Annotated in this window: 69 protein-coding genes and 1 pseudogene (1 of these 70 cut by a window edge); 41 read left to right on the forward strand and 29 right to left on the reverse strand. The window is 44.1% G+C overall.

Going from position 1 to position 54,772, the window contains the following annotated elements:
* Nucleotides 1-238 precede the first annotated feature (238 nt).
* The 3 genes from QUA03_RS12215 (at nt 239) to QUA03_RS12225 (ending at nt 2,061) form a co-directional block, all read left to right on the forward strand.
* Complete coding sequence (locus QUA03_RS12215) at nt 239-736, forward strand: hypothetical protein (protein WP_333212393.1); 498 nt, start codon at nt 239-241, stop codon at nt 734-736.
* A gap of 226 nt (nt 737-962) precedes the next feature.
* Complete coding sequence (locus tag QUA03_RS12220) at nt 963-1,121, forward strand: hypothetical protein (protein WP_333212394.1); 159 nt, start codon at nt 963-965, stop codon at nt 1,119-1,121.
* Between the two features lie 484 nt (nt 1,122-1,605).
* Complete coding sequence (locus tag QUA03_RS12225; RefSeq protein ID WP_333212396.1) at nt 1,606-2,061, forward strand: hypothetical protein; 456 nt, start codon at nt 1,606-1,608, stop codon at nt 2,059-2,061.
* Here the strand turns inward: QUA03_RS12225 and QUA03_RS12230 are convergent, their stop codons facing one another.
* Nucleotides 2,062-2,481: a hypothetical protein gene (locus QUA03_RS12230; RefSeq protein ID WP_333212397.1), complete on the reverse strand. Its 420-nt coding sequence runs from the start codon at nt 2,479-2,481 to the stop codon at nt 2,062-2,064. It abuts the gene before it with no gap.
* 196 nt (nt 2,482-2,677) lie between these two features.
* On the opposite strand from QUA03_RS12230, the gene QUA03_RS12235 reads away from it, so the two are divergent.
* The 6 genes from QUA03_RS12235 to QUA03_RS12260 all read left to right on the forward strand — a co-directional run bounded on the left by QUA03_RS12235 (nt 2,678) and on the right by QUA03_RS12260 (nt 6,690).
* A complete protein-coding gene (locus tag QUA03_RS12235; protein ID WP_333212399.1) occupies nt 2,678-3,229 on the forward strand; it encodes a hypothetical protein in 552 nt (183 codons plus the stop codon).
* Nucleotides 3,230-3,294: 65 nt separating this feature from the next.
* Nucleotides 3,295-4,017 (forward strand): hypothetical protein, encoded by a 723-nt coding sequence (locus QUA03_RS12240; protein WP_333212400.1) that lies wholly within the window; start codon nt 3,295-3,297, stop codon nt 4,015-4,017.
* Nucleotides 4,014-4,220 (forward strand): hypothetical protein, encoded by a 207-nt coding sequence (locus tag QUA03_RS12245; protein WP_333212402.1) that lies wholly within the window; start codon nt 4,014-4,016, stop codon nt 4,218-4,220. The genes QUA03_RS12240 and QUA03_RS12245 overlap by 4 nt, the downstream gene beginning before the upstream one ends.
* Nucleotides 4,217-5,230 carry a metal-dependent hydrolase gene (locus QUA03_RS12250; protein WP_333212403.1) on the forward strand — a complete coding sequence of 338 codons (1,014 nt, stop codon included), beginning with the start codon at nt 4,217-4,219 and terminating at the stop codon, nt 5,228-5,230. Before QUA03_RS12245 ends, QUA03_RS12250 begins: the two co-directional genes overlap by 4 nt.
* 8 nt (nt 5,231-5,238) lie before the next feature.
* Entirely contained in the window at nt 5,239-6,102 is an 864-nt protein-coding gene (locus QUA03_RS12255; protein WP_333212405.1) for a hypothetical protein, read from the forward strand.
* 27 nt (nt 6,103-6,129) lie between these two features.
* Entirely contained in the window at nt 6,130-6,690 is a 561-nt protein-coding gene (locus QUA03_RS12260) for a thermonuclease family protein (RefSeq protein WP_333212407.1), read from the forward strand.
* 113 nt (nt 6,691-6,803) lie between these two features.
* Here the strand turns inward: QUA03_RS12260 and QUA03_RS12265 are convergent, their stop codons facing one another.
* From QUA03_RS12265 to QUA03_RS12275, 3 genes are all read right to left on the reverse strand, one after another.
* Nucleotides 6,804-7,016, reverse strand: a complete 213-nt coding sequence (locus tag QUA03_RS12265; RefSeq protein ID WP_333212408.1) for a hypothetical protein — start codon at nt 7,014-7,016, stop codon at nt 6,804-6,806.
* A 421-nt stretch (nt 7,017-7,437) separates the two neighbouring features.
* Nucleotides 7,438-7,836, reverse strand: a complete 399-nt coding sequence (locus QUA03_RS12270) for a hypothetical protein (protein WP_333212410.1) — start codon at nt 7,834-7,836, stop codon at nt 7,438-7,440.
* 47 nt (nt 7,837-7,883) lie between these two features.
* Nucleotides 7,884-8,441 carry a hypothetical protein gene (locus QUA03_RS12275; RefSeq protein WP_333212412.1) on the reverse strand — a complete coding sequence of 186 codons (558 nt, stop codon included), beginning with the start codon at nt 8,439-8,441 and terminating at the stop codon, nt 7,884-7,886.
* Between the two features lie 588 nt (nt 8,442-9,029).
* On the opposite strand from QUA03_RS12275, the gene QUA03_RS12280 reads away from it, so the two are divergent.
* The 5 genes from QUA03_RS12280 to QUA03_RS12300 all read left to right on the forward strand — a co-directional run bounded on the left by QUA03_RS12280 (nt 9,030) and on the right by QUA03_RS12300 (nt 12,472).
* A complete protein-coding gene (locus QUA03_RS12280; protein WP_333212413.1) occupies nt 9,030-9,236 on the forward strand; it encodes a PIN-like domain-containing protein in 207 nt (68 codons plus the stop codon).
* Nucleotides 9,233-9,625 carry an IS630 transposase-related protein gene (locus tag QUA03_RS12285; protein ID WP_333212415.1) on the forward strand — a complete coding sequence of 131 codons (393 nt, stop codon included), beginning with the start codon at nt 9,233-9,235 and terminating at the stop codon, nt 9,623-9,625. The genes QUA03_RS12280 and QUA03_RS12285 overlap by 4 nt, the downstream gene beginning before the upstream one ends.
* A gap of 20 nt (nt 9,626-9,645) precedes the next feature.
* Nucleotides 9,646-10,179 (forward strand): transposase, encoded by a 534-nt coding sequence (locus tag QUA03_RS12290; RefSeq protein ID WP_333212417.1) that lies wholly within the window; start codon nt 9,646-9,648, stop codon nt 10,177-10,179.
* 2 nt (nt 10,180-10,181) lie between these two features.
* Nucleotides 10,182-11,414: a PIN-like domain-containing protein gene (locus tag QUA03_RS12295; RefSeq protein WP_333212528.1), complete on the forward strand. Its 1,233-nt coding sequence runs from the start codon at nt 10,182-10,184 to the stop codon at nt 11,412-11,414.
* 728 nt (nt 11,415-12,142) lie between these two features.
* Entirely contained in the window at nt 12,143-12,472 is a 330-nt protein-coding gene (locus QUA03_RS12300; RefSeq protein ID WP_333212418.1) for a hypothetical protein, read from the forward strand.
* Between the two features lie 381 nt (nt 12,473-12,853).
* Here QUA03_RS12300 and QUA03_RS12305 read toward each other — a convergent pair whose 3' ends face one another.
* Both QUA03_RS12305 and QUA03_RS12310 read right to left on the reverse strand, forming a co-directional pair.
* Complete coding sequence (locus QUA03_RS12305; RefSeq protein ID WP_333212420.1) at nt 12,854-13,579, reverse strand: 2-phosphosulfolactate phosphatase; 726 nt, start codon at nt 13,577-13,579, stop codon at nt 12,854-12,856.
* Between the two features lie 13 nt (nt 13,580-13,592).
* Nucleotides 13,593-13,788, reverse strand: a pseudogene (locus QUA03_RS12310) (hypothetical protein); the annotation flags it as partial.
* A 549-nt stretch (nt 13,789-14,337) separates the two neighbouring features.
* On the opposite strand from QUA03_RS12310, the gene QUA03_RS12315 reads away from it, so the two are divergent.
* Together QUA03_RS12315 and QUA03_RS12320 are read left to right on the forward strand one after the other, a co-directional pair.
* Nucleotides 14,338-15,525, forward strand: a complete 1,188-nt coding sequence (locus QUA03_RS12315) for a hypothetical protein (protein ID WP_333212422.1) — start codon at nt 14,338-14,340, stop codon at nt 15,523-15,525.
* A 187-nt stretch (nt 15,526-15,712) separates the two neighbouring features.
* Nucleotides 15,713-16,675, forward strand: coding sequence for an STM4504/CBY_0614 family protein (locus QUA03_RS12320; RefSeq protein ID WP_333212424.1), 963 nt, complete (start codon nt 15,713-15,715; stop codon nt 16,673-16,675).
* Nucleotides 16,676-17,034: 359 nt separating this feature from the next.
* On the opposite strand, the gene QUA03_RS12325 is transcribed toward QUA03_RS12320, so the two are convergent.
* The 6 genes from QUA03_RS12325 to QUA03_RS12350 form a co-directional block, all read right to left on the reverse strand.
* Nucleotides 17,035-18,459, reverse strand: coding sequence for a leucine-rich repeat domain-containing protein (locus QUA03_RS12325; protein ID WP_333212426.1), 1,425 nt, complete (start codon nt 18,457-18,459; stop codon nt 17,035-17,037).
* Between the two features lie 133 nt (nt 18,460-18,592).
* Nucleotides 18,593-18,898, reverse strand: coding sequence for a hypothetical protein (locus tag QUA03_RS12330; RefSeq protein ID WP_333212428.1), 306 nt, complete (start codon nt 18,896-18,898; stop codon nt 18,593-18,595).
* A 217-nt stretch (nt 18,899-19,115) separates the two neighbouring features.
* Nucleotides 19,116-19,472 (reverse strand): hypothetical protein, encoded by a 357-nt coding sequence (locus QUA03_RS12335; protein ID WP_333212430.1) that lies wholly within the window; start codon nt 19,470-19,472, stop codon nt 19,116-19,118.
* Nucleotides 19,473-19,866: 394 nt separating this feature from the next.
* The gene (locus QUA03_RS12340) at nt 19,867-20,139 is read right to left on the reverse strand and encodes a hypothetical protein (protein ID WP_333212432.1); all 273 of its coding nucleotides are present in this window, start codon (nt 20,137-20,139) and stop codon (nt 19,867-19,869) included.
* 256 nt (nt 20,140-20,395) lie between these two features.
* Nucleotides 20,396-20,632, reverse strand: a complete 237-nt coding sequence (locus QUA03_RS12345; protein WP_333212434.1) for a hypothetical protein — start codon at nt 20,630-20,632, stop codon at nt 20,396-20,398.
* A gap of 30 nt (nt 20,633-20,662) precedes the next feature.
* On the reverse strand, nt 20,663-20,878 hold the full coding sequence (locus QUA03_RS12350) for a hypothetical protein (RefSeq protein ID WP_333212435.1): 216 nt from the start codon (nt 20,876-20,878) through the stop codon (nt 20,663-20,665).
* Between the two features lie 525 nt (nt 20,879-21,403).
* Here QUA03_RS12350 and QUA03_RS12355 point away from each other — a divergent pair.
* On the forward strand, nt 21,404-21,781 hold the full coding sequence (locus QUA03_RS12355) for a hypothetical protein (protein WP_333212437.1): 378 nt from the start codon (nt 21,404-21,406) through the stop codon (nt 21,779-21,781).
* A 464-nt stretch (nt 21,782-22,245) separates the two neighbouring features.
* Here QUA03_RS12355 and QUA03_RS12360 read toward each other — a convergent pair whose 3' ends face one another.
* From QUA03_RS12360 to QUA03_RS12380, 5 genes are all read right to left on the reverse strand, one after another.
* Nucleotides 22,246-23,511, reverse strand: a complete 1,266-nt coding sequence (locus QUA03_RS12360; protein ID WP_333212438.1) for a transposase — start codon at nt 23,509-23,511, stop codon at nt 22,246-22,248.
* 137 nt (nt 23,512-23,648) lie between these two features.
* Entirely contained in the window at nt 23,649-26,390 is a 2,742-nt protein-coding gene (locus QUA03_RS12365; protein ID WP_333212440.1) for a DUF3854 domain-containing protein, read from the reverse strand.
* A 340-nt stretch (nt 26,391-26,730) separates the two neighbouring features.
* The gene (locus tag QUA03_RS12370; protein WP_333212441.1) at nt 26,731-27,177 is read right to left on the reverse strand and encodes a hypothetical protein; all 447 of its coding nucleotides are present in this window, start codon (nt 27,175-27,177) and stop codon (nt 26,731-26,733) included.
* Between the two features lie 124 nt (nt 27,178-27,301).
* Nucleotides 27,302-27,943, reverse strand: a complete 642-nt coding sequence (locus tag QUA03_RS12375) for a Uma2 family endonuclease (RefSeq protein WP_333212443.1) — start codon at nt 27,941-27,943, stop codon at nt 27,302-27,304.
* A gap of 137 nt (nt 27,944-28,080) precedes the next feature.
* Entirely contained in the window at nt 28,081-28,290 is a 210-nt protein-coding gene (locus tag QUA03_RS12380) for a hypothetical protein (RefSeq protein WP_333212445.1), read from the reverse strand.
* Between the two features lie 234 nt (nt 28,291-28,524).
* Between QUA03_RS12380 and QUA03_RS12385 the strand changes: the two genes are divergently transcribed.
* The 7 genes from QUA03_RS12385 to QUA03_RS12415 all read left to right on the forward strand — a co-directional run bounded on the left by QUA03_RS12385 (nt 28,525) and on the right by QUA03_RS12415 (nt 34,944).
* Nucleotides 28,525-28,809: a hypothetical protein gene (locus QUA03_RS12385; protein WP_333212446.1), complete on the forward strand. Its 285-nt coding sequence runs from the start codon at nt 28,525-28,527 to the stop codon at nt 28,807-28,809.
* Between the two features lie 160 nt (nt 28,810-28,969).
* Entirely contained in the window at nt 28,970-29,533 is a 564-nt protein-coding gene (locus tag QUA03_RS12390; RefSeq protein ID WP_333212448.1) for a hypothetical protein, read from the forward strand.
* 168 nt (nt 29,534-29,701) lie between these two features.
* Complete coding sequence (locus QUA03_RS12395; RefSeq protein WP_333212450.1) at nt 29,702-30,034, forward strand: hypothetical protein; 333 nt, start codon at nt 29,702-29,704, stop codon at nt 30,032-30,034.
* A 118-nt stretch (nt 30,035-30,152) separates the two neighbouring features.
* Nucleotides 30,153-30,395 (forward strand): hypothetical protein, encoded by a 243-nt coding sequence (locus QUA03_RS12400; protein WP_333212451.1) that lies wholly within the window; start codon nt 30,153-30,155, stop codon nt 30,393-30,395.
* A gap of 34 nt (nt 30,396-30,429) precedes the next feature.
* Complete coding sequence (locus tag QUA03_RS12405) at nt 30,430-30,642, forward strand: hypothetical protein (RefSeq protein WP_333212453.1); 213 nt, start codon at nt 30,430-30,432, stop codon at nt 30,640-30,642.
* Between the two features lie 497 nt (nt 30,643-31,139).
* On the forward strand, nt 31,140-32,012 hold the full coding sequence (locus QUA03_RS12410) for a 3'-5' exonuclease (protein WP_333212455.1): 873 nt from the start codon (nt 31,140-31,142) through the stop codon (nt 32,010-32,012).
* A 79-nt stretch (nt 32,013-32,091) separates the two neighbouring features.
* Entirely contained in the window at nt 32,092-34,944 is a 2,853-nt protein-coding gene (locus QUA03_RS12415) for a DEAD/DEAH box helicase (RefSeq protein WP_333212457.1), read from the forward strand.
* A 22-nt stretch (nt 34,945-34,966) separates the two neighbouring features.
* Here the strand turns inward: QUA03_RS12415 and QUA03_RS12420 are convergent, their stop codons facing one another.
* From QUA03_RS12420 to QUA03_RS12435, 4 genes are all read right to left on the reverse strand, one after another.
* On the reverse strand, nt 34,967-35,302 hold the full coding sequence (locus QUA03_RS12420) for an HNH endonuclease (protein WP_333212459.1): 336 nt from the start codon (nt 35,300-35,302) through the stop codon (nt 34,967-34,969).
* 56 nt (nt 35,303-35,358) lie between these two features.
* The gene (locus QUA03_RS12425; RefSeq protein WP_333212461.1) at nt 35,359-35,805 is read right to left on the reverse strand and encodes a hypothetical protein; all 447 of its coding nucleotides are present in this window, start codon (nt 35,803-35,805) and stop codon (nt 35,359-35,361) included.
* A gap of 130 nt (nt 35,806-35,935) precedes the next feature.
* Nucleotides 35,936-36,133 (reverse strand): hypothetical protein, encoded by a 198-nt coding sequence (locus tag QUA03_RS12430; protein ID WP_333076968.1) that lies wholly within the window; start codon nt 36,131-36,133, stop codon nt 35,936-35,938.
* A gap of 15 nt (nt 36,134-36,148) precedes the next feature.
* The gene (locus QUA03_RS12435; RefSeq protein ID WP_333212463.1) at nt 36,149-37,183 is read right to left on the reverse strand and encodes a hypothetical protein; all 1,035 of its coding nucleotides are present in this window, start codon (nt 37,181-37,183) and stop codon (nt 36,149-36,151) included.
* 7 nt (nt 37,184-37,190) lie between these two features.
* Here QUA03_RS12435 and QUA03_RS12440 point away from each other — a divergent pair, with 7 nt between their 5' ends.
* From QUA03_RS12440 to QUA03_RS12485, 10 genes are all read left to right on the forward strand, one after another.
* The gene (locus QUA03_RS12440) at nt 37,191-37,592 is read left to right on the forward strand and encodes a hypothetical protein (protein WP_333212465.1); all 402 of its coding nucleotides are present in this window, start codon (nt 37,191-37,193) and stop codon (nt 37,590-37,592) included.
* Between the two features lie 115 nt (nt 37,593-37,707).
* Nucleotides 37,708-38,004 carry a hypothetical protein gene (locus tag QUA03_RS12445; protein WP_333212467.1) on the forward strand — a complete coding sequence of 99 codons (297 nt, stop codon included), beginning with the start codon at nt 37,708-37,710 and terminating at the stop codon, nt 38,002-38,004.
* 61 nt (nt 38,005-38,065) lie between these two features.
* Nucleotides 38,066-38,512: a hypothetical protein gene (locus QUA03_RS12450; protein ID WP_333212469.1), complete on the forward strand. Its 447-nt coding sequence runs from the start codon at nt 38,066-38,068 to the stop codon at nt 38,510-38,512.
* 11 nt (nt 38,513-38,523) lie between these two features.
* Complete coding sequence (locus QUA03_RS12455) at nt 38,524-38,760, forward strand: hypothetical protein (RefSeq protein WP_333212471.1); 237 nt, start codon at nt 38,524-38,526, stop codon at nt 38,758-38,760.
* A complete protein-coding gene (locus QUA03_RS12460; protein WP_333212473.1) occupies nt 38,757-39,230 on the forward strand; it encodes a hypothetical protein in 474 nt (157 codons plus the stop codon). Before QUA03_RS12455 ends, QUA03_RS12460 begins: the two co-directional genes overlap by 4 nt.
* Before the next feature lie 88 nt (nt 39,231-39,318).
* Nucleotides 39,319-39,591 (forward strand): hypothetical protein, encoded by a 273-nt coding sequence (locus tag QUA03_RS12465; RefSeq protein WP_333212475.1) that lies wholly within the window; start codon nt 39,319-39,321, stop codon nt 39,589-39,591.
* A 49-nt stretch (nt 39,592-39,640) separates the two neighbouring features.
* The gene (locus QUA03_RS12470) at nt 39,641-39,979 is read left to right on the forward strand and encodes a hypothetical protein (protein WP_333212477.1); all 339 of its coding nucleotides are present in this window, start codon (nt 39,641-39,643) and stop codon (nt 39,977-39,979) included.
* Nucleotides 39,980-40,068: 89 nt separating this feature from the next.
* Nucleotides 40,069-40,575, forward strand: a complete 507-nt coding sequence (locus tag QUA03_RS12475; RefSeq protein ID WP_333212479.1) for a hypothetical protein — start codon at nt 40,069-40,071, stop codon at nt 40,573-40,575.
* The gene (locus QUA03_RS12480) at nt 40,568-40,690 is read left to right on the forward strand and encodes a hypothetical protein (RefSeq protein WP_333212481.1); all 123 of its coding nucleotides are present in this window, start codon (nt 40,568-40,570) and stop codon (nt 40,688-40,690) included. The genes QUA03_RS12475 and QUA03_RS12480 overlap by 8 nt, the downstream gene beginning before the upstream one ends.
* 35 nt (nt 40,691-40,725) lie before the next feature.
* Nucleotides 40,726-41,112 (forward strand): hypothetical protein, encoded by a 387-nt coding sequence (locus QUA03_RS12485; RefSeq protein ID WP_333212483.1) that lies wholly within the window; start codon nt 40,726-40,728, stop codon nt 41,110-41,112.
* An 8-nt stretch (nt 41,113-41,120) separates the two neighbouring features.
* On the opposite strand, the gene QUA03_RS12490 is transcribed toward QUA03_RS12485, so the two are convergent.
* Nucleotides 41,121-41,324 (reverse strand): hypothetical protein, encoded by a 204-nt coding sequence (locus tag QUA03_RS12490; RefSeq protein ID WP_333212484.1) that lies wholly within the window; start codon nt 41,322-41,324, stop codon nt 41,121-41,123.
* A 116-nt stretch (nt 41,325-41,440) separates the two neighbouring features.
* On the opposite strand from QUA03_RS12490, the gene QUA03_RS12495 reads away from it, so the two are divergent.
* The 5 genes from QUA03_RS12495 (at nt 41,441) to QUA03_RS12515 (ending at nt 43,654) form a co-directional block, all read left to right on the forward strand.
* Nucleotides 41,441-41,605 (forward strand): hypothetical protein, encoded by a 165-nt coding sequence (locus QUA03_RS12495; protein WP_333158236.1) that lies wholly within the window; start codon nt 41,441-41,443, stop codon nt 41,603-41,605.
* 65 nt (nt 41,606-41,670) lie between these two features.
* A complete protein-coding gene (locus QUA03_RS12500) occupies nt 41,671-42,183 on the forward strand; it encodes a hypothetical protein (RefSeq protein ID WP_333212486.1) in 513 nt (170 codons plus the stop codon).
* A gap of 68 nt (nt 42,184-42,251) precedes the next feature.
* Complete coding sequence (locus QUA03_RS12505) at nt 42,252-42,641, forward strand: hypothetical protein (protein WP_333212487.1); 390 nt, start codon at nt 42,252-42,254, stop codon at nt 42,639-42,641.
* The gene (locus QUA03_RS12510) at nt 42,619-43,113 is read left to right on the forward strand and encodes an HD domain-containing protein (protein ID WP_333212489.1); all 495 of its coding nucleotides are present in this window, start codon (nt 42,619-42,621) and stop codon (nt 43,111-43,113) included. The genes QUA03_RS12505 and QUA03_RS12510 overlap by 23 nt, the downstream gene beginning before the upstream one ends.
* Nucleotides 43,114-43,138: 25 nt before the next feature.
* Nucleotides 43,139-43,654, forward strand: coding sequence for a hypothetical protein (locus tag QUA03_RS12515; RefSeq protein ID WP_333212490.1), 516 nt, complete (start codon nt 43,139-43,141; stop codon nt 43,652-43,654).
* Between the two features lie 20 nt (nt 43,655-43,674).
* Here QUA03_RS12515 and QUA03_RS12520 read toward each other — a convergent pair whose 3' ends face one another.
* The 7 genes from QUA03_RS12520 to QUA03_RS12550 all read right to left on the reverse strand — a co-directional run bounded on the left by QUA03_RS12520 (nt 43,675) and on the right by QUA03_RS12550 (nt 47,297).
* The gene (locus tag QUA03_RS12520) at nt 43,675-43,977 is read right to left on the reverse strand and encodes a hypothetical protein (protein WP_333212491.1); all 303 of its coding nucleotides are present in this window, start codon (nt 43,975-43,977) and stop codon (nt 43,675-43,677) included.
* 44 nt (nt 43,978-44,021) lie between these two features.
* Complete coding sequence (locus tag QUA03_RS12525; RefSeq protein WP_333212493.1) at nt 44,022-44,516, reverse strand: RipA family octameric membrane protein; 495 nt, start codon at nt 44,514-44,516, stop codon at nt 44,022-44,024.
* Nucleotides 44,513-44,923 (reverse strand): TIR domain-containing protein, encoded by a 411-nt coding sequence (locus tag QUA03_RS12530; protein WP_333212495.1) that lies wholly within the window; start codon nt 44,921-44,923, stop codon nt 44,513-44,515. The genes QUA03_RS12525 and QUA03_RS12530 overlap by 4 nt, the downstream gene beginning before the upstream one ends.
* A gap of 96 nt (nt 44,924-45,019) precedes the next feature.
* Nucleotides 45,020-45,541, reverse strand: a complete 522-nt coding sequence (locus QUA03_RS12535; RefSeq protein ID WP_333212496.1) for a hypothetical protein — start codon at nt 45,539-45,541, stop codon at nt 45,020-45,022.
* 91 nt (nt 45,542-45,632) lie between these two features.
* Nucleotides 45,633-45,767 (reverse strand): hypothetical protein, encoded by a 135-nt coding sequence (locus QUA03_RS12540; RefSeq protein WP_333212498.1) that lies wholly within the window; start codon nt 45,765-45,767, stop codon nt 45,633-45,635.
* A gap of 193 nt (nt 45,768-45,960) precedes the next feature.
* Nucleotides 45,961-46,758 (reverse strand): PEP-CTERM sorting domain-containing protein, encoded by a 798-nt coding sequence (locus QUA03_RS12545; RefSeq protein ID WP_333212499.1) that lies wholly within the window; start codon nt 46,756-46,758, stop codon nt 45,961-45,963.
* Nucleotides 46,759-46,904: 146 nt separating this feature from the next.
* Nucleotides 46,905-47,297 carry a hypothetical protein gene (locus QUA03_RS12550; protein WP_333212501.1) on the reverse strand — a complete coding sequence of 131 codons (393 nt, stop codon included), beginning with the start codon at nt 47,295-47,297 and terminating at the stop codon, nt 46,905-46,907.
* Nucleotides 47,298-47,541: 244 nt separating this feature from the next.
* On the opposite strand from QUA03_RS12550, the gene QUA03_RS12555 reads away from it, so the two are divergent.
* Together QUA03_RS12555 and QUA03_RS12560 are read left to right on the forward strand one after the other, a co-directional pair.
* Entirely contained in the window at nt 47,542-48,915 is a 1,374-nt protein-coding gene (locus QUA03_RS12555) for a P-loop NTPase fold protein (protein WP_333212502.1), read from the forward strand.
* A gap of 1 nt (nt 48,916) precedes the next feature.
* Nucleotides 48,917-54,772, forward strand: partial view of an nSTAND1 domain-containing NTPase gene (locus QUA03_RS12560; protein WP_333212504.1) — the 5' portion only. 93 nt of this gene lie beyond the right edge of the window; the window shows 5,856 of its 5,949 coding nt (coding positions 1-5,856); its start codon is at nt 48,917-48,919; its stop codon lies beyond the right edge, outside the window.

Raw genomic sequence — 54,772 nt, forward strand, 5'->3', positions numbered from 1 at the left:
AATATTTGCCCAAATGGAATTATCGAGCCGTACCCCAACCTGAGTAATTCATTAAGTTATTTATTTTTCATTCCTTAGTGAAGCTGACCGAGAGTAAGCGCACTCTCAACTTACAAGCGGTCGTACTTACAAGCGAGTGCGATCGCTTTTTTTTATTCAACGATTGTAGCTGTCAATAAAACAGGAAAACCTCAGAAAACAGCTACCGCATGGATGAAAACAATATGAGGCAACTGTCATGCGCTATTCTACCGATTCTGGATTCACACTAACAGAAAAACTAATTCTCATAGTAGTCCTCAACATCCTTTGTGCTATCGCAGTACCGGGATGGATTGGCTTCAGGAATTCTCAACAAGTTAGTGTAGCAAACGATCGGATTTATTGGTGCTTCCAAAAAGCGAAATCGGAAGCTCGACGGGAAAGATTAATCATGGAGTGTCTAATTCGACAAACTCCCCAGGGCATCGAATATTCAGTGAATCGAGTTGATGAACCTCCCCAGTGGCAAAATGCGGGCATAGACCCAAAAGTGGTTATTAAAACTGCCACTTTCTATTACGACAAAAAAGATGGAGCCTATCGAATGCAGTACAACTGGCTCGGTGTGAGTAACGGACGCTTGGGTCGCATTCATCTAACGAAAGAAAATGCAGAACGCTGCACCGTGGTAAGTACCCTCCTAGGCTCCATGAGAACTGGACGTGGGGGCAACTCATCCAACCCCTGCATCTAATCCTGCATCCGGTGCGTAGCCAGAGTTAGTGCGCTGAGTGTTTGGGTGCATCCACAGAAATCGATGACCCAGCAATCCTAAATTATATGATGTGCATGGTTACATAAATCTTGGGATTGCTGGGGATAATAAAAACCACATATTAACGCTACATCATTACCAATAAAAATTCAATAAAAGGGCTATCGCAGGGTGTGTAAAACTACAAAAAGCACCCCTAGTTCCCATGCTCTTAATTAGCTTAGTGCAATTCATCGCCGTGTTCTTACAACAAGAATTAGCACAATACATAGACCCAGATCAATCCATCGAACCTTATTTAGCTCAACTAGAACTCCAACACGAAATGGAATCAGATTACTATCAAGCCTGTGGACGCTGGTAATCACTAGAGTTGGGGCAGCGGTTGCATTCTACTCGCTTCTCCCGTTGCCCTATATTCCTCGCTATTTCAATGCTTTGGTACACCTAATTATTCGCTGTGTTTCGGTGCTTGGGTACACTCTCACTATTCGCTGTGTTTCGGTACTCCCGCATATCTAGCTATCCCTTGAGTTCAGGCACGCTAAGCCATTGGTCGTGTTTTGATGCTGGGGTACACTCCTGCTATTGGCTTGTTTCGGTGCACTCGCATATTAAGATATTCGTTGTGTTTCGGTGTACTTGCATGAGATAGTCGCTGTGTTTCGGTCTTCTGGTACACCCAACTATCGGTTGTGTTTCGGTGTACTTGCCAATCAAGATTTGCTCTCTCTAACGTTACTTTGATGCTGCACCAAATTAATCTTTAATCCAGGTTATTACAGTTTGTTACAAAATCATTACTTCAGCAAACTTGGATTTGTTTGGAGCCGAGTATCATAGAGCACATGGTATTAGAAATTAAACTCAAACTCATTCCCGATATCGAAACGGGCATCATCGCTCACCAAGTTTGTTGTACTGGTGTGCTGCATACGGGTTTGGGCAAAGCAATTGCATCCAAGTGGCCGTTGGTGGAATCGGAGTATCAACGCTTCTGTGGCCCCGATGCAGGTGGAGAGCGCTTTGTTCCAGGCAAGATCCAAATGATTCGGGTTAGCTCCACTCCAGAACTTTGGGTGTGCAGTATGGCGGGTCAAAACTTACATGGCAGCAAGAAACGCTATACCGATTACGATGCTTTGGCGCTTTGTTTGTCCAAACTCCACGGTAAATCCTTGGAGTTGGAACTAACTCCTTTCCTGCCCTACAAACTTGGATGGTCTGGGGGGCGGGGTGAGTGGAGCGTTGTCCGTTCCCTGATTGAACAACACTGCCCCAATGCCATTATCTGCACCGATTAGCTAAACCTCCGTTAGGGTCAACTTGGAGGTAAACAAAGACCCAATTGAAGACTCGGTGCTGAATTGGAGAAAGTAGACTCCCGGCTCCAAAGTAACTGTCAAGTTGCTCGAATACCCGTCGCTCGAATCCACAACTACGCTGCGATTAGAGTTGACAATGGCGGCGATGGCATTGTCCACTACTAGATTCACTTGCACGGGAACCTTCAATCGAAACCTCGCCCAGTCGGTGATGTCGTCTCCCCCAATGCTTTCAGAGATACTCGAAACTCCGCTGGGGTTGTTGCAAATAATACCCTCATTCCAATCCACACCAGTTAGGATATCCCTGCTTTCCCCGCTTTTGGGATTCTTGCGCCTTTTCGCTAACGTTCCCATGTTCCACGCTCTACTCTGGCTGTTGCCCATGTCAGTTTGCATTGTCTCTTGTTCCTATTGGATTTGTTTGATGCTGCTAAGTAACAAAATACACTAAAATTACTGCTTTACTGACAGTGGAATAACTGAGATAAACTCAGGGTAAATTCCAGTTCCATAGTCCGGTTGATAGGTGGATTTTGTGCGGTGTATAGTTCATATTATGTAAATCTGATATTAAAAAACTACCAAAAATCCAATGACAACAGAACTTTCCACCAAACTACGACCCGATGAAATCTGCGAGAAGCTAAGTATCGGAACATCTACGTATTACGACCGTTTGAAGTTTCTGGGCATCAAAGCAAACAAGGATGAGGAGGGAACGTACCTCAACGCCGAGCAAATGAAACTGATGGAGGACTTGAGCGAACACATCAAAGAAACGGGGAAGAAGGAGGGATTCCGGGGAGGCGGACAGCTAGCGATCTCGGAAAATTCGGGTTTGGTATCAGCGTTAGACATTCCCGTGCAGCCTGAGATACCTGGGAGTGAGGAGAATGAGGACGGGCTAGAAGAGTTAATTCGGGAAGCAGCCGAACTCAAAGTGCAACAGGTGGCGATGCCGGAACTGATAAAGCTGCACCTCGCTGCGGGGATGACCGAGGATGACCTGCCCCCTGACCTTAAAGCGAAACTACAAGCGGTGAGGGATGCAGCCAACCCAAAGCCGAATGCCGCATCAATAGCTCAGCAACTGTTGCAGCGGCACCGCAACAAGAATCAACAGAAAAATCCAGAAACGAAGTAACCAAAGTTTGTGAAATCCTCCGTAGCGGTCATTGCTGCATCGTCACCGGGGAGCTGGGAACCGGTTTGGAAGATGTAGCAGCGGGTGTTGCTTTGGAATTGGCGGGGGAATTCTCCATTGCTACGACTATCTACAAAGGAAGCGGCAAGAAATTCTTTCAGCAGTTAGCTGAGCAGTTGGACATTCCTACCGAAGTGGAGGATGACAAAGGCAAAGTTAAACAATTGACCTTAGACCAACTCAAAGAAGAAATCGCGCTCAATATTCCCACTGATGCCTTATTGCTGCTGCCCGAAGCCAAGCGCCTCACCACCGGGATTAGATTCTGGTTGGAAGATTTAATCGAAGCTGGTTGCAGGGTGTGTTGTTTTGCGGTAGCGAATCCAGGCCGCGATATCTTCATCAAAATGATCGAAGTGGAATTAGAATTGCCGAGCGATCGCGCTATTAGATCGACAATGGAAGATGAAGCGGCAAAGTTGGGTTTGAATCTCACAGCAGCTCGACTTTCCCTACTGCAACCGCTAGCGGGGAGGAATCCGATGCTAGCGAGAAAAGTAGTGCAACAAGAGAAACTCGGCATCAATCAAACAGTGGAACACCGCCAGTATTTGGTGATGATGCCGATCATTCTGGCAGGATTGTTCTCTTTTGCTGTGATTCGCTATGTGGGAATGGGAACTGGCAACAAGAATTGGCAAATCTTTGGTGGCGTTGCCCTGACTGCGGCGATGGCTGCCAAACAATTAGGGCGGGTTGAAGGTGCAAAAAAGAGGTTAGGACAATGATTCAAGGTATTTCTGCAACAGAAGCACACAAGTTACACCCAGAACAGTGGGTAAACATTTACGAGCTTGGCATTGCCGGTGATGCTGAGTTTTATGATTGCTGTCAGGTGGCAGATTTAGATTTAGAAGATGCGTCAGACTACGGTCTAGAGCTAATAAATGAAGCAGAAAAAATTATGCCTGTGGGAGAATATTTGAAATGATGGCGCTCACCCACTCCATTGTGTCAGCAGCAGGAGTTTCATTACTCCTGGGTACTGGTAATCCCCTGCATTTGGCATTAGCGATCGCCGGTAGTCAGTTGCCCGATGTGGATACATCTACAAGTACCATCGGACAAATCCTATTTCCGATTAGCAACTGGATTGAGGATCGCTTTCCCCACCGCTCGGTTACTCACTGCTTTTTGGCAACTTGCGCTTTGGCTCTAGTCTCTGTACCTGTCTACTTTTACGCAGATTGGAAAACTTGGCTGTGTCTGCCTTTGGGACACTTGCTAAGTTGCTTCTCCGATATATTCACCAAACAGGGAGTGCAGTTTTTCTGGCCCTATCCCACTTGGTGTATATCGGTTTCCAATCCCAATCGACGCTTGCAAACTGGAGGCACAGGTGAATACTGGGTGTTAGCTATTGCCACCATTACTTTGGCTGTCGCGATAAAACTAAGTGGCACAGGTGGCCCGACAGCATTTGTGGGAACATCACTTGGATTGCGCTCAAATGCAACGGAGATTTATCAAACCAATGCAGCCTCTTACCACGTTTACGCTCAGATAAACGGCACTTTTGCTAGCGATTCTAGTTCAGCAGACGGTAGGTATTTTATAGTAGCGGGAGAAGGTAACGAGTTTATTATTTATAATAAAACTGGTCTGTGGAAAACAGGCACAAATCTAATCAGCAGCCGCTTAACTGCGGAAGTAGGGCAACCCGCATCCGCATCAATTCAATTGTTGCAGTTTGACGAGGAAGAGTTCGCCATAACCCCCGTTCCCGATACTCTCATCTTTGTTACGGGTACGCTAACTGTAGATGAACCAGATTCAATTAAACTTACCGCTAATCCGAAACAGTTAGAGATAGCGAAACTAATCGGTGATAAAATAACTTTTAACTATTGTCCCCTAGAAATAGCCATCAAACTACTAAACGGACAATACATCACAGGTTCCCTAGAAGCCAAGATATTTAGCCCTAAACCCGACTTATGAGGTAGCCTATGAAAGAATATATAGCAACTGCATTAGGAGCAGGGATTGTCGGATTCTTGCCTTTCCTCAACCTTAATCCGCAGCCTAATACACCCGCAGGCTCACCCTCACCAGCACCCATACCTCGTTTACAAAAGCCACCCGTTATTCAGCTACAGCAATCAACTAAACCAACTAAAAGACACCGCATTCAAGTACAAGTGATTTCCCTCAACGATTTAAAGATTGCTGAAGGTTCTGATGTAGTAGCCGGACAAATCATCAGCGATCGCACCGAAGAACGCCAATCTTTGGAAGCAGAACGCAAGCAAATCGAGAACAGCATCCAACAATTATCGATTCCTACGAGTAAACTAGCCGAACTTCCCGAACCCAATTTTGCCATAGAAGAAGCAGCCATCCAACAAATCAAGGATGAACTGCAACTAATGGAAGCCCACTCGGTAGCACCTGCACCAGAAACCTCGTTCAGATTTAAGGATGAAACGCTCAGGAAGTTATTGGAAGCCAAGCAACTAGAAGAAAGGGCAGAAGCCATCACCGCTGAAGCGAACAACCGCACCAAACTTGCCGAATCTAAAGCAAGATTAGTGGGACAACTAAACAGCGCCATTGCTGCACTCAACAAAGCTAAGAGCAATTACCAACACCAACAATACGAGCATTCGCTGAACCTGGTGAGGCAACAATCAGAGATGCAGAGGCAACAGTACCAAATAGCTTCCTTGGTTGGGCAAAAACAAGAGATTGAAGGAAAGTTACGCGAGATTACTCAGATTAAATCCCCCGTAGCGGGCAAAGTACGCAGAATCAAAAACCTGGGTCAAAAGGACAGGCAGATTAATTTAGAGGTAGTAATTGATGTTCAATAAAGTATTGATTAAATTGGCAATAAATAAATGCAGAAGTTCATCAACGCTCTACCCCTGTTAGCAATTGCAGCTTTGGTTTGGTTCCATTTCCACCAACCCAACGATCAACCTAAACTAGCCAAGCCTCCCAGTCAAACAGAATCTCTACGCTGTCAGGTGGTTGAAGGCTCGATTTACGACGGCGATACTTTTCGGGTTAAGTGTGACAATCGCGAACAAAAGATTCGACTGTGCGGCGTAGATGCGCCAGAAGCCAAGCAACCCCTGGGTATTGAGTCTCGGAATTACCTGCGTTACCTAGTTGCTCAAGCAAAAGGTCAGGTCATAGTTATTGAAATGGATCGAGACAAGTACGGTCGCAGTGTTGCTGAAGTATTGCTAGAGTCACCATCAGGCGAACAATCGGTGCAAGAGGAAATGCTCAAAGCGGGTATGGCTTATCACTACAAACAGTACAGCGCCAATTGTCACAACCGTGAGGCGTTCGATATCGCAGAGGAGATGGGGCGATCGCAACAACGGGGAGTGTGGCGGTTTCCCAATGGTGGTGAAAGACCTTGGGATTATCGCAAGCAAGATAAGAGCTGATTTACGCCAATGTTTGGTATACACCAAGGTTGTTGGGAGCGATCGCAACAGCAGGAAGTGTGGCGGCTTCCCAAGGGTCATAAACGGCTGTGAAATTATCCTCAGCCAAAGCGTTAAATAGGGGTGCGGAATTGTTGTTTTGCCCAATCCAACAGTTCGTCATAGGTGGAATAAGCGCACAGTATTCGCGATGTATCACCTTTTTTCCTTACCGCAATTACTTTGCCTTTTCTATTTTCATAACCGGGCTTCCCGGTCATTTCTTCTAGCTCTAACTCAAAAAATTTAAGCGCTTGAATGAATTGGGAAATCTTATTGTCTTCCATGAGTTAATAGCTTTTTAATTTAATTGGTTCACCATTACACTGGATATATTTTAACTTGTCCGACGTATCCTTACGCACATTAGAAAAACACAATCCGTTGAGCTTTTGAAACAGGAAAATCACTGGCTTTGATCCTCCTTGAAGGGATGCTAAAAGCCACGAGCCGGAGCCTAAAACTAAGCCGGGATTGTGGCAGTTGCCGGGAGCCAGCGTCGTCAAGCAGGATTATCGCAAACAGAAGTAGGATGAGTCCCGCCGATGCAAGTGCGACGGCAAGCAGTTGCGACAAATCCACCCACTCAAAGAAGTTGATGGGGGTAATCTGGGTACTATTATCAGACGCTGCTGTGTCAGACGGGCTTTCAATTTTTGGCTCGAATTCTAATCCGTGCGAAGTTAACAGCGATTCCCAACAGGGGTGCTAAGTTTTGTGTCGTTGATAGCCTCCCATTACAGCATCGTAGGAGCCAGGCTCAGAACCGCCGCGAGTGGCAAGAATTTTTTGCAGAGTAAGGGTGAGAACCAACTCAGCAGGAGAAATACCCAACCACTTACATAAAGCTAAAAAATCCTCAAAGGGGATTTTTGTCACCCAACCTGGATTCTTAATGTAAGCGTTTTCAGCCTGACAAATAGCGACGATACGGATACCTATTTCTTTTGCTGTGTCCCTGTACCCACGTTTGCCGCGCTTGGCTAAAACTAACTGGGACAATCTTTCTGCATCAAAATCACTTGGCAGAAGGTATTCATAGCAGGGTGTTTGCTGCCCTGATCCGCCGAGTACAGCGTCATAAGGGCGGGGTTCTGATTGGTGCATATTTTGGTTCAATCCCAGTAAAGCCCCTTTTTAAGGGGGCGTAATTCCTAATTTCCCTTGTCAGGGGTTAACTCCTCAAGTATCTGCCAGACAACTTCAATATCGCGTAAATCAGCTTTTGTTTTCTTGCGCTTACCTTTTAGTAAGTTAAGTACCTCTGGGGGTTGTAATAATTTAAATTCAGCCACTGCCGGAAAAATCGGCGAGCAAGTCGCTGAGCCAAGTAGTGAGCGCACTACTCCCACTTCCCATTCAAGCTCGTATTTTTCTTCCTCGAATCCCTTAAAAGCTTTTTCCCACCGTCGATTCTCAGCCCTTAGTGCTTCTAATTCTTGCCTGAGTGATTCAACCTCATCATTTAATCTGTTTACTTCATCACTCGAACCACTTGTGTCATGGGATTTATCGGTCTTTACCTCTACTTCAGAACTGAAATTATTAATTGTGTCACGCGGTTCGGCACCTCTGTCAAGCTGACGGGCATAGTTGAGAGTAGCGTCAGCTAGGGCTATCGGGACTCGAATGGTGCGAGTCGGGCCGCTATGCCAAGCAGCTTTAAAGCGAGAATCTTTGATTGAGTCTTCATGTCCTTTAGGGTTAGGCATAACAAGTGAATCCCTTGTGTCAAGCGTTTCACTTAGTCCAACAGTAACGCTAAGTAGTGTCAAGCGCGTGACACACGACTTTTTGGTGTCCTAAGCCGGACGGGCAGGCGGCTATTTTTCCGATGACCGATTTTTTATTGTGACTGTGAAAAAGACAATGGCGGTCAGTCGGAAAAATCCCGCTAGAGGTTTAGACGGGGAAAGGGTAATTTCCCACTCACTCCAAAACCTTGTTCTAGGCGGGGATGTTAACTAGAGTTTGCCCGTGTATCCGTTTATAGAATTGGTGGTTCTGATGAAGCTGTAGCGGTTAAAAAGTCCTAAAGGGGGAAAGTTTCATTTCCAGAGCGCCTCAATATCAGTCAAATTTACTTTAGACTTTTTCCGCTTGGCTCAGAGCTTCTTAAAAAACTTGGATAGTTTCGCCACCTGCTAAAATGATTGGGTGCAGGCTGAATTCTTTGTCAAAAAAGTTCGGGATACTCGGACGCGATCAAATCCTCTTACCCAAATTATTGCGGGCTTAGGGATCGAGTTCAATCTCACGCCTGAAACAGCAACTCTCACAGCCATTCTCAATTGACGACAATGAAAGACTTATTCCCAAGCTATTATTCCCCATCTGACGAAGATTTTTCTGAACTGTGGCAACGCTGTTTTTTTATTTTTGATACTAATGTTCTTTTGGATTTTTATGAACATCGGAATGAAACAAGGGAAATTTTTTTTAAAGTCTTACAGCAGATTCCATGTATATGTGGTACACTAGATTCAGTACATCAGCAGAAAAAATGAAAGCTTATTCGATCGAGTTTCGTAAAAAAATAGTTAAAGCCTATGAACAAGGTGATACATCAGTCAGGAAAGTAGCCCAACGTTTTGATGTCAGTAAAGCGTTTGTGCAAAAAATCTTAAAACAAAAACAAACGACTGGGCACGTTAACCCCAAAAAACCGGGGGGAAGCCTGAAAAGTGTGTTACACTCGTCCACAACTAAATTGATCCAGATGGTGGAAAAATATCCGGATAGCACTTTATCAGAATATTGTGAATATTGGCTAGATAGCCACAAGCAATCGGTCAGTTGTAGTATGATGTGTCGCGAACTAAAAAAACAAAATATGACGCGAAAAAAAAAACAATACGGAGTAGTCAAGCTGCCACCGACCGAGTGCAAGTTTTGAGGTGTGAGTATTGGGATAAAGTGAAAAATATCGACCAGAATAATCTAGTATTTTTGGATGAAATGGGCGTTTTATTGGGGTTGACACGAACCCACGCACGTTCAAGATATGGTAGTAGAGTATATGATTTAAAACCATTTTATCGGGGTGCAAAAGTCACAGTTATTGGAGCAATTAGCTTAAAAAAAGTAGTAGGATTAATGACGCTTGATGGGTCGATGAATAGTCAGGCATTTGCAGTTTTTGTTGAACACTGTTTAGTCCCCAACTTATGGGACGGTGCAGTCGTTGTTATGGATAATCTACCAGCCCATAAGTTGGCGGTGATTGAACCATTGATTCAAGCGGCTGGTGCCAGTGTCTTGAATTTATCACCTTATTCTCCTGACTTTAATCCGATCGAATTATGGTGGTCACAACTGAAAGCTTTTTTACGTCAGTTTTCGCCCACTACTACCAAGATGGTTGACGTTTTACTAGCTACGGCGCTTGATTTGGTTAATATTAAGCACTTTAAAAACTGGTTTACAAGCTGCTGCTACTGTACTTCATAAACCTGGAATCCGCTGTAGATGTTATAAAAGACCGTTTATGGATTCCTCATCAAGTTGCGCTTGAATATCATGAAAATAGAATTAACAGAATAAAACAAGCACAATCCAATTTTGATCAGGCTAAAAAAACATGGAATAAAACTCTTTCCAGCAACTTTAATTCCAAATGTTTTCCTCCCGAAATCGTCAAAGAAATGAGAGAAAATGCAAACAAAGTCTTTGATACTTTTTGGGATAAATTAGCACCTGGTAGGGAGGAGTTAATTCAAATAGATGGAACCGATTATATAAGAGATAAAATTACAGATTTATTCTCAGGAAAAATTGGCGAATCACCTGTCAATCAAGCTGAGCTAGATGAAATATATTTAGAAGGTGAGCAAAGGTACACAATTTGTCGTCCCCCTGGTTTTAGAGATCAAAATAAAGATTGTTATACTCATAATGGATTAATTTTCCAGGCAACATATGGCGACTTGATTCTTTGGAAACAAATATTAAAACACGTTAAATCTAACTCATTAAGCCATGTTATTTTTATCACTGGAGATAATAAAGAGGACTGGTGGAGAATAGAAGGCGGGAAACATACTGGACGTCGAGAGTTAGTTGAAGAAATTTTAAACGCTGGTGCTGCTATGTTTTATATGTACCAACCAGATGCTTTTTTGAAATGCTCTCGGAAATACTTGCAACTAGATGTAAAAGAAGAATTTATACAACAAGTTCAAGAAGTTTCACTTTTAAATAATTTATCGGAACCAGAATTACAGGATGATTCTTTCCAAGAATTATCGCTTGCTGAAAAATATGTAAGAAATATAGAAAGTTTAGGGCGTGCTATAAATATTCCCTCCAGCAATATAGAAAGGTATGTAAGCAATATAGAAAGTTTGGGGCGTATTACAAATATTCCTCTAACCAATATAGAACGTATAGTGGCTGCTGTAAATAATTCACCGAGTACAGCCGACTTTGCTAAGAAATTTCCAGCCGTTAGAGCGATGCAATTGGCACAAGACCAGTATGGATTAAGAAATAATACATTAGTGGCAGGCATAATAGCACACTGTGATCAATTAACAGCCTTAATCGAAAATCAAAATCGATTGTTGAGACAAGCGCAACCAACATCAATAATAAAGCAATCAATACCATCTGTGAATGAAGAGATAGAGAGTGAAGATTTAACAGATAGCGAAGCTTCGCAAGAGGTTGAATCTTTAGAAGATTAAAGGTTTGAGTATTCCCGCATCTAGAACTCGCAGCCAGTAAGGCTCGGTCAAGTTAGCCAAATATCCTGAGCCAGAGCCTGGAACCGCTAAGGTCATTAAATGGCTTCAAGCGCGTGACACACAGCTTTGGGTGTCCTCAGCCGGACGGGCAGGCGGCTATTTTTCCGACGGTCTTCTAAGTTTTTCCACTTCGGCAAAGACTTAACAGCCCGTCGTAAAAATCCCGCTAGAGGTTTAGGCGGGGAAAGGGCAATATCCCCACCTACGACTCGAAACGGGTACGGCTGGGTCAGGATACAAAAGTTTCTAATTTTTATTTGACTCTCGAGCTTTTAGAAGTGGGGTGTCATTTCCAGGCAATAGTGTATTAAGTATCTTGGCAAACAAACCAGCCCCAACAATGTAGCTTTCGATAAAAAAGCTATATTGTTGGGGAGATATAAAGCCTAGAAGATAGTTGAAACTATCACCCTGGGTTTATGTAATCTTCTGCCGAGAGTCCATCACTCGAAAAAGGGGTAACCAGAGAGCGTAATTCAAGAGCTTCATCCCTCAATGTGTCAATTTATATAAAAACTGTCCGGACTATTGAATGAGGAGTTGGAGATTTTGAATGTTGAGGCGCGGGGTTGGAGGAAACAATTGCTGAGAATGTAGCAATGCTTTTAGAACAAAACTTTTAGAGATAAGGCATTGCAGGAAATAAGGAGAAGGAAATCAGAAACTATATGAATACAGGCAATTTTTCACTATCTATAGGTGACATTTCTGGAATTATCCAGGCGGTTGGAGTTGTTGTATCTCTCATCTATGTGGCTATACAGGTTCGAGCTAGTACGAAAGCTATAAAAGGGGCTACTTATCAATCAATTATTAGTGTGTATGCAGAAATTGAAGCCCGGATTAGCCAAGACTCAGAATCAGCACGCATCTATCGGCTAGGTTGTGACGAGCCTGAAGCGCTAGAAAAAGATGAAGCGCTAAGGTTTAGGGAACTTGTTTGTAGCATTTTTAATTTCTATGAAAATCTCCATTATCAATATAAAACAATTTATTAGATGAAGTTTTATGGCAAGGTTGGTCTAATTACCTGAAAATTAAACTGGAGTATCCAGGAGTAGCGAAGTATTGGAAAACAAACGGAAAGCTTTATAGTAAGGATTTTCGGGAATATGTGAAAAGGAAATGTCTCAGACCTGAAAACAAAGTTTAATCTAGTGGTGTCTAAGGAAGCTCAAGAGATTTTCGGCGCTCCCGACATCGAAGTGTCAGAGGCCCTAGAAATCAAGCGGGGCGCATATCCTGACCCAGGGCTTAAAAGCACTACACTTAGGCGGGGAGAACCCTATTTCCCAGCCTAGAGTGCCAGTCTACTAGAAGGAGTTGACACTAGACGCAGAATCTGAGTGGTAGAGAATCTCTCTATTTTTGATAGAGGGTTAATGACCTGACTGTTTGACATAAGCGTTATCAGTCAATAAGGGAACACAGTTGCTGATATTAAACGCAGCCGCTAGCTCAATATCTGTGGTGAAGCCTTTAGCAACCAACTCTTTACCCGAACTACATTTTTTCAATGCTGTAACGAGATCATCTTGCCAATGGCGAAATACTGCCACAGCCGCTTCTGCCTCCGGTGACAATCGTCCATCTAGATGCGAAAGAATGGCACCCGCTCCAATTAGGTCTTCCAGAGCGGGTCGTAAACTCCCATCAGACCACCTCTCACCAGCAGGGATAATAGCAATCCTAGTCCCGCGCGCCATCGCAAACTGTGCAATTGTCTCACTGTTTCGCAAACAACCGGCTAGTGTTGGCTTTGACCCTGTGTGTAACGTTAGAAAGGACCCGTTAGGTGAGGGTAAGACGAGCCTCGTGCCAGCAGGAATATTAAGTAGTGAGGAAGGGGCAAGGGAGTAGCCATAACTGGGTCGCCGTTCTCGACTGGCTAAACCAGCATTGACAAGTTTTGCGTAATCAAGCGCTGATTCATCCCGCCATTGATAGGGAAAGATAATTGCGCCATTGTTCGTAGCAATTTCAACACTGGTTGAAAAAGAGAGGATATCAACAATAATGATCACGTCACTGATCGGTGCGAGTTGGGCAACCCCCTGAAATCCCCACTCGCAGCGAAGTTCAAACTCTGATTGGTTGAAAATCATGTCAGTTGTGTAACTAGGTTGCTTTGTCTACATTTTCTACAACTGACTGTGGCATCCGAGCAATGACATGAAGGTTATGGACAAATGCCATGCGCCGCAAGTCGAATAGATTTTTGCGTGAGCCGAGGTAACGGGTACAATCACCCCTGCCATTGACTGATGTGGGCGAGAGTATGCTCCGCTGCCACCCGTTCGCGGAGTTTGGTTCGACTCGCTGCGGCTAGGTCAAAATAGGCGCATATCCTGAGCCAGAGCCTGGAACTGCTAAGGTCATTAAATAGTGTCAAGCGCATGACACACGACTTTGAGTGCCCTAAGCCGGACGGGCAGGCGGCTATTTTTCCGACGGTCTTCTAAATTTTTTTCACTTCGGCAAGACTTAACAGCCCGTCAAAAAAATCTCGCTAGGGATCTAAGCGGGGAAGCGCAATTTTCGCGCCTAGGACTCGAAACGGGTATAGCTAGGTCAGGATACAGAAATTTTTGATTTTTATTTAGCTCTCTAGCTTTTAGAAGTGGGATGCCATTTTCAGGCAACAGTGCATCAAGCATCTTGGCAACCAAATCAGCCCCAATAATCTAGCTTTTGTTTTATTTTTGTCTTACACACGTCTTACGTTTCTGATCTGATATCGCTTTTTCTCTATTCAGAGGGTGTGCGCCATGTGACCTAAATGGAAGATTGAGGGCGGCTCCTCTTGCATTTGTACTCAGATTGAGTATAATAAATCAAAATGAGTAACAAAAAGAGGTTTATAATGGCTCTTCCACGTCCTCGCTTACAACTTGTCCAGAATGACGAGATTGTTAAGGCAATTGAGACAATTCGCAAACATCGTCCCGGACTGATCAATGATTCAATGGTGGCTACATCAGCATTGGTGGAATATGCGCTGACTTTAGAGTCAGATAAACCCCGACAAGCCAACTATCAAACCCCCTACGGGATGACGATTGTGAAAACAGGTCATGTAACCGCTGAAACTGGAATCTTCAACTTTCTGATCCAGAACCTTAAGTACATGGCTGCCATTTTCGCCCATATTGACAATATAGATGAGACGTTCATAGATTACGTTTCACGGGGGGGGTATCCTGTCTATACCTTTGTTTTCAAAGGAAAGGGATTTACTGATTTTGAGTTTGTCCATATCGCAACTCAGGGTTCATACTTTGAGGAGTGTCTGACGCTGCTTGTATTAGATTTCAAACGTCATCGGGAAGATATCCGCTTTAATGTTATCCACGTTAACCAGTTTGAGGAGAGATGGGGGAAGAAGTTCGTTAGTGATTATGTTCCATCCCTTGATGAAATGGCTAAAGCGTTTTTCCAGGATGAAAACTACCTGTTTGGTGGCGAGGGTGGGAGAACTTCATGTACTTGGGGTTTAGGCTGGGAAGCTGATACCACTCAATATCAATGTTTTGAGATGCAGGATACACGGTATGTTGACTATTCACGTGCACTTGTAGGCTTGAAACCGTCTTCCTTGGGGACAGAAAAATATGGCGTAGCAGGCTTAGTCCGTTCTGGTGTATTAAGTGTGGATCAAAAGTCACTACATCTTCGGTTTCGATGTATGTGTGATGGGTGGGTAGAGGAACAACAATATCTAGATTTTTACGAGCTGGGACGTATCTTTACTAAACACTTTGGGTATAAGGCTATTTTTTCACCTGCAAGTTTTCTTAGCCAGATCTCTCCCATCGTTAACATAAGCCCACTTAAGGCAAGTGTGTATGCTGAGAAGGATAAGCGGATCGAAGTATTGCCAATGAACTGGGAATATCCCTGGTTTACCTGCATTATTGACGGAAAAGCCAGCGATGAGGGAATGAGCCTCTTGCGTGATAACCCTAACCCTTTTAGGCTTTACGATATGAATGATTTTTTTCCTGATGATTTAGAGCAGTACAAGCAAAAGAAAAAGACTCCCAAACAATAATAGGTGGGAGGCTTAGCTCGAATTATAAAGGATAATGGGCGGACGAAGTAGAATCTGTTATCCCTACCACTTCATCAGGATAGTTCAATATCCCAGCCTAGAACTTGCAACCGTTGCCGCTACGTCAAGATACGTTAATGTCCCTTTGGTTATGTCGAAACTACTCAATCATTACTAAGAGATAAAAATGGGTATCTACAACTTATATTCAAAGCGCAAGAACCTTGCTGAGCGTGGCAATCAACCAGACGTATATCAATATACAGACTTGCCAGTCGAATTTCGACGGCAGGTAATACATATCTGGATCAGTGCTATTGGGCCTTATTGCGAACCACGCTTCGGAAGCGTACCATTAGTAAATCATTTATGGGATACAATTCATAATTCGATTGCTAGGGAACTCGGTAGGTTTTATCTTGGAGGGGAGTTACAAAACCCCTTTGAGCAATGTAAGTCTTTTTTGCTTGATAAAGATACTCCTATCGAGCATCTCCTCGATCTAATTGAACTTACGTTTAACAAAATAGAGAAAGTTATCCCTCAAATATTGCAACACTATGAATACCAAGGTCAGCTAAACAACCCCCAACTTGCTGAGGATGCTATTGGCGAGTTAAATCATCGCTTTCGGGAGCATGCAATAGGCTATCAGTACACTAACGGTCAAATCATTCGTGTTGATTCAGGTTTCATCCACGCAGAAGTTGTTGTACCCGCGCTCAGCCTACTCTCTAGTCAGGATTTCAAAGGAGCTGAGCAAGAATTCCGAAGTGCCCATGAACACTATAGAAGGGAAGAATACAAAGAGGCGATTGTTGATGCCCTGAAGGCTTTTGAGAGCGCTATGAAAACAATTTGTGAGGAGTGCGGATGGTATTGTGACAAGGGTGCTGGTGCTAAAGAGCTTATTAATGTCGTGCTTAAAAATGGCCTTGTCCCACAGTATCTTCAACCCCATCTATCAGGCTTACGGTCTGTTCTTGAAACAGGTGTCCCCACTGTTCGCAATAAAACATCTGGTCATGGTCAAGGATCACAACCCACAAGCGTGCCTGAATACTTAGCCGCATACGTGTTACACCTTACCGCTTCAAATATAGTTTTGCTTATAGAAGCATATAAGGCTAAACAAAGCGGTTCGACCTGAGAGCTGAGTGCTCATTTATGCCCTCCCAACTCTTTCAGCAACACCTGCCACACATCACATCAACCTGCTGTTGTAATTGCTGGGTGCGATTACACCGTGAAAGATGAGGGAAAGTGATCACTTTTTTTCGATTTTAGATACACAAATTGCTGCTGTCGATTACCTCTAAGCTTTTCTCCGTTCCCTGCAAATGCGAAATTTAGGCTGTCCTGGGTTTCTAAGGGCAAAAGGGAGGCTTATATTTTCATTGGCAAGTAGCGAGGCTACCGTGAGTGATGATTGGTATTTTCAGCCTAGGGCGTGGAAGTGCTGTGGTTAGGTCAGGATAGTCAATTTTCCCCATCTAGACCTTATAACCGCTATAGCTGACTACTTTTGCATTTGCTGAGAAAAGTTTCATAATGCTTGCTGAGAGTGTTTTGATTTGGTGCTGTTTTTTGATCCTGTGGTAAAGTCAGTTTCCGATCAGCCAAATCTTGGTAACAGGTGCCGACAAGTTCAGGGGCAATCACAATTTCCTTGGTATCTGGTCGAATTGATAGTAGATGCAAATCGAAGAGAGTGTGTATGTCGGCTCTGAGCGGTAAACCATTGGTTAAATGATTGGTTTGAGTACCTTGATATGGAATTATATGGGCTGCTTCGATAGCTGACTCTACATCACAATCAGTTATTGGACATCGACCACCGTAAGCAATTAACAACTTACGCCGAAATCCAGCCTGTCCCTGTCGCTGCACAATAGAAGCAGTTATCCGTTGTCTGGCGTCTTGAAGAGTTTCAGCGTCAAAATATCCCTCAGATTCAATTTTCTGGCGCTCAGCATCTAGCTCAAGTTGAAGATTTTCAACGTCAAAATATTCCTCTGATTCAATTTTTTGATGCTCAGCCTCTAGCTCAGGTAGCGCTGGCTTGCGGGCGTGGAAGTAAGAGTCGAGAATGGTTTGCAAATTACCACAAACTTTATCATTGTAATTGTAACCGTACCTCAGAAGTTGCGGGGTAATTGACACCGGATTTCCTCGCAAATCTAGTTTTTCCAAATTCTTCATACTACCAATCGCCTTTGGGATTTCGGTAATCCAATTATAACTGAGGTCAATTTCTGTCAGATTTGACAGTTGACCAATAACTTTTGGGATGGATATAATCTTATTGTAGCTAAAATTAAGCTGTGTCAGATTCGACAGTTGACCAATAACTTTTGGGATGGATGTAATCTGATTTTCACTGAGGTCAAGCTCTGTTAGATTCGACAGTTGACCAATAACTTTTGGGATGGATGTAATCTGATTTTTCCAGAGATTAAGTTTTGTCAAATTCGACAGTTGACCGATGAATTCTGGGATGAATGTAATCTTATTGTTCCAGAGGTAAAGCTCTGTTAAATTCGACAGTTGACCGATGAATTCTGGGATGGAAGTAATCTGATTGTCACTGAGGTCAAGCTCTGTTAAATTCGACAGTTGACCGATGAATTCTGGGATGGATGTAATCTGAGTGTTACTAAGGTAAAGCCGTGTCAGATTCGACAGTTGACTAATTGCTTCTGGGATGGAAGGAATCTCATTGTAACCGATGTCAAGCTCTGTCAGATTAGACAGTTTACCGATGAATTCTGGGATGGATGTAATCTGATTGCCACAAAGTACAAGCCGCTTCAGGTTCGTACACCTGACAATTTCCGATGGCAATTCTTTCAGACTCAGCCACGACAAATTCAGTTCCGTCAATTTCTTCTTGGCTACTTGGTCAATTCGCCAGAATGCTTCTTCTCGCGTCATACCCTTTACCTTTCTAGTAATACTCTTTTTATTGTGAGCGTAATTTTGAAATTATTAAAAATCGGTTAGGATATGACCTATCCTAACCAAGCTTTCACATCCTAAAAAATAAACAAGTTACAATAATAAAGTCTTATGGATAAGTACAAACTATTTGTTTTTTGTCATTTTTTATGATACTTCCACTAAGACTATTACTATAAGTCTCGCTAATACCTTTAGGAACTGGTGTAAATTCCCATCGTTCTTCAGGTGAAACTTTCTCACTGTCATTAACAAAAATAGTAAAATAATAGTTATTTTTTATAACTATTCCTTTCAAAAGTTCAACAGCGGATTCATCAAAAATAATAGTAAGATTCTGATAATATTTACTCACTAAAATGGCAGTACCATTCATAAAGTAGGTTAGTTCTGGATTAGGCTCTAAATTAGACATGAATTTTTTACAATGTAGTTTTTGACACCTATATTTTAACTTATGTCAACAGTTTATGTAAAGACCTCACAATTTAAAACCCGCTAGACACTAACTCTGGCGGGTTATGTTGTGGGCAACCGCACTCACCGCACTTTGACCGCTCCGACCGTGGTAAGCGCATTAAACCCTATTTCCCCGCCTAAGCCCTGTAACCACTGCTAAATCAGGATATTAATTATTCCTCGCTTAAAGGCTTATTAAATCGATCTAAAGTCTCTTCAATACTTACTATAGTTTTGACACAGTAGTTTAATGAAATTTCGGCATCTTTCTTATCAAATTCAGGTTCTATCTGGTGAGAAAACAAGCCTGATGTTTGATAAGGCTCTCTGCCTGATGCTTTGGGACTCCAATATCCTGCCATCTTTCTGTAGCGAACATATTGCTCTATATCAATTCCTAAATAATAACAAATAGTTATTTCATTTAACTCCGATGAGTTGTTTACACCATCTTCTTTAGCTCTATTAAGAATGATTTGTAAGCCAGCCGTAGCATAGGCTATTACCTCTAAATATCTTTCTTGTTGCATGAACTTCTCAGCTCTGAACAAGAACCCGTTTGCTAATTCGTTCTGTATTTCAATCATTTTTATAAAGTTAACAAAAATTTTGTAAGCCAATCAATACTAGCATATAGAAGCTTCCGACTTCAAACTCCATTGGAGGAAAAACCCGTATCAAGGTGTCAAATTTGACTAATTAGCAGGAGAGAAAATCCCGACCGTAGCGAATATCGATTACAATTCTTTGTAATACATACTTTCAAGCGTGTAACACACAGCTTTTATGGTTGCCAATAGTTAGGAGAGCGAAGGCTACTTTCTCGTTTATTCCAAAATCTTGTTCTAGGCGGGATATCCTAATTTCCCCGCCTAAGCCCTGTAACCCTTGCAGTTACATAGTGATTTCAAACCCTAATCCTTACTAATCTAGTCCTTTAAGAGGTGGAACATATTTACCATCTTTACTCTTTTCTCCCGTGTCTTCAAACACTAATTCGTGATAACCTGAATTGTCTATTTCAGGTTCATTTTTACGAGTTTGACTATCCAACACTATGTTATAACCAACCTCATATTCGTCATAAGGTTTAATATCCAGACTATGTACAAAACCAGGTTCACCATTCCAAAGAACCCTAGTACCAACCAGATAATAAACAATATTATTCAATGGTGGGACACTTTTCTTAGCCATAATTTCTATCTAATCCTCTGATTTTTCTAAAGGTAGCTCAAACCATTCACCAATACTTCTATAACACGCAAACTATTTATGTGACAACTTGAAACAGTAAACTCGCTTCAACCGCCTCGCCCCGCCCCCTTACCTCTCCAACCGTGGCAAAAGCTAGGCTGGGAAACGGGTATTTCTCAGCCTAGCGCTATAGACTGTTACGACAAGGTGGCAGGGTAAGGTTTACTCTGCATGACAGGTTTTAAAAATTGGATTATTACTGAGATTCTGATTGTTGGCGTGCCATCTCAACTCCTTTGAGAACACCAAAGGTGACTAACCCTGCTACTGCCACAACACCCGCTACAGGTAAAGCTACGGTTGTAGTGGTGGTAAACCCTATAACTCCAAGAATCCCCGGAGCAGAAGAAGTAATTGTAGCAATTGTCACAGAACCACCCCCAGTAGCTGCCGCTGCACTGGTAATAGCACCCACCATTTTCAAATCATCCATAGCTCTTCCCTAAGATATCTAAAATTTCGTTTAATTGAAAAACAATTTCTTGAGTCCGTATGCTGCTAAACCGACAACAGCACCAGCAGCAACAACGGGTGCTGCACCAATTGCAACAGCGGTTCCACCAACTGCTAAACCCATCCCACCTACTGCACCAGCTACGGTTGCTCCCGCAGCAGCACCACCAGCAACATACCCAATTGCCTCTGTTTTATCTACAGAGTCATCTTTATGATTAGACATTTATCATCCTCCAAAAGAAAGGGATTACAAGTCCTTATTGCACCTTCAACCCTTTTCAATTCAGTGTCTACGGTGAAAATACTTAAACATCAACTCTTTACATAAAGACCTGTGCCAGCCTCTCTGACATCTCCGACCGCACTAGACCCGCAACACTCCGACCGCTCCGACCGTGACAACGGGGCTAGACCATGCCAGACGTGCTTAGGATGCAAGTTAGGTGATCGGGAGATAGGTATTGATAACAGGCTTTTGAGATACCTAACCTCACTCTGCAATCCCGCCGTAAGAGTTTCAAGCTCTAGGTTGGGAAATAGGCTGTGCTCACCCGACCGTGGCTCCTTTAAGCTGTGAGTCAAGCTCTGTCTTTATTCTTTAGCGCTTGAGTACCTGAGCTTGATGCAGAAATTGGTCGTCTTCCGTAACTTATTGGGTGTCAATTTTGTCATTTATACAATAACTCCCCCCATTGCTATATAAAATCACTATAATAATTACAAACTATAATTCCCAAAAACAAAAATTATGACAGACCTAAAAGCTTGGCTCCAAGAAGTAGTGGACGAGACTGAAAATATAGATAAGCAATCTCATGATAATTACATCGAGCATTTTGAAAAAGAACAAATAGATCTACACTTTATAAGAAAAACAATTTTTCGAGAAAAGCCTAAAAATGAGGAAGCATTAAAAGAATACTCTGAAAATATGAAGATAGGCTTAGTTCAATTTTATGAAAAATGGAAAAATAATAAGAAAGATAAAGAGAGCTTAGAAGAAGCCTCTAAACCATACGTCATACCAGCAGATGTTTCCTTAATAACAAAAATAGCTGTTGTTTTATATGAATTGAAACAAGAAAATCCAGAACAATTTAATTGGTTTTGTAAAACATTTTTGTAAGAAATAGATACACAACAGATTGTATATTAAGTGTTTTACAGGTTATGGCAACAGTGTCTTACAGGTTATGCAATAGTGTCTTACAGGTTATGGCAAGGGTATATGACACAGTATATATGGGTTGGGGTTATTTAAAATTCAACTTTGATATACCTAACTTCACCCTGCAACTTTAGAACCTCTTTTCTAGAATCCCCGGACAATTAGAACAAACCTCACCCTGCAGCTCGCATAACTCACCCTGCAACCTGCACCTCCCTGGGTTGCACCCTGAGCTGATCGTAATTTTTGCCCTAAAGTCTCAAACTAAAAAAAGTTTTTCGGGTTTGGCCGTTGATCGAGCTTCCGATAGCAAATTCTCTAGTAGCTAGGTCAGGATAGAAGCATATCCTGACCCAGGGTCTAAAAGTGCTAAGGCTAGGCGGGGATAACCAATATTGCGGGTATAGCTGGTAAAAGTATAGTCATTGATAGACATGGGAGGCTTCAAGTCCCTCCCCCTTCACTTTTACTTTAAGCGGATTGACCCGCCTCGGCTGAACTACGCAGCTCCCTATCCCATCGCTAAACGCATTTGGGATTGCTTTTCTAAGAATGTTAAAAGAAGCATTCACGTCAGAATTAATTAACTGGCCCGTCGATGTTTTATACAAACGCTTAATCCGTTTTCCAGTAAAAACAGGCTCTTTTTCTGTTTCCCCGTAAACAGGAATTGGATCTAAGCCCAGAAAATAGGCCTTGGAGGTAAAAGACTCTTCCTGCACAATTACCTTAATTCCAACCAAGAAAGCTTTGTATTCCAGCATCTCAATTAATCGAGCGTGAGGAATGCTGACAAAGTTTTGGTTAGTCTGCTTCCCAATATTGATATCGGTTTTCCACTGTGCGTTCTTGCCAATCACTAGCGTCCCAATTCGTTGCGCGACCAAAATATCAACAATCGTGCGACTCGCATGATGCAAGTAATTGTCTACTTTTTGATTGCGGCAGCGAGTTAGTCGCTGAATCCGAGGTGAAGTTTTGCGGTTCCCTTTCAATTGGGATTGCAATCGAGCTTTGCGCTTGTTGTAGAACTGGTTGATCGACTTCAATGGTCGCCCGTTAATCAACAGCGGGACAAAACCCGGTCGATTTGAAGTTAACGCCACTAAATTATTCAATCCCAAATCAATACCGGCGGCAAAGTCATTATCTTTGGCGGTGGACTCCGGTTCATTGTAAATTACCTCAATTACATAAGAATCGCATTTCGGAACCAGTCTAACTTGACAAATCTGGTTGGGATTGAGTTGGGTTTTAATTGAAAGTTCAGTGCCGGAAAGTTTAATGATTCCTTTCTTCAACTGTTTGCTGCTAATTGCTTGAATCGTGTAGACGAGAAGGTTTCGTCCTTTGATTTTATCTTTGTATTTCGGTAGCTTTGGGCGACCAGTAAACTTGGAAGAATCAGTTTTGTAAGCCTTAACTGCCTCAAAAAAAGATTTCCAATTCTTGTCTAGCACCATCAAGATTTGCTGGCTGACTTTAGCAGGCAAAGCCTTGTATGCTTCATGAGACTTCATCAATCGGTTCATTTCGTTATAACTGACATAACCCCATCCATAAATAAAGCTCTGACGAATAACGTAATTGGCGGCATTGTAGAGGTTTTTGGACTTGAAAGCTAGTTCGTCAATTTGGGCGAAACGGTGTTCCGTAGATTTAATGATGTGCCTCTCTGTTAGTTGCATTTGAGATTTCCTTTCTTCAGGCTGTGCGTATTCCTTATTCAACACTCACAACATAATACCATTATTGTTTATAATTGATTATAAACTCAATGAAGTTTTACAATACACCAAACTAAAACTGGCATCTTGGGGTTAGGTTAAGGCTGACTTTTGCTTTTCTTCCAAACTTTAACTAGCCGTCTAAAATCCTCATTTTCAACGTTTGTCAGCAGTGCTTTGACCGATTCTTTGACTCCCAGTTCATGCACTTGACAATAGACATCATTGGCGGCTGCGGGGTCTTTGTCGGCAATTGCTTGGAGTATCCGCTTCGATAGTCTTTGAACCAACTCCTCACTGGTGGCAACTCCGTCGGTGGTTGGTTCGACTGACAGAGTGGATTCATCGGATGAATGCGGGGTGTGAAGGGGTTCGCACGGGGTTAGCAAGGGGTTTGTCGGTTGGCTTAAATCCGCGTCTGGTAAGGGTTCTGGTATTTTAACGGGATTGGTGGGGTACGAACCTACTTTTTCTACTATTTCTGACTGATGACTTGTGATTTGGCTTTCCTCAGTCAACGAAGAAGAAGAAGATTCTAAGTTTTCTGAAAAGTTTTGAAACTCTAAACCCTGTAAATGGCTGTAATTCCCGTCTGATGAGGATTCGGAACCCCTTACTAATCCCGTATCCACCCCGTTTAGCCCTGTGTTGTACCCCGTATCAGTGGGAAGATTCTGGGGAATAAGCGCTGAAAGTGAATCAGAATGAGTGGGCGATGTTTCCCCCTGGTCGCGGAACCTCAATCCTTCAAACCAACTGCGGCCGCCGGAGCGCTTCCACTTGACACCGCTAAGTTCGAGGTAATCGGTGCACAGTTCCGAGAGCATCTTGGGATATTTGATATGAGAAACCGCTTTGAGATTGGAGTCGCACCAATTTTTGTAATGTTCGTAGAGTTTACCCGTCGGCGTAGAAGCAGTCGGGTCTACAATCAAACAATCGTCGAAGTGAGCCGCGACGCTGTTGGTTTGCAGCTTCATCTCCCATTCTTGGAGTTTGAATTCTGCAATCTGATTCTTGCCCACTCCTTGAATGCGTTCGCTGACGGTGCTGTCGGAAAGGTTAAGAGCTACGGCAATAAGCTGAGAGATTTCTGCATCCATCCCCGCTTCAATTTGAGAATTGCGTAGCACCGTCGGTAAGGGATTATCGAAATGAACCAGGCACAAGCGGCGGTCTAAACCAGTCGTATCGCCTACAAAAATTGGGTTGTTGCTTCCCACAATTAATAAGCCGTAGAAGAAAGCATCAGAAGCCGATTTGTACACTTCCCGGTAGCTGACGGCATCGCCACCAGTCAGGGATAATATTGCATCCACACCCGAAGCAGCGCGTTCGTCGGGACAGGCTACCAATTGTTTATCGATGATGCTAGCCATTGTCGAGCCGTCATCCATATTTCTGAGCTTGCATCCCTTCCAGTTCTCTCGCCCTACTATTTTTTGAAGCAGCCTGATAAATGTACCCTTACCGCTTCCCGGTTTTCCGATTAAGTGAACGAACATCTGCAAGTCAAAGAACCGGAATTTGAGCAATCCGTTGATGACTGCCAACAGCTTCAGGATTTTCTGGCGGTCGCCCTGCATTGCCGTATTCATCCATCGGTAGGTGTTCGGGCAGTTGTTGCGGAGGATGTCAATCGCATCCGAGTCAGTTCCCGTCAATGGCTTGTATTGATAAGGCAAGTATGAGGTAAAACCCATGCCCGGAGAATGTTTGAGGATTTCCCCGGTGTTGCTATCCCACACCGAATCATCGAAAGCGATGTAGCGTTTTCTATCCCAGATATCCCAATGCTTAACTCGCAGGTCATCAGTCAGGAGGCTGAGCACGTCGGTGATGTAGCTAGAACCTTTGTACTCAATATTTCTGGCATCAATGGTGGTTTTGACCAGGGTTCTAAAATTCCCGTCGTCGGTACGTTCCCAATGCTTGCCCGTCCAAATCCGCCAAGTTTTGGTTTCGTTATCGAATTTCCAAATCTGCCCGTAATCTTCAGCTAATTGGCGGGCAAGCTGTCTGGGCGTGGGTGGCTTTGATGCTGTTTTGTTGTCACCTTCGTCGTCAAGATTGCTCTCCCAGTCCTGAAAGCTGACTGACTTCATAAGCATCCGCCTGAACTCTTCTATTCCTTTTTTCTGGATAAAATCATCCATACCTTTGGTTTCTCCCTCAGTGCCAGGTTCCCATTGTCCCGTGATTGTACGAACGGGTACACCAAACTTAAGCAACTGGCGGCCGAGTTTCCGCTGTTCCCAAATGACGCTGGGATTGGTGGCTGCATCTGCATCGAAGGCAATGATGAACCCAAAACCGGCACGGGCGTAGAATTCCAGTGTGGGAACGAGATAACGCTTGTTCTGCAAATCGCTAGCCTTGGCAGTCAGCCCCATACTGATGCCCATCAATGCAATTGTCGGTAAATCGCGGCTGCATCCGGCGATCGCCTTAAAAACCCCTTCGGTAATCAGGAGATAGGGATGGTCGTCAATGCGGTAGCAATGTTGCTTGAGATTTTCTGGCTCCCAGTAGCCTTTATCGGTGGGATGCTGGGGTAAGAATGCGTCGTATTCTCCCACTGGTGTGCGGTATTTGGGCGCTTTCTTGCAGCTTTCTGATTTCCAAGGTTTATCGGGTCTGAATTGAAATTGCGTGGTTTTTCCCACAAACAGGATGCCGCCAGACTTTGCCGTGTACCCCAAGTAAACTGATGCCTCGTCCGCAGATACGGTGCGGCAGTTGGCGTAACTCCAATCATTCAACAGCCCCCGGCTCTCAATGTGGCTCTTGTGTTTGGGGGAAAGATAAACGGTAGATTGAATTTGCTGTACAGCGTTCATAGATGCCTCTTTCCGCTACTCATAGCGGTGTGTGCTGGTTTTGTTTGCAAAAACCCGCTATCTGTAGAAGAGACGGCTCTGCCACAACTACCGTTGAAGTGCAAAGGTGCAAAATCTGCGGTAATGGCAGAAATGAACTATGATGAATTTAAAGTTTTTGAAATTTGTTTGTCTGCCGTCTCTTCTAAAGACTGCGGACTCTTTTTTTTGGTCTGGTTTAATCGATGCGGTCGCTTGTTGGCAACAGCCTTTTCCAATTTTATACGCCGGCGTATTGCCAGCGAGCGTTAGCAGGCAAGGAATTTGGGAATCGCAAAATCCCAATTGTTGCCCAGCGCCATTAACCCGGTTCCTCCTCACCTCCCGGAATTCTCCAAGGGTCGATGCCGTTCTCTCTAAGCAGGCGCTCAAAGTAGTCGCGCTCGGCTCTGGCTTCATCGTCAACCCAAAACGCTTCTCTGATATCGCGTTCGAGTTCTTGAACTCGTTGGCTCAGGAGCTCGTTTCGTTCCTGCTCGGTGCGGGTAACGCCGAAAGCTTCGTCAAACCGACGTTCGAGAGATTCGGTAATCAGTCCCATGCTCATAGTTAAGGCAGCTTTGTTCCCCCGGTGAGCTTGCCACAGCCAGTAAGCGCTGGCAATTTCTGGAGGGACGGACAGAAACCGACTTTGCCCCCGACTACCGGGCTCAGACTCGATTTCGATTTCTTTTCGCTCAAAAATCGTACTCGTGTAACCCTCACCCAGCAAGCTTTCGCCGGCGTTTGACCGTAAAAAATCGGACATGTTGCGTCGGGATAACCCCGCTGCTTCGGCTACTTGGGTTGGGCTGCGTCCGATACGAGCCGTCTGGCACCATGAACCCATCGACTGTAATGGAACCTATTTGCCCGATCGCCCCCCAGTCCTTCTAGCTCGGCTCGGTTAAGGGCAGACCGGCTCGAAAAATCAACTCGGCAGTCAACCTCAACTCCGGGAAAGCCAGCGACTCAACTGTGTCTGAGCCTCTAAACTGTTTGACCTGATACTCGCCGTCTACCAGTTGGCAAACCGAGATAGTGGGTTGTTTGGGAGTGCCGATGAATTTGCGGCCGCCCAAACCGAGATAGTCCACAATCCAGTATTCGGGGATGCCCATTTCTTCATAGTCGGCAAATTTGAAATGATAATCATCCCGCCAATTCGTACTGACTACCTCTACAGCCAGCCGCACCGAAGAACCCATCGTGATGATGGACTCCCTTTCCCAGCGCGGTTCGTTTGCCAGAGATGCTTGATCTAGGACAATTACATCGGGCTGATAACCAGCCTCATCGCGAGTGGGTTTAAGCAGGCAGTCACCGGGGATGGAGTAGGGTAATTCGCGTCGGTCAATTTCAACTCCTACTTTTAAGCTGATAAAACCTGTAACACCAGAATGGCGGCCAGTTCCTAGAGGCATTTCAACAATTACTCCATTGTGCAGTTCGTAGCGGCGAATAGAGTTCTCTGGATACCAGGCTGCGAACTCATCAAACGTGATTGTTTGGGGGATTGTTTGGGTTTGGCTCATGTTGCTGTTTCCTCTGAGTTGTTGGTTTTGAACTGCGATCGCAACGAAACCGGATTCCTCATCCGCTCCGGGGTGTAATCCGTATACGTTTCTCCCAGCAAAGCTTTATATCCATTCGAGTGCAAAAATGTAATGCGTTAAAAATCGAAAGTGCCTCCAGCCTCAGAGAGCAAGCGTTTCAGAGCTTTTGAACGCAAAAAATCGAAAGTGCTTCTAGCTGGTTTTCCAACACATTCCGCCGCCTGTGTCTGGCTCATCCGATAACTGCCGTCTGGCAGCATGAACCCATCGACTGTTAGGGAACCTATTTGTACCGAGGTTCTAACGGCTCTAACTGATTCGGTCATAGTTTGCTCCCCTGTTATGCCTTTAATGTTCCGCTTGCTGATTGTCCCAGACTTCCTGTGCTGCGCTTGGGCAAAGCCCAACAACACTACTACCGAGTTTTAACCATTCGTTACATGATATTATCGTGTAAATTCAAACGATTCTATCTCTATAAGATACCATAACATATATGGTAAACGAGGTAGTTTATGTTTGCACTAAAAAGACGTTCTATAGATAAATTTGTAAAACCTGTGAAAGCACGCGAGTTTTGTAGGCTGTGGTTTGATGCCGATGCCCAGATGGAAGCTACCAGAGGCTATAGAGCGGAATGCGTTCGCTTGTTGAGCCGCATCCTAGCCGTGCAAACAGAGACTATTTCGAGTAAATGGGGAAGCGGCATTGATTTTGAGAAAATGCCCGAACAGTACGAACGCACCCTCGCTTATGCCAATTCTCTTCGTTCCATCCTCGACGCGGCGGGCAGCAATCCCGAACTCTCCAACATCATTGCCGAACGCCTCAAACAATCGCGCTAGCAAATAACCCGAAATTAATACCTTCTAATATATGGTAAACTTCTTGACAGCCCCGAACGCAGGTTTTAGGGTGGGAGTGACGCCCCGGCGCAGTGCGGCAAACACAGATGCCGGGACTTCTCCCATTCGCTGATAACACCAGCTACCAAGGAGCAACCTTATGTTCGCAGACTACGGGCAGCCATCGCAACCCGCCCGACCAAGCTTTGTAGAAATACCCAATCCCCGCGTTACCACCGCAATGGGACGCATGGAAGTGACCGACGTTCGCTCTGAAACCGTCACCGGTCGCGTGTTGGATGACCAAGATAATTTGATAGAGGAAGACGGAAATCCAGTTTACCTGTGCGTTCGGAAGTCAGAGATTTTGTGTGACACCGAACGAGCCAACATGATGAGTTGGTGGGAACTGGGGGAACAAGCGATTGCGGGACACACAACGCCCCGAAAATATTCCCTTGAATCCTTGATTAATCGCTTGGACGGACTCAACTTAGATGAGCTCTACACTTTACGAACCTTCGTTTGTTTGGAGAGTGACCCGTTTCAAGCATATTCGGGTAGCGTCAACAGCGACTTATCCCACTTGCAGGCTTGGTTCCCGACAGTGCGAGTTCTTGAGCGTGTCGAACAAAACCAACTAGCAAGCGCGCTGTGCTGGCGGATAGCTAGCGACTCCAACGCACCGACAGCGCCTACACCGGGTGATGGGAGGAACGATTAATTATTGAGTTGATAGAAGATGCCATCTAAAGTTTCTCTTTGATTCCGGTGAATGGGTTGAGTTTTTTTATTGAGCAATGATGCAACCTATAACTAATCACGCCAAGAAAGAATATCTGGAACATCTTCCATGCGACTAATTCCCTAGAGCTATTAGGAGGCTCGAATTATGATTACAAACTTTGATATTGGGTTGGAAACGGCACCAAGTTTCACACCACAATTGTTTTATTCGCAACATCTGGATTTTGTGCCTAGTTCAGATGATACTTTACCGTCGGTCATTACTGGTATAAACAGTTTGCCAGCTCAATCTGATGGCTGCGAACGGGTGAGGGTAATGGTTTTTGGATCGAGCTACGGAGTTACTTACATGATTCGCTGGCTTTACGGGCTACAGTTCGCTCATATCAGCGAGTGGAGTTTCCTGATGCCTGCTCCAAGTGAGGGTGAATTTATGAGCATTGTTACTAAGCGAATCCCATTGAATCCAACTAACTAATTGGCATCAAAGTTGGTAACAACTTGGTAACAACTTCTTCGGCGACACTGGCGATAGTTTCATCTGTATTAAATAAAAGCGATCGCCAGTTTCTTCCATAACATCAGTGAGGTATGCTATGACCAACGGCAACGGACTAAACGGCGATACGCCTAACGGTGATACGCCCCAACCAGATGCTATACAAAAGTTAACAGAATATGTTGAATCTGTGGAGATTTCTTTGGAAATCCAGGAAGATAAAACCGATGCCATTGAAGACCAGGTGGCAAATCTTACCGAACAAATAACCGAGTTGAAACAACAAGTGAAAGATATCTATGGAGATGAATCAGACTGGGAACGTATGTCAAAGACTTGACGGACTTATCGCACGCCGTCAGGATAAAAACCGATTGCAACAATCAAAGTTGGAGCGCACCAAGCGTTTGCGAGATGAAGCTTCCTTGACCCGACCTTTTAAAAAGTCTCCCCTGCTAGACTTCGTGGATGATTTGGTACATCGTCCCCCAAATCAAGAACAGATGCGCCAGCTCAAAGAACTACTTCTAGAAGAACAGAAGGCGATCGCTAAACTGATTGCCTTAGTTGACCAGCATCTAGAGTAGCGGTCTGCCGTTCACGAAACAGCCCAGCGACACCCCTTGCTGGGCTAATTTTGTTTTTTGTGGATGCTGGGAAATTGCGTCCGGGAAGTCTTGATTTCGTTTGACTTGCTGAATGGAGATTAGCTCCGAATTGAGTGAATGCTGCAAATATTGAAATCTCTCAAACAATCTTTTGAGCTAGTTAAAAATATGAAATTGTGAAGGTAACAGGTAAGAAATGCCCACCAGGGGACGGCAGGATACTACAAGCAATTTTCATAAAATAGAGCCAAACGAAGAGTAACGGTGAAGCGGGATTGTTGTTTCAATTCGCAGACTGTGACACTTATTTGATAAAATAATTAGATTGTCGTTTAGTTTTGCAGCGGGCGACCATCCCCCAATCTGGGGGTTTTCTATTTCGATGTTACTTGCTTGGTGAGCTAGTTGCGTGGTTTTCAAAGACTGCCCATCGAGCTATATTTTGAACGTGCTGTTTTGATATTGAGCTATCAAATATGGAGCTTACACAATACAGTTGGTGGGGCGAATCCAACGAACCGCCACCGCACCTGAAAACTAAAAAGCAACTGGGTGAACTTGGTTTATCGCCTCTGAAACCTTCAGGTGTTATTCCAACCCGAAAATACGATGTGTTTCTCTACGATATCCACAATCCCGAATGTTTCCGACCCAAAAGAAAGCCCTCTCCCAAACAGTTGGAAACTTTAGCAGCTAATCGCCTCAAAGCCAAAATCAAGCGGGATTATCGTGAGTGGTATCGCGAAGTAGGTTTCATAGAACGAGATAGAGTGAGTGCTGTTCTTTGGGCAAGAGAACAATTAAGCCAGAACGATTGGGTGATTCTGGATACTGAAACTACGGGGCTAGATGATGCTGAGATTGTAGAGATAGCAATTATCGATCGTCTCGGTGAAATGTTGCTGAATACGCTCCTCAAGCCCACAATTCCAATACCCGCAGAAGTAACAGATCTTCACGGCATTAGCGATGCAATGGTAGCCGATGCTCCGAGTTTCCCCGAAGTCTATCCTCGCATTGATGCAGCTCTTAAAGATAAGCGAGTATTAATCTACAATTCTGCTTTCGATATCCAAATTTTAAATTACTGCTGTCGGCTTCACAGTTTGCCCATTTTAAAGTTGACAAAGCGTTCCGATTGTTTGATGGAATGGGCGGCACAGTGGAGGGGAGATTGGAGCAATTATTATAAAGATTATAAATATTTTCCTTTGCCTGATGGAAACCACCGAGCGTTAGGAGATTGCACGGCTGCTCTCAAATTAATTAACAAAATGGCAGCGGATTCGGATCAAATCAATTGCCCCGTGCCGATTCCTGAGAGTAAGCGTAAATCCCAAAGTCAATGATGCCCCGTTAAATTGAGAGAATGTCAGCAGTCTGGAAGAAGAAGCTTATGATGAAGCAATTGGAGTTATCCCCAAAACCATGACAAACACCGATCCCCCTGACTATGCTGCTCTTATCCGCGCTGTAACTCCCAACAGCGAACGAAAGCATCCTGAGTGGCTAGACCCAGGACAGCCGCTCTTTTCGCCCAAGCGCGGACAAGGCGAGGTTATGTCTTGGATGGGTAACATACTCATAGCAAAGTTTCCCGGATACTCGATTCCCGTTCAATTCAAAAATTGGCAGCAATCTGTCGAAACGGGTGAAATCGCTCCTGTTAGCGCACCAGCATCCTCATCCCAATCTGAAGAAAAGGGTGCAGGTGAAGTAGAATCTGCTAGCTTTTGTCAGGTAAGTGCAGCAGAAATTGCCGCTATTCCTCAACCCAAATTTAGGGCGATCGCGCAAGAGTTAGCTTCACATCTTAGCGCTGTTCGCATTACCCCTCCCGCATCTGGCTCGTTGTACGCCATTCCAAGAGACTTACCCTCTCCCTTACAAAATGCTCTTCGGGGATTGGGAATTCACGAACTGTATTCGCATCAAATTGAAGCCTTAGATTGCTTGCGTCAGGGTGGCGATTTAAGTATTGTGACTCCCACAGCATCGGGGAAAACCCTGTGTTACAACCTCGCAATTCTCGAAAATTGTCTGAATAATCCCCAAACTTCTGCGCTCTATATCTTTCCGCTGAAAGCTCTAGCTTTCGATCAGTTTCGCAAACTTCAGCGCATTGTCAAAACATTTCCTCAAGAACAGCGGGTAAAAGTTGGACAAATGACAGGCGATATTCTACCTGAGAAACGTTTGGGAATCTTTGTGCCTCATCTCCCCAATATTTTAGCGGTCAGTCCCGACTTGCTGCATCATCACTTATCCAAGACTCCGCGCGTCTCACAATGGGAACCCTGGCGAGAATTTCTGCGGCGGTTGCGGTGGGTAGTGATTGATGAAAGCCACTCGTATACAGGCGCTTTTGGTGCTCATTTTACTAACCTAATGCGCCGTTTGCGTAGGGCTGTAGACAGCGTGGGAGGCAACAGCAGCAAGCTCCAATTTATTTGTTCTTCTGCCACAATTGGCAACCCCCGAGACATGGCAATGCGGTTTAGCGGTAGAACGTCTCAACCCGACCAATTGCATTTAATTGAAGGCAGCGGGGCGGGTACTGCTGGAAAAACTGTTTTGTGTTTAGCTCCCAGCGACACGGCGAATTCCGATGCTTGCAAGATTGTGTTATCTTGGCGGCAACAAAACTTAAGCGGAATTGTTTTTTGCAATAGTAGGGGAGCCGTTAAAAAACTTGTAGATTTAATTCAAAAAGAAAGTACGCGACACGGAAATAGTTATTTAGCACCAAAAGTTACTGCTTTCTACGGTTCTTTAAAAAGCGACCGCCGCCAAAATATCATCAACCAACTGCAAAGGGGACAACTTAAAGTAATTATTTCCACATCAGCACTAGAAGCGGGCTTAGATTTACCGGAATTGGATTGCTGTTTGGTGAAGGGATATCCCGGTTCTATTATGTCCTTTCGCCAACGCTTGGGACGTGCTGGAAGAATCAGTCCGGGATTGGTAATCTTTTTGCCAGTTGCCCAAAGTTCCCTCGACTACTATTACGGCCAGAATCCCAAGCAATTGCTATCAGGAGAAGTAGAAAGCGCCGCATTCAATCCCAATTATCCCACCATTGTGAGCAAACACATTGAATGCTGCTGCGTCGAAAGCGGTTTGCCTGCTGTTGAGGTAGAAAGTCGATTTGATGCTGCAGGAGGTGCTGTTGCTGAGGCACTGTTGGAGCAAGATAGACTCTTCCTCTCTCCCAACAGTACGCTCCGAGGGTGGGGAAATCCTCATCTAAAAGTCAATATTAGAGGCAGCGCTATAGATGCTGTGGAATTAATTGACGAGAATACGGGAGAATCCTTTGAAGAAATGTCGCGAGATATTGCCTATCGAGAAGTTTTCCCCGGTGCAATTTACACGGCTTTTGACGAAAGCAACTCTTTAGTTACTTATCGGTGTCAAAGCTTAGATACCGAGCAGAACAAAGCAATACTCCAGCCTTTTGAAGAAGACCCCAGCTTGTTTACCGAACCCGATTTAGGGTTGCAAGTCGAACTTTTAGAAAACCTAGAAGAACCCCGCATTATCCCTACCAGTTTACCCGAAGGAAGGTTGACGTTAACTTTGGGATGGGGGAAAATTACATCAGAAGTAACGGGCTACAGCCTTTGCAAAAGAGAATACCGACACACTTGCACTAATGTCAAATGCCGTCGCCACCAACAGCCCGTTGAAGGTAAAATATGTCCGTCTTGCGGTCGGAATTTGAAATCGAGCGAAATAAATAAACTTATAAAATTAGTCTCATTCAATCCGCCCTATCAAATACAATATGAAGCTCCCGTCGTTAAAGTCGAAGTAAATTCGGGTATGATCGGAGCAATTACAGAGGAAGTTAAGCGTCAAAGAGCTAGTGCAAGAACCCAATATGGAGATGATATACCTCAAGAGTTGGAAGGTTTGTTTAAAAGCCCTCCAGTTGCAGTTGCGTTGCACAGTATGGCTCATCAAATTCAATTAGCAGTTCCTCTCGTCGTCCTTTCCTCTACTCGCGATGTAAACTGTACGGTAGAGCAAGAGGATTCGGGTATCGTCGCCTATTTTTTTGATACCACAGATGGGGGAAATGGAGCATCTGAAGAAATCGGGAAGCAGTTACCGTTATTCGCTGCTAAAGCCATGTCTCTAGCCTTAAATTGCGAGTGTTCTGACGGGTGTCCTAAATGCTTGATTCAGCTTGGCTGTCCCCAACAAAACCAGGGATTGCACAAGAAAGTCGGTCTGTTTCTGCTTGAAGCAATAGCTACAAATTCTTCAAGTTAACAGTTTATAAATTGTCCAGTACCTATTCCCCAGAAGAAGCGATGAGCTCCCAATCCACCGCATCATCGGGAAACAAGAATAACTGCCCCGGCGATACGTTGGACTGACCGCGATTGTGGTAGGACAGGTGACACGCGGTACACAGAGCGACTAAGTTTTCAGGGCGGTTGTCCTCCGGTATCCGGTTGCGGTGGTGCACCGCCAAAGTTAAAGCACACCGTTCAGATTTGGTTAAACCGCTTTGTTTACCGGGTCGGAGGCATTGTTGATGGCACTTTGCACAACGCCAAAGAGCACTTTCCTTGACCGAGAGCGCAATGTCAGACCAATTGTCGGGATACCTTTTTGGTTTTGCCATAGTTCATCTCTCACAATTGGCGATCGCTTTTCCTGTTACTACCGACTCCCTCCAGTTTACAGAGCTGCGAAACCCCTAAAAACACCGCTGCAATAAATTTCCAAGTTAGCTTCAATCCATTGAGCAGTTTCTAGATATCCCAAAGCTACGGCTTGAAGGCGCACCGTGTTGGCATGGAACATATTGGTCGTGTTTGCCTCTCGAACTGCATCAATCCCTTGAAGGATGTGTTCTGGGATTTGGATAGGTTCCTCTGACTCTAGGGAACTGGGCAGCTTCCCAAGAAACCCATATTCCTTGACCCGCAGCTCGAAGTTAGCCTCAGCTTCTCCTAAATCGGTGAAGTAGCGGCCGTAATAGAACCCACCATCCTGGGCATTGAAAAAGTGCGTTACCCATTCTTCATTAGGACGCCATTCTCTGAGAGTAATGTAACCTGGGGCTTGACCGCCGTCACCGGGGATGGGATGCGATTTTAATATGCGTTGACTTTGAGCGTTCATAGATAATTTGTGTGTGTTGAACTAGGAGAATTTTTAGTCGATCGGCTTGAGTAACTTTAAAACTAAGTAGCAACTGTCGCAGGGGTGCAGGGCGCGTTGCGGGTGCACCGGTATTCTTTCATCTGATTGGCTAAGCGCGAGGTTTGAGAAACTGTAAAAGTTCGTCTCCGTGTTTTCCAATCGGGTTATAGCCTATTGGCAGCCAAAAGTAATCAGACGCCCAATAATCGCCGTCAAAATCTTTGAGCCACCAATCGTCATCTACACCGCCCAAACAAATCTTTTCTACGTTAAAGTAAAGCTTGATTCGTTGAAAATTATTAGCCATCGGTTGAACCATCAATCAAAAAGCTGGGGGGTGCTCAAAAGCAGGTTGCCAGTTACTATTAATTAGCCTACCCGTTTTTGCTGCATTGTAGTTCCTCTCCAAAAAAGAGCGGCGCTTTGGTTCTGAATTACCCGTCTGCTGTATCAGCGTTTCTTTGAGCGGGTGGTGGCTGCCAATCAAAAACTCGTTCCTGGTGTGGAGCCTTTCGAGATAGCGTTGATGGGGGAGTTGGTCGAACTTACCGCCCATCCCGCGATTGCAGCTAACGCAAGCGAGCACGAGATTCCAGATGCCGTCAACGGGATGGGCGATGCGGTAGTTGATGAGAACGCGCGGAAAAAAATGGTCTACATCCGTTAAATCTGCCGCACTGCTGATAATTGAAATCTCGCCAAAGCAGTAGAAACACTTGCCCTTTTGATAGCCGTTCAAAGCACCGCGGCACGAGGTAATGTTGACACGGCTCATGGGTCGCTGAACGAACAGCAGTTCGAGGTCTGCATCGCAATCCACATTAATCAGGTGGCGGGATACTTTCAACTCCCATGCCGTTTCTACCAACCGCCACCGCGCGTCAACCTCAGCAGGTAAGTTCAGCGCTCGCTCGCTCTCCAACATCCGAAATAACTCGTCGGTCAGGGCGATCGCTTTAGCACCCCGGTGTTCGTAAGCAAAGAAACGCAGCGGTGTCTCCGCTTGATTGACGTTGTGGAACTTGTCGAGCACCACCTTGAACCCTTCTTTCGCCGTAATCGAAATCAACTCCTCGTAGCTAATCTCACCCCGGTCGTATCGGCGGCAAGCTTCCAAGAAGGGGTAGGGAACATTGGTTTGTTGAGATTGGCTATCACACACGCGCAGGTGTTCCAGAGTATGCCGCGCAAATGGCTCTGCCAGCTCATCCAAGGTGATGATGCTTTTACCACCGGGCGCTAACTCCAAGAGCGACTGAGCTAGCGCAAACTTGTACGAAGCGACGTTCTTGCCAAAAAGGATGATGCCCCGCCAATAATCCTCTATTGATGGTGCATCTCCCCAGAAATGTGACATACGCGCCTTGACAATAGTTCGTAAACTAACTACACTAGCTAGCAGGTTATCAAAAAGGCGATCGCCCGAGTCCGGTCAAAGTCGAGAGCGATCGCCAGCACCCAAAGCAAGTTCGGATACAAGGTTAATGAAAGCACAGATTTACGTGAATAGGCACATCACTGCCGCCAACAAAAAAGCTAGCAAGCTCAGGGGAGTTTTGGTGGACGAAAAGGCGATCAGCATCAACACTTACTTGGGGTCGGTCTATGCCAAACGGGTAGAGTTCACCAGCGGCTGCGTGTTGATTCAGGATGCGAGCAAAGCTCGGTGTTCGGGAGCAACGATATGGATTGAAGCTGCATTTGAGAGTTTGGTGATAGACGGGGAGGCAGCAGACCGAGCGATGTTCAAAAAGGAGGGAAGATGACAGTCGTTCAGACAATCCCAGAATCAAGGTGCATTTAAAAATAACTGCATCCCGCGCAAGTTGAAATCGACAGTTTCCTCAGAAGCAAGATATTAGGTTTTACAGGAGGGCGAGTATGCTCAAAGGCAAAGAATACATGACTCAATCACAGCAAGTTTTGGTTGCAGAATTCGAGGCTGAAATTGAATCGGAGTACGCACTGTGTATAGCTCAGATTCAAAAAGCCAAGCAAGCCATTGAATCGGGTACGACAGACTTAACCGAACAGCAGCAAAACTTAGCCAATTCCGAAATTGATGCGCTCCGCAAGTATTGGCACGAGCGGTTAGAAGCTCTCATCAATCTTGCATCCTGGAGAGCGCCAAAATTGCTCCAACAATTGAACGAAAAGTATCTTCACGATATTCATTAATCAACCTGTGTGCAAGGGCAATCTATTCATCACCTAAACCAATAACTCGGAGCCTAGCATCATGTATCACGAATTACTCGAAATACTAGCAGTAGAGCTAGCCAGACGACAGGGAGACTCCCTTAGAAACACCAATACCAATAATCCCAAGTTTCAGGTCTACCCAGCAATGGCAAAAGTTTCTCTTGAAACCATTGATGGGTTGCTGAAAGAAGAAGGTATCACGTTCAAAGAGCTGGAAGTTTACACGATCGGGCGAACATCTTCCTCTCCCAGTGCCAACATTCTGCTGTTGGATGAATTGACCGACAGACTGATCGTTAATCTAGCTAAGGTTAACGGACTAAAGATTGAAAAGATATACTTGGGCGATGTCATTATCCAAGTGTATTTAGGAACGGTCAAAACTTGTTTGAGTGTAATCGATAGTTTTCTATCACAAAGAAAGCTAGAGTTTGAGGACTTAAAAGTGTCCGCAATGTGTCAGATACCAACCATATCAAATTAGGAGGCATAACAATGTATCACGAATTACTCGAAAGATTAGCGCTTATACTAGCCAAAACAGAGGGCTGGGAAGTAGAAGATATTCATCCAGGCAATCCCAGAATGAAAGTGTATTTAAAGATGGCGGCATCCTGCTTGGGTGAAATAGACAATTATCTTGAAGAACAAGAAGTTGAATTCGGGGACTTGGAAGTTAATGCCAAGTATGATATGCCGCAATCAATGAATCAGGAGGAACAACAAACATGAATCAACCCAATCAATACGACGCCGTACTCGGTGGCAACAGCCCTGGGCCACGGCAAGGAAGCGCGGTTATGGGAATAGCGAACAGATACTCGGAACCGGAACACCGCCAATTTTGTTTGGACATGGCAGCAGCTCAGTTGCCAGTCAAGCATTATGATGGTCGCTTCTTGTGGTCTGGCCCGTCTGTAATAGTTGGCGACCTCCAAGATGTTCTCGGCGCAACTAAAGTCAAGTGCGTTTGGGATGAGGTGGGTTCTCGGTTTGTGGTGTATCCCAGAGCCTACAGCCACGGAGCGATCGCTCTCATGCGAAGTTTAGATGAGGCAGACATTCTCAGCATTTACTTTTTCGTGCAGGCAAGAAGGCAACCCCACAAAAGACTGGCAGAGAATTGCTTGAAAACTATCCATTCAGAATTGGGTTTAAAGGTGGAAATTTTAAAACTTATTACAACGGAGGGTGTTTCATGACTAAATACGTTCATTAATTCAGACATTTACTCAAGGTTTAGATGTCTTGCAGGTAGAATCCTTGCAACCAAAATGAGGAAAAAAATTAATGAAAATGACAGTAACTTGGGATACCTCCAAAGAACTGCCTGTGCCAACAGATGACGAACTAGAGTTCGTCGCAGGGTTGGCAATACAAGAAATGTACTCGCGCTTTGGAGAAAAAGGGGGGAGATTTCTTAGAGAAGGAGGTTACATATTTTGTGCTTGGCAGATTGGTTATAAAATAACCGAAGAGCAGTTTCCATTATTTCGGAAACTCTGCGAAGACAAGTGGAAGCTAATAATCCAGTACCTAGAAACCGAGTATCGAGTCCGCTAGTCGGTTATTTACTCGTAACACAATCAAACTTTAAGTAGGCACTATCTAAATGTTCGTAGCTCAATCCATCAGACAACCAGAACAGTTTTACTACGCTCATACTTTGTCGAGTGCTAGGCGCTGGAAAACGCGCAGGGGTGCTGACAATGCCATCGCTCAATACCCCAACAGTTACATAGTAATCGCAGAAGCGGAAATAGGTTCACCTGAACATCAAGAGCTGTTTCTGATAGCTCGCATCCAAGTAGAAAAAGCAGCAGAACAGGCTTATCGGAATCATAGTTCCGAGGCTTTCTCACCCGAATACCCTGACACTCATTTTGAAGAATTGGCGGTGCGGGCTTGGGAACGCTATCAGCAGCAGCGCTTGCAGGAGGCTGCGAGTTGAGTTTGTACGCCATCAGATTCAAAAAGGATACTCAAGTGCGCTACCCGCGATAAATTAGAAAATACTTCTTGGGTTAAAATGACAGATAGATGACAATAAACAAATCTATTCTTGAAAACTTGCAGGCGGTGATTGCTACAAAAGAGCTCAGGCTTGTTAATGGAGACAGCAATCGGTGGAATATTATCGATGCAAATGGAGTTATTTACGCGACGGTTGGCGAACGACTTTACGGGGGTTGGGAATATACTTTAGCTGAATCACTCGAACTATCAACACGGGACTGGATTGAAAAGCAAATAATTTTAGTGCTTTCTAGCGGCTTTTTCCTTCGCGTTAGGCAAGGAAGAAGCAACAAAATGTATTACGTTATCCGTTTAGGTACTAAAGAGAGTTACTTCTATGTTACAGAATTAACTAATGACTTTAAACTTGACATTAGCAACGAGATCCAAAACGCCAAGCAATTCAAAACCTCCGACAGTGCCTTGAGATTTATGTCGCGATATGTGACCCCCGGAATTCGTGGCGCTAATGTTTATAATCAATATGATGTTGCTATCGTAAAAATAGAACAAAGGAAAAAAAATGCCTAAAAATTCCTTGACATCCGAAAACTTAGAAAAATTACCAGTTCCTAATGGGTCAATTGAAGTGAACTATCAATGTACGGCGATCGTTCAGCAGCGGTTGCAGGAGGTCACAAGTTGAGCTTGTATGCCATCAGGTTCAGAAAGGATAGCAAAGTGCGCTATGCCACCGAAACGCAGGGAAACCCTGAGTACAACGCCATTGATTCGGCTACTTTGGAAGGAGCAAAGAAGTGGAAAACGGAACGGGGTGCCCAAAAGTATCTCGCATCTCATGTTTTGGTGGGACGGCAGGGTGAAAGAATCCAAGCCCGGTGGACTGAGATCGAAGTTGTGGAAATCTCACCGCAGCAACAATGGCATACCAATAATCCAGGCGTTATCAAAGAAGCCAAAGCTAAGTACGATAGCAAGCGCCCCGTGTTCTCGTTTCGCCCAAAACCTGAGATTTTAGAATGGTTAGAGAAGGAGCGATGCGAGGATGAAACCGATGCCGATTTGCTCAACCGAAAGCTGGGAAAGTTGATGAAGTTGGAAGAATGATCGAAGTGTCAGCTTTGTTTCTTTGCTTCACTTGCCCTCAGTTCCATCAATAATTGATACTTACCGATCAAATTATTGACTTTAGAGCTATCGATATTGGTGTGGGAGCCGACTGCATCACCTTGTCGCACCCTGCGGGCAATTATCTGCAAACTTTCTTGTAACTCTTGAATTTCAGACAACAATGTTGCTTTAACTATTTCCCTGTTCATAGATAACCTCACCTCTGAAAGCTCTACTGCCTGCTATTCTCCTAGTATAATAGAATTGGTTAGCGCTGATAAAGTTAGTTCCTTCTGCATGAGTTAACCTTAATACCCTGTCACTTATGGACGAACTAAACATCAAAAAACAGCTTAAAATAGAAATGAATGCTGCTTATAAAGCTTTCACAAAGAATCCGAGTGCTATCAATTATGTCAAGCTAGAAAGAGCCATGCTTAAATACCAAATGTACGACAAAAACCGAGCTCATTACGCAGCAGGTGGATAACAACACCGCACCAAACAGCAAATACAGCATCGACTCAATAAGTTAGCCCAACCTTAATTATTAGAATGAACAATCCAATTGAAACTACTGAAATAGAGGAATTCAAAGGATACTTGCAAGATTTAGCTGCTGTCATGAAAAAAGTACCGGGCAGAACGGATTGGAAGTACCGGGGTTTTGAGGAATTGGTTTTAGAGTGCGGAAGGGTGATGGAACCCAAACCGCTACCCAAAAACATCAAACAAGGTCAACCAAGACTTTGTTATGCCAATTGCCAGCGCTTAGTCTTAAAAAACCGCAGCCTCATTTACGTTGAAGGGTACGCAATGGCGGAAGGCGTGTCTATTCCGCTGCATCATGCTTGGCTGCTAGATGCCAACGGATACGTCATCGACCCGACTTGGCAACATCCCGGCTGTTGTTATTTGGGCATTCCCCTGGCGACATCGTGGGTAAAATCAATTTGGAATTCTCGAAAGCAGAAGGGACGCACTGATGAACTGAGCATTTTGCAGGGGAATTATCTCGAAGATTTTTCGATTTTCAAACAAGGATTCCCGGCGGAGGCTCTTGCTTAATTTTCCATTAGTTTAAGACCGTTGCCCATTAACTCAAATTATCAATCCACCAAAGAGGAAATGAAGAAATGACTAATTACATCAACACTATGGAGCTGGACGAGCTAACTCAAGATTTTTTATCCACTTTTCCTTCTCAGGTGCACATGGATTGGAGCGAGTGGCTTGAGAAAGCCGAAGCTTACGGGTTGAATGAGAATGAGATTGCTGAATTAGAGCAGTACCTTGAAAAGAGCGACCAGCTAACATCTCCTGTTACATTCGCAGGTCGGCGGTGGTGGTTGACTAAATCAGAGATTGGACATATTGAAGTGATTAAACAGTATTTCAGTGTCAATTGGGAAACAGAAGTTCTAAATAGAATGCAATCTAGAAGCTTGGGTGATATCAAGAAAGATTGGCAGTTAAAAGAAAGGAAGAAAAATAGTAAATATAATGAGCATCCCCAATCAAGCTAGAGAATTTGCAATTGTCCAACACGGCACTCAACAATACGGTGAGCATCCCTATTCCTATCATCTAGCTCGAGTATCTCAAGTGCTGAGCGAATTCGGTTATGCAGGCGATGAAGCGATTGCAGCAGCGGGATGGCTCCACGATACCTTGGAAGATACGCCAACAACTTATGAGATGCTGGTGTCCGAATTCGGGAAAGAAACGGCCGATATTGTGTGGGCTGTAACCAGTGAGCCAGGAGAAAACCGAGCAGATCGCTTCCGCAAAACAGCCTTAAAAATCCAGTCCAACAAAAAAGCTTTGATTGTTAAATTGGCTGATAGAATAGCTAACACCGAAGCTAGCCTCCAAAGCAATCCCAAACTCTACAAGATGTACGTCAAAGAGTTCCCGCTATTCAAAGAACTGCTGTACAATCCCCAGGATGTCGAGCTATTGCCCCTGTGGAACCGTTTGGAAAGCTCGAAGAAGTAAACCCAACATAACAGGAATTACAACGGTGAATACTCGAACTCAAACTATCTCAGCACAGCAGATAAAGGAATATTTAGAAAACGTAGTTGCTGCTGTCGAAACACCGCAGAAGAGAGCTAACTGGATGTACCAAAGGTACGAAGAATTGGTGCTGCGCTGCGGCTTCCCGATGGAACCGAAACCGTTGCCTCCAACCGTTGAAGCTGGCGTACCGAAGTTGGGTTACTGGAACTGCCAGCAATTAGCACTTGCCAACAGCAACCTCACCTACGCCGAAGGATACGCCCTTCATGCCGATGTTGGATTTCCAATTAGCCATGCTTGGTTGCTCGCACCCGATGGATATGCCATCGACCCAACTTGGGATACTCCCGGTTGCTATTTTGGAGTTCCGCTCTCTACAACCTGGGTGCAATCTGTTTTAGCAACGCGCACTCGCATGATGGATAACCTCAGCATATTTGAGGGCAATTACATCGAGGAATTCTCGCTGCTCAAAGAGGGATTGCCGAGTGATGCTTTTGCTAATTTATTGCGGTGAACTCAACTAAACGCTACGGGTTATCTATCGCTTGCACCGTTTCTTTGATGGTTCCACAGCAATTGTACGAGCAGTTGCAAGTGTTCGAGTTCGGGCTCGAAGCCACAACCTGCTTCCCAAGCCTCGGTTAAAGCTGCCCATTGTTCGGGAGTGTCGGGTTTTTGGCGCATGAGGGCGATGAAGTTGGTGGCGGTGCGCGCTTTTGCTGCATCAATCCCCAATTTTACCAGTTGCATTTCAAACGCGGGATGGCTGCTGTTGGCGAGGATGTCAGCGTAATCGGTGTCCAGCAAATCGATTTGTTCGAGTGGCGAGTCAGTCATTGGATGTATTGCGTGCGGTTGCGGTGTATCTATTATCACGCTCACTAATTTAAACCAAAATTTAAGTGTAAAACGTCACCTACATAAATAAGCAATCCTAAGTATAAAAAGGCAAACACAAACGGGACTCGTTTTTCAACAAACGTTAACTGCACGTACTTATCACGCCTATCTTTATTTTGTGTCAAAATTTCCCATTCTTTAGTGTAGCAAGGAAATGGCATTTGTTTTTCCATTTCGTTAATCACATCAAACTTGCTGGCGTTAAGTTTTTTGTAAGAAGCAATGTTCAAGTTCCATAAATAACACAGCATTATACCTAATAGCGAGGCAAAAACTATCAATATATTTTGGTAATCTGAATGGCTGCCTCGATTCGTCACTATAGACAGAAATGCTAAAAAACTAGACAGAAATGACATGTAGAAGTTACTAATCAAAACTCGGCGCGCACTTATTCTATCGGCCATTTCGACGCACAACTTATATTGTTCTAAAAAATGCGCTCGAAAACTATCTCCATATTCATCTGGCGTCATAAAGAATACCTCCGAATAGCATCAACAATTGAAGTTGTGTTCCAACCCACCATTTCACAAGCAGCATTTTGTACTGCAATGGGAATTCTTTCATTGCCCCAAGGTTTGATGCCAATGATTGGCTTATTCATCTCCTGGGCGATCTCAATTTCTCTTTGAATCCATTTCCGGTGTGCAGCGTACATACCGGAAATTATTATTACTGCCTGAGTAGGTCTAATTTGCAGAACCAGACCTTCATCTAATTGTTTGGTCGTTTTCACTAGAAGAGGTTCGTGTTCGGGAACGCTATAATTATGCCACAAAAAATGGTTGGCGTTCTTTAGCATCTCGACTAGCCTGTAGTAATCATCGTTGTGAATCCAAGCATGGCTTATGAAGAGGCGATAAACTCGTAAATCTGGCATAAATATAACCTCGTAAAGTGGCGTTTTCTACAATAAAAACTACTCCAATTGTAGCTCATTAAACTCATCATTGGATGTATTTTCGTATTTGATAGACTAGGAATTAGTCTGCTGTCTAGATTCCCAGCGATTTCTCCAAGTTTCGTTAAACTGGTCAACGGTGTAAGGTTCTGACGGCAATAATTCAGTTAAAGAGGAGTAGCAGCGATCGATTAGAAGCTCCTCCCATTTGTTTGCATACTCCAGGGATAAGGAATCGCCATCAGACCAATCCCGATGGTTCAACCCTGTTTTTAGATGGGAAAACTCCCGCCACTCGCGCTGTTCAAAAGGAAGTTTTAAGTCTTCAATTGCAGAGCGAATTGCACCGTAAGCGCGAGGCCCTTCCCCACTGTATCCAAAGGACGTACCCCACACATTGAGAACTGCTGTAATTTGACAAACTGAATTTGGTTCTCTAAAAAATGCGATGAAAGTGCTGGAACTTTCTGGATGTTCGCGGTACAAGTGTATAACTTTTAACACACTCTTGGGATTATCCCGCATCAGTTTTAAGATGGTGCCCATGCCGGCCGTAAAACCGGGAGGCGAAGGTATGACAAGATTAATTAGGCTCACGGTTGCTCCTGGATGTACAAAATATTCTGATGTTTTAGCCGTTCAATGACCAGAACGGTAAAAATAATTGAAGAACTAATCAACTTTAGCGTTACGCAAAAAGCTCAGCTTGCGGATAACCGAACTTAGCCAGTCGTAATTGCTGAACTGTGGCGCGACCCTCAGCGCGCTCGCCACACAGAGCACCCAAAGTAGGCAGCAGCAGAAACTCTCTTTGCGATCGCACACAGTCTCGGCGACCCCTGGGTTTTTTAGCTTACTATCCTGAAGTTGCCCTAAAAAATCAATTCTATGGATTTATTGATTTCTCTGCACAACTTCCTTACCAATCCCACCAACATATAAAACTTCGTGGTGTCGGTCGAACTGGCGATCGTAACTGATAAGTTGAGATTTAAACAATGTTGTCAAACCGTAGATTAACCTTGTGGCGTTGTTTTATGCTGCTGATTTGATTTCTTTCGTTTCAGCCATCCTCCCAAGGATAGACCTAGAGCGGAACCAAAGATGGTGATTGGTTCAGGTACACACTCAGGCTCACCAACGTCGGCGGTTTCAACTATCAACCTTGGTTGGATACCAGGAAAATTACCACCTCCCAGGGTGAGAGAACCCAGGTTCAAAGCACGGATGCCAAACCCAGCAAAAGTATCACCATTAGTAACTCGCTGATTAACAAATGGAGTCACGTCGAAGCTAAGAATATCACCAGGTGACGAGGATGAGATATCTACAGAACTTAAGAATACTCCCGCCTCAAAATCTGATGCTTCGACTGTTCCGTTTCCTACATAGCCGAAGATACCCAAACTACCAGGGTTAGTAGCGCTCACGCCAAGACCAAATGTTTGAAAAGTGTAAATCTCAGCCAGAAGAACAGCACTGCTAATAACTGTATTAGAGTCGAGAAACAAGCTGTTGATATTGAATTCGGCAAACTCTGCTGCTTCACCATCCGTTCCCCTCACAACAACATCAAAATTACCCGGAAACACCTCGTCTCCCAGCCCGTCGAAGCTATTACCATAGTAGTTAAAATCTATGACTTCAAAAGTGATAGCAGGTGCTAATGTAAATGTAGCTGCTTTAGCTTCTGTGTTTGATCCCAGTGCAAAACCTAGAGCGGTGCAAACAGAGGCAACGGCAACTTTGTGGTAGTGATTTTTCATGAAGATTAAATTACTTTCTATCGTAAACAACTTGACTGGAAAGCCCATTCAGTAATCAAGCTACCTAAATACTAGCTAGCTTACTTAAAAAATCATAATTCTTTATTCAACTTATTCAATCTTAACCAGAAAGTTAGGTGCATCAATGCTCTAGAAAGCGTAACGATCGCCATTATCAAAACAGAACCGTCGCCTCACACCGAATCATCCATCCATCCGCACTCCGAACAATCCCAATGAACAGGTGGCTGTTCGTACTTGGGAAACGGGAGCTCACAGTGGGGACACCGACCAGTAAACAAAGGATGAGTGTCCAAAAGTTCTAGCTGCTCTTCCAAAGTCCACCGCTGCCTCGGTTGCAAGATAAGTTCGCCGTTGTAGTAGCTTGCACCTTCGGGTTCCCACAATTCCTCCGATGCGGTGTTGGGGTTTTCTCGAAAATCTAGGCAAGTGTCCGCGTTAGGGCCCGTGGGATGGACGGCGCAGACGAGGTGCGGGTTGCGGGCAAAGAGGAGACAGCGGTCGCACTCGGGGAGTTTGGGCATGGCGGGGCGCGTTCGGTTGGGTTTGGGTTTAGTTTGGCTCAAAATTGTGGTAGCTGGTGTTGTGTAGCTTAGGCTCCTATTAGTTTTCTTGATATTTCAATACCAAGAATTCGGACAGTTTTTAGGCTGTAATTTCAAGCCTTTGGTTTCCTGTTGGCATTGCGATTGCTCAATTATCCCAAAACCATTATCATACGGTTGGCAATCAAAATCTGTCCGAAGAGTTGTAATGTAAAAACATTTTCAATTCGTCCCCAGCCAAATACATTATATTCTTACCTCAAGTATGGACTTACAAAATTTTTTTAATGCCTGCAACCCCAGCCGCAGCCTCTTCCTGAGCAATCCAGAAGACCGACTGTACTATATTGATTTTGCTGCGGTGAGGGGAGCGAAAATAATCGAAGCTCTAAAACGGACTATTACCAAACTCACTCCCAACCAACCAACCTGTCAGTTATTTACCGGACACATCGGCTGCGGTAAATCTACCGAACTGTCGCGTTTAAAAACCGAATTGGAAGCAGAAGGATTTCACGTTGTTTACTTTGAATCTTCTGAAGATTTAGACGAAACTGATATCGACGTTACAGATATTATCCTGGCAATTTCTCGCCAGGTACTTGCAAGCTTGGATTCCAGTCAGATTGAGGTGAAACCTCAAGGTTTTAAAGCCTTTCTCTCAACAACGTGGGAGTTTTTACAAACTCCGGTCGAAGTAACTGTTGAGGGCCAAATTTTGGGCAATAAAATTAAGGGCAGTACGGAGGGAAATTTAGAATTTTCACTGCTGGGCGATCTGGCCAAGATTACAGCGAAAACTAAAGACAGTCCCGATTTGCGCCGCAAACTGCGGCAATATTTAGAACCCCAAACCAATAAAATTTTGCAATTGCTCAACGATGAAATCTTAAAAGAGGCTAACGATCGACTAAAAAAGTGCGGTCAAAAGGGCTTAGTCGTGATTATTGACAATCTAGATCGAGTGGAGAACCGGCGCACTGCTTCAGGCAAGATGCTGCCAGAGTATTTGTTTATTGAAAGAGGCGAACAGTTGCGAAAACTGAATTGTCATTTGGTCTATACAGTACCGCTAGCACTTATTTTTTCTAATGATGGCGAAACCTTGAAAAATCGTTTGGGTGGGGGAGTTAACCCGAAAGTGCTGCCAATGGTTCCGGTACAAGACAGAGATGGTTCGGAGTGTTCGGAAGGAATGGCGCTGCTGCGGCAGATGGTAATGGCAAGAGCTTTTCCCGACGTTAAGCCGCAGGATCGATTAAAATTAATTACAGAAGTTTTTGATAGCCCAGAAACCTTAGATAGGCTGTGTCGCGTTAGTGGCGGCCACGCGCGGGAGCTGTTGGGAATGCTCCACCGATGCCTGCAAGAGGAAGATCCGCCGTTTTCCGCAGCCGTTTTAGAAGTAGCGATCCGCGAAAATCGCGATCGCGTATCTCTATCAATTGACACTGAAGAATGGGATTTGCTTTTTCAAGTAGTTCGGGAGCAGCAAGTTAGGGGAGATGCAGCATATCAAACTCTAATTCGGAGTTTATTTGTATTTGAATACTGCGACAGCAAAGGTAAGTGGTTTGGCATCAATCCGCTTTTAGCAGAAACAGAAAAATTTCAAGCTTGGCAGCAGCAAAATAGTTAATATGACCCAAGTGAAATCAAGAGAAAACTTATCCCCAGATAACCAGCGATCTCTCAAGACTTTGACCCGAGCGCTTTTGATGGGCCGAGGAAACTTTTCCTTAATTTTCGCTCGCTGCAATTACGCTAACTTGAGAGAGCAGATACGGAAACTGCTGCGCGAACAATCTGCCGTCACAGTACAAGAGTTATGTTTGCCGGCTTCGGCTAAAAGCCTTTATGGGGCGATCTCGGATGCTGTGAAGGAGAATTCCCCACAGGCGCTCGCAGTGCTGGGAGTAGAGTCAGTCGTTTCGCTTGACGATTTGTTGACTGCAGCCAACCGCGCTCGCGATCGATTCCGGCAAGATTTCCACTTTCCCATCGTGGTGTGGGTGACGGATGTTGTGCTATCCAAGTTAGGGCGTTTGGCTAATGATTTCAACACTTGGGCCGGCCCGCCAATTCACTTTACTGTTTCGCCTGAAGATTTGCGCGAGTTTCTGTGCCAAAAAATCGAGCAAACGTTGAACTGCGAGCCCAATTTCAAATTAGAAGGGTGTGAAGTTGAGGCAGTCGAGAAAGATTTATTGATGTTGGGAAAAATAGACACGGAATTACAAGCTTGCTGGGAGTTTATCCAGGGAACAAATCAGTTTCAAAATAAGCGCGTTGATGCAGCGATCGAATCCTACGAAAAAAGCTTGGCAGTCTGGCAGCAGCTCGATTTTGCGGAACGGCAGGGAATTGCCTGCATGAAAATCGCAGAGGCTTACAATCGCAAAGCTCAACTGCACCGAGCCGAAAATCAGCATTACTGGCAACAAGCGCGAACCTATTTGCAGCAAGCCCTCGTTTGTTTCCAGTCCGTGAAGCGAGAACAACTGGTGGCTCAATGTACGAGCAAACTCGGAGAAGTGCTGCAACATTTAGAAGCGTGGCAAGAATTGCAAGCTTTGGCTGCTGAAGCTTTGGCAATTCACAAAAATGCAGGCCCTGCTAGCTTGGTAGCTCGATGTTACGCCTTTTTAGCCCAAACAGCATTGCACCGGAGCGAGTGGCAGCAAGTCAACGAACTTGCAAAACAAGGGCTGGATGTTTTGGAACAAGCCGGATTGCCGCTGCACGAAAGGAGTTTGCACTTGCTGCTGCTGGCGCGATCGCAGCGGCATCTCGGCCTAGAAGCAGAAGCTCTCAAAACATTAGAAGCAGCCATAGAAATCCCACCTGAAAAAAATTCTCCGCAACTTTACATTCAAATTTTGGAACAATTGCAAGAAATTCACAGAGATAGGCACGAGTATCTCCAAGCTTTTAAATTCAAACTAGAGCAACGGGAAATCGAAACTAAGTACCGATTGCGGGCATTCATTGGAGCGGGACGCTTGCAGCCGCCAGCTCCTGAATCGCTCGACCTCAACTTAGAAAACCGAGTTCAAGTTGCTGGCGCAGTTGGGGAAATTGTCGCCGCATCGGGGCGGCAACAAGATGTTAACAACTTAATCGGGCGTGTCGGCCGGGCTGACTGCAAGCTTACCGTGTTATACGGTCAGTCAGGAGTAGGCAAAAGTTCGATCGTCCAAGCAGGTTTAGTGCCAGCCTTAAAACTCACTTCTTTTGATGGATGGGATGCTGTGCCAGTCCTGGTGCAAAATTACGATGATTGGATGCAAGAGTTAGGCAAAAAGTTAGCAGAAGCGCTGGTAGAACTAAAAGCAGCAGCCGCACCGCCTCAGTTAGAAACACCCGCAGCTATGCTCAAACGGTTAAAGGAGAATGAAAATTGCCGTTTAGTAACGGTATTAATTTTTGACCAATTTGAAGAATTTTTCTTTGCTTGCAAACAACCGGAAATGAGACGGCAGTTTTATATGTTTTTAAGTCAAGTTCTTCACATTTCCTATGTCAAGGTAATTTTGGCGCTTCGGGAAGACTACCTGTACTACTTGTTACAAGCTAATCGTACCGTAAATTTTGACATTATTGACAACGATATTCTTAATAAAAATACTCTTTATTATTTAGGCAATTTTTCCAGAACTGATACCAAAGCCGTCATCGCTAGTTTGACAGAACGTTCCCAGTTTTACCTAGAGCCTGAGTTAGTAGATGCCTTAGTTGAAGAATTGGCAAGTGAATTAGGAGAAGTGCGACCGATCGAATTACAGGTAGTAGGATCGCAACTGCAAGCAGAAAAAATTACCACCCTAGAGCGTTACCGGGAAAACGGGCCAAAAAAAGCGCTAGTCGAGCGATTTTTACAAGCTGTTGTCCGAGATTGCGGCCCGGACAATCAAGATGTTGCTAAGCTAATTCTGTATTTACTGACAGACGAGAACAATACTCGACCTCAAAAATCTCGCGAAGTTTTGGAACTAGAGTTAGGGCTAAAAGCCACTACTTTAGATTTAGTGCTAGAAATTTTAGTGATGTCGGGGTTAGTTCTAAAAGTCCCTGCGACTCCAGCAGACCGATATCAACTGGTTCACGATTACTTAGTTGCTTTTATTCGCAATTCGCAATTTAATCCATTCATTGCAGAACTAGAAAGAGAAAGAGAGCAGCGAAAACTCACTCAAGAAAAGCTGATAGAAGTGCAAAAACAGCAATTAAAAGCTGCACGGCGGGCAACAGTTACGTTGGTAGGACTATTAACTATTGTTAGCGGAGTAGCGATTGTAGCTACTTTAGTCGGGATCAACACCTCTCTTAGCAGCCTCATTGCTTCTTCAAAAAATGATGAAAATAAGCTAGAACGATTGGTATCAGCTATTAAAGTTGGTAAATTTTTGAATAAATTTAAATTAGGTGTAATTAATGAAATTAAAATATCTGCTCTCAGTGAATTAAATCAAGCTGCTGCTACCGTGCAAGAAATAAACCGTCTGGAAGGACATAAAGGTAGCATTACAAAGGTTGTTTTCAGTGATGACGGCACTGCAATCGGGACAGCCAGCGAAGACAAAACAGCGATAATTTGGAGCATAAATGGCAAAAAAATTACACAGTTACAAGCACACAGTGGAAGTGTTACTAGCATAGCCTTTAGTAAGGACGCTAAAACTGTAGTTACAGGAAGTAAGGATCGAACTGCAAAAATCTGGAAATTTAAGGGCGACAAATTTGTTTTGATTAAAGATTTAAACCAGCATAATGGTAGCGTCACCAGCGTTAGCATCAGCCCAGATGGAGAAACAATTGCCTCAGCCAGTGAAGATAAAACGGTAAAAGTGTGGAGTCGAGACGGTCAATTAATTAGAACTCTCAAGCATCCTGAAAGAGTAGCGATCGTCAGTTTTAGTCCCGACGGTCAAACGATTGCAGCAGCGGGTAAAGACGAGATAGTACAGCTTTGGAACCTTGACGGTAAAGAAACAGGCGGTAAAATTAGTAATTATGGCACTCTTACCATGAGTTTTAGCAAAGACGGTAAAACTCTCATTTTTGGAAATAAGGATAGAACGCAGAAAATCTATCAACTAAAGGGAAAGTTAATAAAAAACATTAACAGCTTTTGTAGAATAGGTGGAAACGTATCTAGTATAGCTGTAACCGCTGATAGCAAACAGATAATTTATGTTGATATTTTTTCAGGAAATCCCGAAAAATATGCAACAATAGAAGAGGATTTTCAAGGGTTGTGTCTTATGTGGGATTTCACCTTGTTCACTCATAGCGATAGTATTACATATCTGAATTTAAGCCCTAATGGGAAAATATTAGCCACAGCTAGTAAGGATAAAACAGTCAAATTGTGGAATCTCAAAAATGAGAGCATTGCAAATTATCGGTCATCAGATACTCAAGTCAATAAAGCTCTCTTCAGTCCCAACGGACAAATAATAGCAACTAACAATTGGGAGGATGATACAGTGAAACTCTGGCGGCGTGACGGTACTTTCCTCAGAACTATTCAGGGAGATTCGTCAGTTATGAGTTTTAGCCCTGACAGCCAGGCTATTATCACGGGTAGTCGCGACGATGTTATTAAATTATGGACTTCTGAGGGCAAAGAAGTTACTTGGAAAAACAAGATTGATAGTATTGCAAGTATCGAACTCAGTGATGACGGTCAGATAATTGCCACTATCGGAACCGACCGTACAGTTCGGCTTTGGAAACGGGATGGTACTCCGATCGCAGTTTTGCACAAGTATCCAGTAAATCGAAATCGAGAGAATCAAATCCCTGCGGTTGTTTTTAGCCCGGATAGCCAAATTCTTGCTACTTTTGGTAACGACAATAAAGTGAAACTTTGGAAAAGTGACGGCACTTTGATAAAAACTCTGCCCGGACACGCTCAATCGATAGAAAAAGTTGTTTTCAGCAAAAACAGCCGATTCATTGCCACTATTGGTGATGATAATTTTATCAAACTCTGGAAACCTGATGGAACACTAATCGCCATCTTAATAGGACATCCAAATCGCGTTACAAATGTTATTTTTAGTCCAAACAACAAGATACTTGCTTCTATTGATTCAGCAAATCTAAGAGGTGGAAACAGTCAAATTAGACTCTGGCGAAGTAATGGTACACCACTCAGCGACCCAATTGATGATTATGGTGGCAAGGAAATTTACTTCAGTCCCGATAGCGACTTTATTGCTTCTACTCACCAAGGAGGTTCAATAAAACTTTGGAAGCAAGACGGAACTTCGATCGACACTCTTGCAGGCCATAGAGATACAGTCAATGACTTGAGTTTTAGCCGAGACGGTCAAACGATCGTTAGTGCTAGTAAGGATAATACTGTGAGGGTCTGGAAGCGCAACCCTACAACGGGTAAATTTGAAAAATCTTTTAAAACTTTGCGAGAACATAACGCGGCAGTCAACAGTGTTAGCGTTAGTCCCGATAGTCAAATAATTGCTTCAGCTAGTGATGATAAAACTGTAAAACTTTGGGACAGACAAGGTAAATTAATCCAGCCACTCGAACCGATTTTTCGCGGTACAGTACAGCAAGTCTGTTTCAGTGAAGATGAAAAAATTCTTCTGGCTTATAGTCTTTATGACAATCAGGAAAGTAGGAAGAGTTACCTCATAAATGTTTGGAAGAAAGACGGCAAACAGTTCAAATATCTCAAAAGTGTTGAAGGTTATAAAAATGGCGATTTAAGTTTTAGTCCTAATCTAGGTAAAAACTGCAAAGAAATCGCCTATATTAACAAAAAAGATTCTTTTAAATTATGGAATATTAATAGTGGCACTTTGCTTGCAAGTTTTCAAGGTCACACTCACTGGATAAACAGTGTCGCTTTTAGTTCCGACGGTCAGTTCATAGCCTCTGCTAGCGGCGATAAAACTATCAAGCTATGGGATAAGAGCGGTCAACTCATTCAATTTTTTACAGGGCATAACAAGCAAGTAAACAGCATTAGTTTTAATCCCAAAGAACCCGGACAACTTGCTTCGGCTAGCGATGATAAAACTGTAAGGCTGTGGAGCAGCAAGACAGGAAAAGAAATCGTAAAGCCGATCGCGCATAGCGAAGAAGTAAAAAGCGTAACATTTAGCCCTAATGGAGAAACAATTGTCTCTGCTAGTGGAGACAATATTAACTTTTGGGGTAAGAATGGCAACAAAATAAAGACACCGCTCAAGTATGAAAACAATAGTAATAATTCTAACGATTTAAGCTTTAGCTCTGACGGTAGTATGCTGGCTTTGGCAGGTACTCCTATCCGCTTGTATCTACCAAATAATTTTTGGTCTAAAGATCCTGTTTATTTTTGGTCTAAATCTTCATTAAATCGAGTAACTTTTAGTCCAGATGGTAAACTTATAGCTGATGTCAAAGATAGTCAAGGCTCTGCTTGGAATTTCTTAAATTTAGATGAAGTTTTAGAACAAAATTGTGACTTGGCTCGCAATTAT

Source organism: Microcoleus sp. S36b_A4 (genome assembly GCF_036700645.1).
GTDB lineage: Bacteria > Cyanobacteriota > Cyanobacteriia > Cyanobacteriales > Microcoleaceae > Microcoleus.

What these genes read in the sequence shown, in the direction of transcription:
- QUA03_RS12375 (WP_333212443.1), bottom strand. Translation starts at nt 27,943, where the DNA reads ATGAGCCAAACCCAAACAATCCCCCAAACAATCACGTTTGATGAGTTC.
- QUA03_RS12420 (WP_333212459.1), bottom strand. Translation starts at nt 35,302, where the DNA reads ATGGCAAAACCAAAAAGGTATCCCGACAATTGGTCTGACATTGCGCTC.
- QUA03_RS12230 (WP_333212397.1), bottom strand. Translation starts at nt 2,481, where the DNA reads ATGCAAACTGACATGGGCAACAGCCAGAGTAGAGCGTGGAACATGGGA.
- QUA03_RS12545 (WP_333212499.1), bottom strand. Translation starts at nt 46,758, where the DNA reads ATGGGCTTTCCAGTCAAGTTGTTTACGATAGAAAGTAATTTAATCTTC.
- QUA03_RS12455 (WP_333212471.1), top strand. Translation starts at nt 38,524, where the DNA reads ATGTATCACGAATTACTCGAAAGATTAGCGCTTATACTAGCCAAAACA.
- QUA03_RS12400 (WP_333212451.1), top strand. Translation starts at nt 30,153, where the DNA reads ATGACCAACGGCAACGGACTAAACGGCGATACGCCTAACGGTGATACG.
- QUA03_RS12490 (WP_333212484.1), bottom strand. Translation starts at nt 41,324, where the DNA reads ATGAACAGGGAAATAGTTAAAGCAACATTGTTGTCTGAAATTCAAGAG.
- QUA03_RS12495 (WP_333158236.1), top strand. Translation starts at nt 41,441, where the DNA reads ATGGACGAACTAAACATCAAAAAACAGCTTAAAATAGAAATGAATGCT.
- QUA03_RS12390 (WP_333212448.1), top strand. Translation starts at nt 28,970, where the DNA reads ATGTTCGCAGACTACGGGCAGCCATCGCAACCCGCCCGACCAAGCTTT.
- QUA03_RS12300 (WP_333212418.1), top strand. Translation starts at nt 12,143, where the DNA reads ATGAATACAGGCAATTTTTCACTATCTATAGGTGACATTTCTGGAATT.
- QUA03_RS12350 (WP_333212435.1), bottom strand. Translation starts at nt 20,878, where the DNA reads ATGTCTAATCATAAAGATGACTCTGTAGATAAAACAGAGGCAATTGGG.
- QUA03_RS12460 (WP_333212473.1), top strand. Translation starts at nt 38,757, where the DNA reads ATGAATCAACCCAATCAATACGACGCCGTACTCGGTGGCAACAGCCCT.
- QUA03_RS12500 (WP_333212486.1), top strand. Translation starts at nt 41,671, where the DNA reads ATGAACAATCCAATTGAAACTACTGAAATAGAGGAATTCAAAGGATAC.
- QUA03_RS12465 (WP_333212475.1), top strand. Translation starts at nt 39,319, where the DNA reads ATGAAAATGACAGTAACTTGGGATACCTCCAAAGAACTGCCTGTGCCA.
- QUA03_RS12470 (WP_333212477.1), top strand. Translation starts at nt 39,641, where the DNA reads ATGTTCGTAGCTCAATCCATCAGACAACCAGAACAGTTTTACTACGCT.
- QUA03_RS12435 (WP_333212463.1), bottom strand. Translation starts at nt 37,183, where the DNA reads ATGTCACATTTCTGGGGAGATGCACCATCAATAGAGGATTATTGGCGG.
- QUA03_RS12275 (WP_333212412.1), bottom strand. Translation starts at nt 8,441, where the DNA reads ATGCCTAACCCTAAAGGACATGAAGACTCAATCAAAGATTCTCGCTTT.
- QUA03_RS12225 (WP_333212396.1), top strand. Translation starts at nt 1,606, where the DNA reads ATGGTATTAGAAATTAAACTCAAACTCATTCCCGATATCGAAACGGGC.
- QUA03_RS12255 (WP_333212405.1), top strand. Translation starts at nt 5,239, where the DNA reads ATGAAAGAATATATAGCAACTGCATTAGGAGCAGGGATTGTCGGATTC.
- QUA03_RS12315 (WP_333212422.1), top strand. Translation starts at nt 14,338, where the DNA reads ATGGCTCTTCCACGTCCTCGCTTACAACTTGTCCAGAATGACGAGATT.
- QUA03_RS12370 (WP_333212441.1), bottom strand. Translation starts at nt 27,177, where the DNA reads ATGTCCGATTTTTTACGGTCAAACGCCGGCGAAAGCTTGCTGGGTGAG.
- QUA03_RS12480 (WP_333212481.1), top strand. Translation starts at nt 40,568, where the DNA reads ATGCCTAAAAATTCCTTGACATCCGAAAACTTAGAAAAATTACCAGTT.
- QUA03_RS12265 (WP_333212408.1), bottom strand. Translation starts at nt 7,016, where the DNA reads ATGGAAGACAATAAGATTTCCCAATTCATTCAAGCGCTTAAATTTTTT.
- QUA03_RS12450 (WP_333212469.1), top strand. Translation starts at nt 38,066, where the DNA reads ATGTATCACGAATTACTCGAAATACTAGCAGTAGAGCTAGCCAGACGA.
- QUA03_RS12340 (WP_333212432.1), bottom strand. Translation starts at nt 20,139, where the DNA reads ATGGCTAAGAAAAGTGTCCCACCATTGAATAATATTGTTTATTATCTG.
- QUA03_RS12250 (WP_333212403.1), top strand. Translation starts at nt 4,217, where the DNA reads ATGATGGCGCTCACCCACTCCATTGTGTCAGCAGCAGGAGTTTCATTA.
- QUA03_RS12520 (WP_333212491.1), bottom strand. Translation starts at nt 43,977, where the DNA reads ATGACTGACTCGCCACTCGAACAAATCGATTTGCTGGACACCGATTAC.
- QUA03_RS12280 (WP_333212413.1), top strand. Translation starts at nt 9,030, where the DNA reads ATGAAAGACTTATTCCCAAGCTATTATTCCCCATCTGACGAAGATTTT.
- QUA03_RS12360 (WP_333212438.1), bottom strand. Translation starts at nt 23,511, where the DNA reads ATGCAACTAACAGAGAGGCACATCATTAAATCTACGGAACACCGTTTC.
- QUA03_RS12215 (WP_333212393.1), top strand. Translation starts at nt 239, where the DNA reads ATGCGCTATTCTACCGATTCTGGATTCACACTAACAGAAAAACTAATT.
- QUA03_RS12320 (WP_333212424.1), top strand. Translation starts at nt 15,713, where the DNA reads ATGGGTATCTACAACTTATATTCAAAGCGCAAGAACCTTGCTGAGCGT.
- QUA03_RS12325 (WP_333212426.1), bottom strand. Translation starts at nt 18,459, where the DNA reads ATGACGCGAGAAGAAGCATTCTGGCGAATTGACCAAGTAGCCAAGAAG.
- QUA03_RS12425 (WP_333212461.1), bottom strand. Translation starts at nt 35,805, where the DNA reads ATGAACGCTCAAAGTCAACGCATATTAAAATCGCATCCCATCCCCGGT.
- QUA03_RS12410 (WP_333212455.1), top strand. Translation starts at nt 31,140, where the DNA reads ATGGAGCTTACACAATACAGTTGGTGGGGCGAATCCAACGAACCGCCA.
- QUA03_RS12335 (WP_333212430.1), bottom strand. Translation starts at nt 19,472, where the DNA reads ATGCAACAAGAAAGATATTTAGAGGTAATAGCCTATGCTACGGCTGGC.
- QUA03_RS12285 (WP_333212415.1), top strand. Translation starts at nt 9,233, where the DNA reads ATGAAAGCTTATTCGATCGAGTTTCGTAAAAAAATAGTTAAAGCCTAT.
- QUA03_RS12555 (WP_333212502.1), top strand. Translation starts at nt 47,542, where the DNA reads ATGGACTTACAAAATTTTTTTAATGCCTGCAACCCCAGCCGCAGCCTC.
- QUA03_RS12430 (WP_333076968.1), bottom strand. Translation starts at nt 36,133, where the DNA reads ATGGCTAATAATTTTCAACGAATCAAGCTTTACTTTAACGTAGAAAAG.
- QUA03_RS12415 (WP_333212457.1), top strand. Translation starts at nt 32,092, where the DNA reads ATGACAAACACCGATCCCCCTGACTATGCTGCTCTTATCCGCGCTGTA.
- QUA03_RS12395 (WP_333212450.1), top strand. Translation starts at nt 29,702, where the DNA reads ATGATTACAAACTTTGATATTGGGTTGGAAACGGCACCAAGTTTCACA.
- QUA03_RS12330 (WP_333212428.1), bottom strand. Translation starts at nt 18,898, where the DNA reads ATGTCTAATTTAGAGCCTAATCCAGAACTAACCTACTTTATGAATGGT.
- QUA03_RS12530 (WP_333212495.1), bottom strand. Translation starts at nt 44,923, where the DNA reads ATGCCAGATTTACGAGTTTATCGCCTCTTCATAAGCCATGCTTGGATT.
- QUA03_RS12380 (WP_333212445.1), bottom strand. Translation starts at nt 28,290, where the DNA reads ATGACCGAATCAGTTAGAGCCGTTAGAACCTCGGTACAAATAGGTTCC.
- QUA03_RS12475 (WP_333212479.1), top strand. Translation starts at nt 40,069, where the DNA reads ATGACAATAAACAAATCTATTCTTGAAAACTTGCAGGCGGTGATTGCT.
- QUA03_RS12245 (WP_333212402.1), top strand. Translation starts at nt 4,014, where the DNA reads ATGATTCAAGGTATTTCTGCAACAGAAGCACACAAGTTACACCCAGAA.
- QUA03_RS12355 (WP_333212437.1), top strand. Translation starts at nt 21,404, where the DNA reads ATGACAGACCTAAAAGCTTGGCTCCAAGAAGTAGTGGACGAGACTGAA.
- QUA03_RS12305 (WP_333212420.1), bottom strand. Translation starts at nt 13,579, where the DNA reads ATGATTTTCAACCAATCAGAGTTTGAACTTCGCTGCGAGTGGGGATTT.
- QUA03_RS12270 (WP_333212410.1), bottom strand. Translation starts at nt 7,836, where the DNA reads ATGCACCAATCAGAACCCCGCCCTTATGACGCTGTACTCGGCGGATCA.
- QUA03_RS12235 (WP_333212399.1), top strand. Translation starts at nt 2,678, where the DNA reads ATGACAACAGAACTTTCCACCAAACTACGACCCGATGAAATCTGCGAG.
- QUA03_RS12505 (WP_333212487.1), top strand. Translation starts at nt 42,252, where the DNA reads ATGACTAATTACATCAACACTATGGAGCTGGACGAGCTAACTCAAGAT.
- QUA03_RS12345 (WP_333212434.1), bottom strand. Translation starts at nt 20,632, where the DNA reads ATGGATGATTTGAAAATGGTGGGTGCTATTACCAGTGCAGCGGCAGCT.
- QUA03_RS12510 (WP_333212489.1), top strand. Translation starts at nt 42,619, where the DNA reads ATGAGCATCCCCAATCAAGCTAGAGAATTTGCAATTGTCCAACACGGC.
- QUA03_RS12365 (WP_333212440.1), bottom strand. Translation starts at nt 26,390, where the DNA reads ATGAACGCTGTACAGCAAATTCAATCTACCGTTTATCTTTCCCCCAAA.
- QUA03_RS12525 (WP_333212493.1), bottom strand. Translation starts at nt 44,516, where the DNA reads ATGACGCCAGATGAATATGGAGATAGTTTTCGAGCGCATTTTTTAGAA.
- QUA03_RS12220 (WP_333212394.1), top strand. Translation starts at nt 963, where the DNA reads ATGCTCTTAATTAGCTTAGTGCAATTCATCGCCGTGTTCTTACAACAA.
- QUA03_RS12445 (WP_333212467.1), top strand. Translation starts at nt 37,708, where the DNA reads ATGCTCAAAGGCAAAGAATACATGACTCAATCACAGCAAGTTTTGGTT.
- QUA03_RS12260 (WP_333212407.1), top strand. Translation starts at nt 6,130, where the DNA reads ATGCAGAAGTTCATCAACGCTCTACCCCTGTTAGCAATTGCAGCTTTG.